Consider the following 57671-nt stretch of genomic DNA (forward strand, 5'->3'; position numbering starts at 1 on the left):
AAGCATAGATTTTTTGGCAATGAGGTCTCCCATACCGCTGTAAAATATTGATTGATGTTGGAATTCATGTATATGAATTCTTTCCAATACAATGCATGTCAGGTTCTATGCAAGGCTAGTGCCATAAGAGCACTTTTTTGCTGCGTTTTTATTGCTTTTAGGGTGCTGGCGGACATAAACGTCCATTAGATTTTACTAATGATGCATTTTGCTGCTCTGGCGGTCATCGATGACCGTTAATCAGTTTTTTTCTTTTTGCCCGAAAAGTTGGATACGGATTTGGCGTCCTCTACGTTGTCGTTTACGAAAGCCATGTCCTGATTTTTGGCCTCCATAGCGGTTGTTCCTTTATAATTGCCTCTGTGCTTTTTGTTTTCCATAACGAAGATCCACCTCCTTGACCTTAGTATGTCTTTCTCTGGCACGCTCTACCCTGACCACCGTATTCACTGTCTTGGTTGACGATGCCCACCCGCGTTCTCTGTCCAGTTTGACGATGCCATCCTGTGCTGCGTCTTTGCAATGAAAATTAGTCAGATTAATTGCATGTTAAGGAAGTACTTATGGGTGAAGTGGGTTTTCGTCGTCGATAGATGCTGTAATGAGTAATGAGTAATGAGTAATGAGTTGCCGTTGACGAAATGGTGAACGGCAAGACAGGATTTGAGCCGATGCTTTTCTTGCGGGGGCGGCTGGGGTATAATGTCTTGAGTTGCTTACTTTCGGAAAATGAGGAGTGTCTGATAAATGGCTTTGAAAGCGGGAATCGTAGGTCTTCCAAATGTAGGGAAATCTACTTTGTTTAATGCAATAACGCAAGCGGGCGCGGAGTCCGCCAACTATCCGTTTTGTACCATCGATCCTAACGTGGGCGTAGTTGAGGTGCCGGACGAGCGTTTGAACAAGCTGGTTGAGCTGGTTGTGCCTAAAAGCATCGTGCCAACCGCATTTGAATTTGTAGATATCGCCGGATTGGTAGCTGGCGCCAGCAAGGGCGAAGGTTTGGGCAACAAGTTTTTGGCCCATATTCGTGAGGTGGATGCTATCGTTCACGTTGTTCGCTGCTTTGTGGATGAGAACATTACCCACGTCGCAGGCAAGGTTGATCCTATCGGGGATATCACTACGATAAACCTGGAGTTGATTTTGGCGGATCTGGATACTGTGGAGAAGCGGATCGACCGTTCGCGCAAAAACCTGAAATCCGGAGACAAAAAGATCGCGCAGGAAGTCGAAGTGCTGGAGCGCCTGAAGGATGCCCTGTATAACGACAAGCCGGCTCGCAGCCTGGAATTGTCCGATGATGAAAAGGTATTGATTCGCGATTTGCATTTGCTGACGATGAAGCCCGTTCTATACGCCACTAACGTGAGCGAAGAAGAAGCCGGGGATACCGAAGGCAACCAATATGTGCAGCTTGTTCGCCAGTTTGCGTCAGAGGAAGGCGCGGAAGTGGTGCCGATCAGCGCTAAAGTTGAATCCGAAATCGCTGAGCTTGAGGGAGAGGACAAAGAGATGTTCCTGGCAGAGCTGGGCATGTCGGAATCCGGCTTGAACCGTCTGATTCGCGGTGCTTACAAGCTTCTTGGCCTGTACACCTATTTCACGGCGGGCGTGCAGGAAGTGCGCGCTTGGACCATTCGTCAAGGCACGAAGGCTCCGCAAGCTGCCGGCGTTATCCATACCGATTTCGAGCGCGGCTTTATCCGCGCGGAAGTGGTATCGTACGATGACTTGGCGGCCGCAGGCTCCATGGCGGTTGTGCGCGAGAGAGGCCAGCTTCGCCTGGAAGGCAAGGACTACGTTGTTCGCGATGGCGATGTCATGCATTTCCGGTTTAATGTTTAAACCCTTTTAACAGCTATAACAACCCGCGGCAAGACTGGAGAAACCAGTTATTGCTGCGGGTTGTTTTGGATTGCAGGAGACTTTGGAATGTAATGAGACGGGGGAGTTCATACGCCCTATTTTGCGATTGGTGAATGAGCTGTTGATTATTGCTATAAGTTTGTGGACAAGATGTGCACAGGTTGTGTACAATCTGTGGATAGAAATATGGTTTGGTAATCATGAACATCTATCGATAGAAGGCTTATGATGTGGTATACTGAGGAATAAGATTCAGGAATGAAAACAGAGGTGAATAACTGTGTTTGACCGATTACAGGCGCTTGCCGACCGGTATGAGAAGCTAAGCGAATTGCTTTGTGACCCGGATGTGTCCGCTGATCCCAAACGGCTTCGTGAGCTGTCCAAGGAACAGTCGGATTTGCAGGAGGCATTTGACGCGTACACGGAATATAAAAGCGTAGTTGTGCAGCTGGATGACGCCAAGCTGATGCAAGGCGAAAAGCTGGACGACGAAATGCGCGAAATGGTTAAAATGGAAATCGAGGAATTGTCCGGACGGAAGGAAGAGCTGGAAGAGCAGATGCGAATCCTTTTGCTGCCGAAGGACCCTAATGATGATAAAAACGTCATTGTGGAAATTCGCGGCGCGGCTGGCGGCGACGAAGCGGCTTTGTTCGCGTACGACCTTTACCGGATGTACACGAAATATGCCGACTCGCAAGGCTGGCGCGTCGAGCTTATGGATTTTAGTGAAAACGATCTGGGCGGCTTCAAGGAAGTTATTTTTATGGTTAACGGCAAAGGTGCGTACAGCAAGCTGAAATACGAAAGCGGAGCGCATCGCGTTCAGCGTATTCCGGTGACGGAATCCGGCGGCCGTATTCATACGTCAACTTCGACCGTGGCGGTAATGCCGGAGGTTGAGGACGTCGAGATTGAAATCCACGATAAGGATATTCGTATCGATACGTTCTGCTCCAGCGGCGCTGGCGGCCAATCCGTTAATACGACTAAATCGGCTGTCCGCGTTCTGCACGTGCCAACAGGCATAATGGCGACTTGTCAGGACGGCAAATCCCAAAATGATAACAAAGCAAAGGCGCTTCAGGTTCTGCGCGCGCGGATTTACGATATCCGCCGTCAAGAAGAAGAAGCCAAATATGCAGGCGAGCGTAAAAGCAAAGTGGGTACGGGCGACCGCAGCGAGCGGATCCGGACGTACAATTTCCCGCAAAGCCGCGTGACCGACCATCGCATTAACTTGACGCTTCACAGGCTGGATTCCGTGATGAACGGCGATATGAGCGATATTATTTCGTCGCTTACGATTGCGGAGCAAGCTGAAATCATGGAGCGGGAGAGCATGGGCGTGTAACAGCGCAAAGCAGCAATAGATTAAGCACTGACCAGGCCTCTGCCGTCATGGCCGCGTTTCGGACGCGGATGCGGCAGAGGTTTTCTCATGCAGAGTGACGTTGTACAGGGAAAGAAGGCGAGCGATTTATGAAAAGCGAAGAAAACGCGGGGCAAAACGGAGAATGGTTCAAGCCGGGCTGCACGATTCGACAAGCTTGCGCAGGAGCTGCCGAACGGCTTTCCGGTCAAGGTGTAGATGAGGCGCGTAACGATGCCGAGCAGCTTCTGATGCATGTGCTGGAGCTGGACAGAGCAGCGCTGTTATTCCGCTGGAACGAACCGTTTCCCGCAGACCGGTCGGAGCAATGGCGACGTGTCATCGCCCGGCGGGGCACAGGCGAACCGCTCCAATATATTATGGGCGAGGGCTGGTTTTATGGCCGCTCGTTTCAAGTCTCGCCATCGGTTTTGATTCCCCGTCCGGAGACTGAACTGCTGGTGGAAGCCGTTCTGGATGCCGCAGACCGCTTGTGGGGGAGCTTTGAGGCAACGCTAATTGCGGGAGAAGCGAGCCATGCGGCAGGGGCTGCTGGCTGCGAAAATATCGGGCCGACAGTCGTTGATGTCGGCACGGGCAGCGGCGCCATAGCCGTGACGCTTGCAGCGCTGCGTCCCGGCTGGCGGATCACCGCGTCCGACTTGTCTCCGGACGCGTTGGAGGTCGCCCGCGCAAACGCCATCCGCCACGGTGTGGCGGATCGGCTGGCGTTTGCGCAGGGCGACCTGCTCGCGCCCTTCATTGCGGCGGGGCGCGGCGGAACTGCCATCGACGGGGGCAGAGCCGTCGATGTGCTTGTGTCAAATCCGCCGTATATTCCGGCGGCGGATTTGAGCGGCTTGCAGCGCGAGGTGCGGGACTACGAGCCGCACCTCGCGCTGGACGGCGGGGCGGACGGGCTGGCCCCGTACCGCGCAATGCTGGAGCAGCTGGCGCTGCTCCCTGCCATGCCGCGCATTGTGGCGTTTGAGCTGGGCATGGGCCAGCCGGAGATTGTAGCGGCATGGATGCGGGATATGGAGATGTGGGATGATATCTCCATCGTGACGGATTTGAACGGAATCAAGCGGCATATCATAGCCGTGAGCACAGAAGCTCATGGGGATCGGAACTGATAGGCAGGCTGGCGGCATTCTCTCTTCTCTTTTTTAGAAGAATAGGTTTATAGAATAATAGGATTGGACATACTTGGGATAGAGGCGTTCCGGAACGCAAGCAGACGCACCGGCGGGTGCGCGAGAGGAGCTTGTGTTATGTCCCGTACTTATTCTTCTTATTCTTCCGTATCTACTCATTCCATTTCAACTCATCTCATTTCTGGTGCTTCACCTGCTAATTCCTATCGATTTTCCTACCGTAAATCGTACGGTTTTATTATAATGGCGCTGCTTGTGCTTATTATGAGCTGGGAGTCCGGCCGCATGGACGCGGCTGTAGCGCAAGGCAATATTCCGCAAGAAGCCATTCGCCTGCGTATTTTGGCCAATTCCGACAGTCCTACCGATCAAGCGGTCAAACGCGTAGTGCGCGATGAAGTCGTTAAAGCAATGAACAGTTGGGCCGTTGGCCTTAAAGATATCTCTGAAGCCCGAGCGGCGATAGAGTCCCGGCTTCCGGAAGTAGAGGGCATTGTCGCAAACGTGCTGGAGAGCAGAGGGTTTGCCCATGATGCATCGGCGATTCTCGGCAACGTTCAATTTCCGACCAAAATGTATGGAAGCAAGGTGTACCCAGCCGGAGAATACGAGGCATTGTTGATTACGATCGGCGAAGGCGAAGGGCAAAATTGGTGGTGCGTGCTGTTTCCGCCATTGTGCTTCATCGATGCGGCCACGGGAGAAGCGTCGGCGGCGTCGGCAACCCAAGCGGCAGCTGATTCAGAGGTGAATGAAGTCGGTGAGAGCTCCTCGGAAGTTGAAGTGGGCCAAAGCGGTAAAAGTCTTGCAGACGGAAGCGTGGAAGCGGCAGGCCAGAAGGGCAATTCCTCCGAATTGGCGGATTCCAAAGGGCAAAATGCTGAAGAGGAAACGCCCGAAGTTCGATTTTTCTTATGGGAACTGATTGAGCGAATCATAGATTGGTTCAAATCTTTGTTTTAGAGGCGGTTCAAAAGTCAGCTTTCTATTGCAAATCAAGCCCAGGGGTGTCCTTAACATCGTTTCTAGCTTTATTCCATTTTCCCTGTACTAAAAACCTGAATTTTTGAACACTTACTTTTAGACATGCTATAATAGCCGTGAACTGGGAAAAGGTTCGATAGCTGCACATACATGGATAGAACAGGGAATGACACGCAGAGATGATGGAAACCAAAATATGGGCTAATGATAAGGAAAATACGTGTGTCGGCTATGATAAGGCCGCATGGCTGGAGGAGGCCGCTGAGACGCTTCGGAGAGGCGGGCTTGTGGCCTTTCCTACAGAGACGGTTTACGGTCTGGGAGCGGACGCGCGCAATAGCGAAGCGGTTGCAGGCATCTTCACGGCGAAGGGGCGCCCTTCGGACAATCCGCTGATCGTGCACATCGCGGATGCCAGCCAACTGGAAGGGCTGGTAGAGCCTTATCCGCCGCTGGCGGGACAATTGATGCAGTTATTTTGGCCAGGTCCGCTGACGATTGTGTTGCCGGTAAGCGAGGGCGTTTTGTCGCCGCTGGTAACGGCCAACTTGCCTACGGTTGGCGTTCGGATGCCGGACCATCCCTTGGCGCTGGAATTGCTGCAGCGCGCGGGCTGTCCCGTTGCGGCGCCAAGCGCGAATCGATCCGGAAGGCCAAGCCCTACGGAGGCGTCTCACGTGCTTGAGGACTTGAACGGGCTGATCGATGGCATCGTGGATGGCGGCGCGACCGGAGTGGGGCTGGAATCCACCGTCGTGGAACTGCTGGACGAGCAAACGATTGCCATCTTGAGGCCGGGAGGGATCACGCTGGAAAAACTTCGGCGCGCTCTGCCGGAACTCGTCGTCCTGGGAGGCGGCGATGGGGAGGTAGATGAGGAGGAAGCTCCTCGCTCTCCCGGGATGAAATATACTCATTATGCGCCTCGGGGAGTGCTGACGCTTGTTGAGGGGAATCCCGAGGAGACGGAGGCGTTTATTGCGGCCCGGCTTTCGGAGGCTTCCGCACGTGGAGAACGGACGGGCGTACTGGCATTTTCGGAAAGCGCCCATCGTTATGAAGGCGACGTCGTGATGGATATGGGAAGCCGCTTGAAGCTTGACGAAGCTGCTGTCCGTTTATACGCCGCTCTTCGCCGTTTCGACGAGGAAAAGGCCGTTTCCTTGTGGGCAGAGTCTTGCCCCGAGGAGGGCATTGGCCGGGCTTTGATGAATCGCATGAGCAAAGCTGCAAGCAAGGTGATCAAGCTATAAAGGAGTGCACTCGGAGGTTGCAACGATGGTTCCTACGAGCTCCGAAGCATCAGTGGAAGTGTGAGGCAGATTAAAGCCAGTCTCCAGTCGCCGAAGGAGTCCCTGCACGCTTAAGGCAGATTGATCTCAGCTTGTCTTTGAATGCATGCTGCTGTCGCCCCTCCGTGGTAAAGGACATGTTTAACCGTTTGTCCGCATATGTTGATTTAAAGAACGCTGCGGACATGGGGGAGAGATGGCGTGTGGGATGCTCATGCATTTATCGGACAAGCGCTTACGTTGTTGTTTATTGCGTTGGCGCTCGGTTTTGACGCCTTTTCGCTGGGGCTTGGCATCGGGCTGAAAGGCATTCGGCTTCGGGATATCGCCAAGCTGGGCTTCGTAATCGGCCTGTTCCATGTGCTGATGCCGCTTGGAGGGGTATGGACGGGCCAACTGGTAAGCGGGCTGCTCGGCAAGCTGGCCACATCTGCGGCTGGCGTGCTTTTGGTGCTGCTGGGCCTTCATATGATGTACAGCTCCTTTCGGGGAGAGGAAGTCCGGTCGCTGGACCATCGGTCGTTATGGGGACTTCTCGTTCTGGCATTCAGCGTCAGCGTCGATGCTTTTTCTGTCGGCATTACTTTAGGCGTATTCTCCGCTAATTTATGGCTGACTATTGCCATGTTTGGTCTTCTGGGCGGGCTGATGTCGATGCTGGGTCTGCTGCTGGGGAGAAAGGTAAGCGGAAATATGGGCGAATACGGAGAAGCCTGTGGCGGAGCCATTTTATTCATATTTGGCATATTGTTTATTTTTTAGGCCTTGGCAGACTGAAAGACATAGGTTGAGTAGGACCTGGCCAAACTCAGTTAGTGCCTCTTCAACGAAGGAAGGAGTGGGCGTTTTGAAATCGATTTTATTTGTTTGCACTGGCAATACATGCCGTTCGCCGATGGCGGAGGCTATGCTCAGGAATATGGCGCAGGAAAGAGGCATCGCTGTGACGGTGCGATCGGCAGGCGTCTCTACGGTGGACGGGCTGCCCGTTTCCGGCCATGCGCTGGAATCCCTGCGCAGGAAAAATATATCCCATGCCGGTTCCTCGAGCCGGCTTACGGCGGAAGCGGTTGAATGGGCGGATTTGATTTTGACCATGACAAGCGGGCATAAGCGGGACCTGCTTCATTTTCATCCTGCGGCCGTGGACAAGACCTATACGCTCAAAGAATTTGTTTATAGAGATGATGCCGTGACCGCGGATATTTCGGAGCTGGAGGGCCTGTACACCGACATGCAGATGAGGGGTGCGATCGGCGGGCAGCTAACCAGGGAAGAAAGGCAGAGGCTGCTGGAGCTGGAGAAACGGATTCCAAGCTTTGATATTGCCGACCCGTTTGGCGGCTCGCTATCGACGTACGATAGCTGCTCAAAGGAAATTCAGGAAGCGTTGGGCAGGCTGCTGGATAAGCTAGGCCCCAACCGCTAAAATGGCGGTCAGAAGCGGATTGATTATTTTGCAAGTTTGCGATATGATGGACTCACATATACGGATTCCGATGTAACTGGCGACGGAAGTGGGCTAACCACGGTGGAGCATCGGATTATACGGCCGGTCGCCTGGGCAAAGAGCAAACATGCTGTTAGGAGCATGTCATGCTCTTTTTTTGTTTTGATCCGGTATGCTTGTTTTTTGGTTTTGTTGTCGTTTCTTGTCTGAGGAAAAGGTATACTATCGACATAGGGCTTATGCTGGTGAAGATGGCCCCAATTCGGAGAAGAACGATAAGGAGAGAGATGACGATGAAAATAGCCATTGGCGCAGACCATGCCGGCTACCGCTTGAAGGATGAACTTGTTCCGCTGCTGAAATCGCTGGGTCACGAAATACAGGATGTGGGCTGTGACTGCGATCAGTCCGTTGACTACCCGGACTACGCGCTGCCTGTATGTGATTTGGTGGCTCGGGGCGATGCGGACCGCGGCATTCTGATATGCGGCACGGGCATCGGGATGTCCATCGCGGCGAATAAGCATGCCGGCATTCGCTGCGCGCTGGTGCACGACCTGTTTTCGGCCAAGGCAACGCGCGAGCATAACGACACTAACGTGCTTGCCATGGGAGAACGGGTAATTGGACCAGGCTTGGCTCAGGAAATTCTTCGCACTTGGCTTGAAACGCCGTTTTCGGGCGGGGAGCGTCATGCAGGACGCATTCGTAAGGTGATGCAGCTGGAGGAGAAACAGTCGGTTTAAGCCGGCGTTTCCCATCCCTTCTTGCAAGAAATTGCTGTAACAAAGGAGCGGAAATCAGCATGAGTCAAAACAATCACGTTACGCCGGAGCTTCAGCTCTGGTCATCCCAAGTGGAAACGGCGGTTCGCGAGTTGGCGGAAGCGGGAGGATTAAAGCCCGGTCATCTGCTTGTTGTCGGAACCAGTACCAGCGAGGTGTTGGGACGCGCCATCGGTACGGCTGGCGCGCTAGAGACCGCTTCAGCTCTGTATGCGGGCATTGAAGCGGTCCGGAGAGATATCGGATTTGTTACGGTATTCCAGTGCTGCGAGCATCTGAACCGGGCGTTGGTGCTGGAGCGGAGCGCTGCTGAAAAATACGGCTTGGACCCTGTACACGCCATTCCGGTGCGTACGGCGGGAGGTTCCATGGCGGCTTATGCCTACAGCCAACTGGAGGACCCCTGTCTGGTGGAGTCCGTAAAAGCGCACGCGGGCATCGATATCGGAGATACGTTCATCGGCATGCATTTGCGTCCCGTGGCAGTGCCCGTGAGGCCGTCTGTCATAACAATCGGCGAAGCTCATGTCACAATGGCTTATACAAGACCGAAGTTGATCGGCGGCGTTCGCGCCGTCTATGAAATTCAGCCTGCTGCCGGGCAGGAAGACGCCTCCGGGCACTGCAACTAACATCAAACTTAATTAAAGATAAACGAGGAGGAACTTGAACATGGAAAACATCTCAAAGCAAGACCCAGAGGTATTGAAAGCGCTAGGACTTGAATTGAAACGTCAGCGTGACAACATCGAACTGATCGCATCCGAAAACATCGTCAGCGAAGCGGTGCTTGAAGCGATGGGCACTGTGCTTACGAACAAATATGCGGAAGGATATCCCGGCAAACGTTATTACGGTGGCTGCGAGCATGTTGACATCGTCGAGGACCTGGCCCGCGACCGCGCAAAGGAATTGTTTGGCGCAGAGCATGCCAACGTACAGCCCCATTCCGGCGCTCAAGCCAACATGGCGGTATACCTTGCTGCATTGAAACCTGGCGATACCGTTCTTGGCATGAATCTGGCGCATGGCGGACATTTGACGCACGGCAGCCCGGTTAACGCTTCCGGCCTGCTGTATAACTTTGTTGCGTACGGCGTGCAGGAAGACAGCTTCACCATTGATTACGAAGAAGTTCGCAAACTGGCGTTCAAGCATCGCCCGCGTATGCTGGTTGCCGGCGCAAGCGCATATCCGCGTACAATCGATTTTGAAAAGCTTGCCGCTATCGCCAACGATGTAGGCGCGCTGTTCATGGTCGACATGGCCCACATCGCAGGCCTTGTAGCTGCCGGACTTCACCCGAATCCGGTGCCGCACGCACATTTTGTCACCACTACAACGCACAAAACGCTTCGCGGTCCTCGCGGCGGCCTGATCCTTTGCCGCAAATCCTGGGCAGCAGCGATCGACAAAGCGGTTTTCCCTGGCACGCAAGGCGGACCGTTGATGCACATCATCGCAGCCAAGGCAGTTGCTCTCGGCGAAGCGCTGCAGCCTTCCTTCAAGGAATACGCGCAAAATGTACTAAACAACGCAAAAGTATTGTCCGAAGAGCTAGTGGCTAAAGGCCTGAACATTGTTTCCGGCGGCACGGACAACCATTTGATGCTGATCGATACGCGTAATCTGAACATTACGGGCAAAACAGCGGAGCATGTACTGGATTCCGTTGGCATTACCGCCAACAAAAATGCCATTCCGTTTGACCCAACCAGCCCGTTCATTACGAGCGGCGTTCGTATCGGCACGCCTGCAGCAACGACTCGCGGCATGGACGAGGCAGCTATGAAGGTTATTGCAGAGGTTATTGCTATGGTGCTGAAAAATCCGGAGGACGAAGCAGTGCTGACTAAAGCTCGCGGTCTGGTATCCGATCTGACAGCCAAGTTCCCGCTTTACCCGTCGATTCAATACTAATCAGTATCCTCTTTACGTTTGACTGGATATCTAACAAGCGCCGCATGGGCTTTTATTAGCCCGGCGGCGTTTTTTTGTTTTTTAAGTCTTTTGATTGTAGAAGCGGATTCCTTCGTTCCTGATAACATTTACCATATATTAACACCGATTTAATGCGCTGTTTACGAATCGCTTTCATACTGATAGAGATCGGAACGTTTATATTAAAGAATCAAAGTAACTGACCGGGACGGGAGGTGGCAGTACATGAACGCTTGGACAATTAGTTGGAGTCATATGAAAATAACAAAGCTGCTGCCATACCGCGATTCCTTTTTGGCCGCTGCTTTAGCGATAACGATGGTATATGTTCTTTTTAACTCCGGTGGCGAGTTTCAAATAGATGGCCCTGCAAATAGGTATTCTGCTGTTCAGGCTGAATCGAGCGGCGATTCCAGTGATCCCGCCGAATTTGCTTTGGAGGAACAAAATCATCATGGAGGTCCAGGCGGGGAAAAAGATGACAGCTTTATTCACACGGTTGCCGGCTCATTGCCTAGACTGGACGCAGAGGATGACAAACCCGTTTCGGGGACTATGGATTACGCCAGGGCTGTGTATACGCCGGATTCTGCTCCTCAGGGCGCAAAGCCAGCATTTCTATACTACACGCTCTCAATCTTCGCGCTGGCGGCTTCTGTTGCAAAGGGGATTGGCAAGACAAGGTTTGACAACTGAAACGCGCTGTCATAAAATGATGTTCGTGTAAATAATCATGTTCCACTTGTACGATACAACGATTGGTAAAATAAAAGGTGAAACGGCAGAGGCTCCCGAATCCATATAAGGGAGCTTTTTTTCCTGTTTGTGCCTCCAAAGAGTATTGTTTGCGTTTAATGGACAGACAGACGGATTTTTTAGCAAGCAGACGTGGCATAATAAGCTTTATTCAGATTATTCTTTTTCAATGAAATTGCACGGAGGATATTTTTATTCATTATTATATTTGATACAAAATCGATGAAATTAAACTTTATAAATGTATGAATATGACTTTTATGTAAAATGAGAACTTCGCCGTGAAAATCGGCGGGCTTACCATTTTCAAGAGTAAAAAGCTTTTTTGCAATACATTATAATTCCCTCAAAAGCCGCTCACCATGATGGATGTCACATGAAAATGGCGACATTTTGGGGTCAATACTTAATCGCATCAGTGCAAATGAGTAGTAATACAGAGCCGCATTATCGCGGATTTGCATTAATGCAATCGTGTATTAATGCAAATCCGCTTTAATGTGTTAAAGAAATAACTCTGAAACGCGACTCATAAAAGAAAAACGTCAGGAAATAGTAAAAAATAGGGCTGGTTAGACAAAAAAAGTGAACTTTCGAGTTGACAATTGATTAATTTAAGATGTATATTGATAAACATCGAATAAACGAGTTTTTCATGTTAATTATCATAACATGATTCAAGTTTCACCATCTTTACCCCAACATTTGGTTTTAACAAAATTTATAATAGAAAATGGGAGTTGATTGGTGTGAGAGGAAGTTTCAAAAAGCCGGCACAATTTATGCTGGTTCTTGTTGTTGCGTTCAGCATGCTGCTCACAGCTTGCACAAGCAACAACAACAAGCCTACGCCGACTAACAGCGGCACAGAAAACAGCGGAAGCGGCAACACTGAGACAGGCGGAGAAACAGCCGCTCCTCAAGAATTCCGTTTCACACTGGCAAGCGATCCGCCAAGCTTGGATCCAGCCCTCATGACTGATGCTCAATCCGGCATCGTTGCATCTGGTTTGTATGAAGGTTTGACTCGTCTGAACACTGCCGGCGAGCCAGAAAATGCAATTGCAAAAGACATTCAAGTATCTGAAGACGGCAAAACGTTCACAATTACATTGCGCGACGATGCTAAATGGAGCAACGGCGACCCTGTAACAGCTGCTGATTTTGAATATTCCTGGAAACGTACATTGAACCCTGCAACAGCTTCCGAGTATGCATACATGCTGTATTACTTGGAAAATGGTGAAAAGTATAACCAAGGCGAAATCACAGACGCTGACCAAGTTGGCGTTAAAGCAACTGGCGACTACACGCTTGAAGTGAAGCTGTACACTCCAGCTCCATACTTCACTAGCTTGCTGGCTCACTACACTTACCTGCCGGTTCACCCTGCAACAGTTGATGCTGCAGAAGACTGGGCTACTGAAGCTAAAACAATCGTATCCAACGGTCCTTTCCTTCTGAAGGATTGGGTTCACAACGACAAGCTGGTTATGGAGAAAAACCCTGACTACTACAACAAAGACGCTATCAACTTCACCAACGTAACTATTTCTTTGGTTGAAGATGCAGGCACAGTATATAGCTTGTACGAAACAGACAAAATCGACTGGATCGGCGCTCAAGCGGGCACTATTCCAACTGACTTTGTTGCTGGTCTGATTGCAGACGGCAGCGCGGAAGTTACTTCCGTAGCATCGACTTACTACTATTTGTTCAATAATAACAAAGCGCCTTTCGACAACGTAAAAGTACGTAAAGCATTGTCCATGGCTATCGACAGACAAGCTCTGATCGACAACGTTCTGCAAGCTAACCAAACGGCTGCTTACGGTCTTGTACCGCCAAGCATCGCAGGTCTTGACGGTAAATCGTTCCGCGAAATGTATCCAGACACTGGCTACTTCAGCGAAAACGTTGAAGAAGCAAAAACATTGTTGGCAGAAGGTTTGGCTGAAAGCGGCCTGAGCGCGTTCCCTGAAACAACATTGCTGTACAACACAAGCGAAGGCCACAAAAAGCTGGCTGAAGCTCTTACAGACATGTGGCGTAAATCGCTTGGCATCGAAGTAAAACTGGCTAACCAAGAATGGGGTACATTCCTGGAATCCAGAAAAGCTGGCCAATTTGATATCGCACGTTCCGGCTGGGGCGCTGACATCAACCACCCAATCAACTTCACGTATGACCTGATTCACCCGCTGTCCGGCAACAACGACGGTAAATACAACAACGCTAAAGTACAACAACTGCTTGACGGCGCTCTTGTTGCTGCAACGCAAGAAGAAAGCATGAGCATGTTGGCTGAAGCTGAAAAAATTGCAATCGAAGAAATGGGCGTTATGCCAGTTTACTACTACACTACGCCTACACTGAAAAAAGCAAATATTGAAGGTGTATTCTCCGATTACTCCGGACATATTGATTGGGTATACGGTAAGAAAACGAACTAACACCCACTCTGCATGATCTAAATGCAACCATAGAGCGAAGGCGGTTCTAAGAGCCGATGTCGTCTTTGGCGGCATCGGTTTCCGGTTTTGCTCTAACAACAGCAAGGTTCAAAAGGGTATATATAGAATAACTATATATGCCCTTTTGAAATGCACATAAAGATTTGGAAGAGAGTGGGTGACGAAATGTTCCGCTATATTGCAAGCAAATTTATATTTATGCTGCTATCTCTGTTTGTACTGGTATCGGCCACATTTCTGTTAATGAACGCAATCCCCGGCAGCCCCCTGCAATCGGAGAAAGCGACCAGCGAACAGGTCCAGAAAAACCTGGAGGCTTATTATGGCTTGGACAAGCCGTTGATTGTCCAGTATGGAACGTATCTGAAGAATCTCGTGAAGGGCGACCTCGGGATTTCCATGAAAAAGAAGTTCCAATCGGTTGATAAAATGATCGCCAACTCTTTTGGCCCATCCTTAAGGCTGGGTATTTCGGCAATTGTTACATCGGTTGTTGCTGGCTGTGCATTCGGTATCATTGCAGCTATGCATCATCGCAAAATGCTTGATAATATTTCAATGACTTTAGCAGTAATCGGCTTAGCCATACCGAGTATGGTCATGGGACCTTTACTACAGTACTTTTTTGGAGTTAAGCTACAATGGTTTACAGTTGCGGGGTTAAATGAACCCATGGACTATGTATTGCCTACGATTGCGTTAGCATCCGGGCCAATCGCCGTTATCGCGAGATTGCTCCGATCCACAATGATTGAAGTACTGAACTCTGATTTTATTAAAACTGCCAAATCCAAAGGCCTTTCCGGATACGTAATCGTGGTGCGACATGCGCTCCGCAATTCCATGCTTCCAGTTGTAACCTACTTGGGTTACCTCACGGCAGGTGTTATTACGGGGTCCGTCGTTATTGAAAAAATCTTCGCGATTCCAGGTATCGGGAAGTTCTTTGTTGAGAGTGTTATAAATCGGGACTACCCGCTCATTATGGGCACAACCATTTTTTATGCGGTTCTGCTGATGGTTACTCGTTTCCTTGCGGATATTGCATACGTCCTTGTTGATCCGCGGATGCGATCCGGAAAGGGGGCCAAATAAATCATGTCTGAGCAAAAACAAAAAGCATCTGATTTGCTTAAACCGGAATTATTCAGAAAACTAAAACGCGATGATTATACCGCCGAAGTGGTATCGCGCAAAAGTTTAACCTCGTGGCAAGATATCCGCATGCGGATGATGGAAAACAAGCTGGCGATGACTGGATTTTGGATCATTATTGCGATTATCGCGGCAGCGTTTTTGGTTCCATGGCTGGCGCCATTTGACCATTTCACCAATGAATTGACCAATACCAATAAGGCTCCTGACGGTGTTCACTGGTTTGGTACCGATGATTTGGGACGCGACATGCTGGTTAGAACCTTTAAAGGCGCGCAAATCTCCATGTTTGTAGGCGTTGTTGCCGCTTTGATCGACTTGGTGATCGGTATTATTTACGGCGGCATTATGGGATATTACGGCGGTAAAGTAGACGAAGTGATGAACCGTTTTGCTGAAATCATCTACTCCATTCCTTACCTGCTGGTTGTTATCCTGCTGCTGGTTGTTATGGAGCCGAGTTTAACTACGATTATCGTTGCCATGTCCATTACTGGCTGGGTTAACATGGCGTGGATTGTTCGCGGCCAAATTATGCAGCTCAAAAACCAGGAATACGCATTGGCGTCCAAATCGCTTGGCGCAGGCGCTATGCGGATTATTTTCCGCCACCTGATTCCAAATGCGATGGGTCCGATTCTCGTTACCCTGACGTTGACGGTTCCAAGCGCGATCTTTACAGAAGCGTTCCTGAGCTTCCTGGGTCTGGGCGTTCAATCTCCTGCCGCTTCATGGGGCACGATGATTGACGACGGCGTTAAAGCCATGATGATTTATCCTTGGCGTCTGTTGTTCCCTGCTCTATTCCTCAGCTTGACGATTTTTGCCTTTAACGTGTTTGGCGATGGATTGCGCGATGCATTCGATCCTAAACTGAAAAAATAACTAGCTTCTTCTAGAGAGGAGGTCTTTAATCATGCAACCATTACTGGAAGTGAAAAATTTAAGCGTGTCCTTCCAAGTGTATAGCGGAGAGGTTCAGGCGATTCGCGACATCAGCTTTGAAGTTAGAAAAGGCGAAGCTGTAGCCATTGTAGGTGAGTCGGGTTCCGGTAAAAGTGTAACGGCTCAATCCATCATGAGACTGAACCCATCTCCGCCAAGCTGGATTAAACCAGGTTCGTCCATTAAGTTTGACGGCCAGGAATTGTTGGATTTGTCGGAAAAAGAAATGCAGAAGGTTCGCGGCAACAAGATCGGCATGATCTTCCAGGATCCCATGACTTCGCTTAACCCGACCTTGACTGTTGGGGCGCAAATTATGGAGGGTTTGATCAAGCATCAAAACGTCGGCAAAAAAGAAGCTCGTGAACGCGCGATCGAAATGCTTAACCTGGTCGGCATTCCTAACCCTGCTTCGCGTTTGAGACAATATGCGCATCAATTCTCTGGCGGTATGCGCCAGCGTGTAATGATCGCAATTGCACTTGCTTGCAATCCTGCGCTGCTCATTGCGGATGAGCCTACTACTGCGCTCGACGTGACTATACAGGCGCAAATTATGCGCGTGATGAAAGACTTGCAGAATAAGCTCGATACATCCATTATCTTGATTACGCATGACCTGGGCGTCGTAGCCGACGTTTGCGACCGCGTAATCGTTATGTATGCCGGGAAAATTGTAGAACAAGGAACCAAATGGGAGATTTTCAAAAATCCGCAGCATCCTTACACAAAAGGACTTCTGCGTTCCTTGCCTCGTCTGGATCAGAGGAAAGACGAGCCGCTGATTCCGATCTTCGGCACGCCGCCGGATTTGATTAAGCCGCCTGTTGGCTGCAGCTTCTGTCCGCGTTGCGACGAAGCAATGGAGGTTTGCGTGTCCAATAGCCCCGATTTGGTGGATATTGAAGGCAGCGAATCCCAGAGCTCGGCTTGCTGGCTCCATCACCCATATGCCAAACGGGAGGTGCCGGTATGAGTTCGCCATTATTGCAAGTACAAGACCTGCGTAAATTTTTCAATTTAGGCGGGGGCAACATTTTGAAGGCGGTCAACGAAGTCAGCTTTTCAATTGGCCGCGGCGAAACGGTTGGCGTGGTAGGCGAATCCGGCTGCGGCAAGTCCACAGCGGGACGTACCATCATGCGGCTGTACGAGCCGACTAGCGGCAGCGTTACTTTTGACGGGAAAGACATTTACAAGGCGAGAGGCGCGGAATTGAAAGCCCTGCGCCGCAATATGCAGATGATCTTCCAAGATCCTTATGCTTCCCTTAATCCCCGGATGACGGTTACGGATATTATCGGGGAAGCGCTCGATATTCATAAACTGGTGTCGAGCCGCGCCGAACGGAAGAAGAGAGTAGAAGAGCTTCTTGATTTGGTTAACTTGAACCCGGATCACGCTATCCGTTACCCGCATGAGTTTTCCGGCGGTCAACGCCAGCGGATCGGGATTGCCCGCGCGCTTGCGGTAGATCCGAAGTTTATTATCGCGGACGAGCCGATTTCGGCGCTTGACGTATCCATCCAGGCTCAGGTTGTCAATCTGATGCAGGATTTGCAGCGAAAAATGGGATTGACGTATCTGTTTATCGCGCATGACTTGTCCATGGTTAAACATATCAGTGACCGCGTAGCGGTAATGTACCTGGGCAAAATCGTGGAGCTGGCGGAAAGCAGCGAGCTTTACGACAATCCGCGCCATCCTTATACACGGGCGCTTTTGTCCGCTATTCCGATTCCGGACCCTGAGGTTGAAGCAACGCGGGAGCGCATCGTGCTGAAGGGCGACTTGCCTAGCCCGATCAATCCTCCATCGGGTTGTCAGTTCCATACCCGTTGTCCGGTTGCTACCGACAAGTGCAAAAAGGACGCGCCACAGCTGCTTGAAGTGAGCAAAGGCCATTTTGCCGCATGTCATTATGCATAATCGATTTTGAATATAAGAGGCATCTCCGTCGATGATAGGGATGCCTCTTTTTTGTCTCCGGCGGCCATTCATATGGCAACCAGAAACCATATGTATGCCAAATAGAAAAAGACTTCATGCAGCATGCAATCACTGCCTGAAGTCTTTTTGTGCTATATAAGTCGAGCAATATAACCAGACGGTTGTTACTTAACCGTTACCCGGATGGTTACGCTTTTGCCGTCAAAAGTAGCTTTAATTGATGTGCTGCCTTTGGCGATTGCTGTAATTTTGCCGTCTTTTATTGTCGCAACGCCAGGTTTGGAGCTTGTCCATACCGCGCTATCCGTTACCGTAACCGGGGTGCCGGTTGTATAAACAGCTTGCAGCGAAATAGTCTGGGATGATCCTGGGCTAAGCTGCACCGACTTGGCCGACAATTGCAGCGACTTCAGCTTTGGCTTAACGATAACAACGATTTGTACGGTTTGCTCCTGATAGGTGCCCGTCAGTATCGTTGCGCCTGGCGCGACGGCTTTAACGCCGGAGGAGCCGTTTAATACGGCAACCGCCGTTTGGGCGATGCTCCAGTTCACCTTGGAGCCTACAGAGACGGTTTTTCCGTTTTTGTAATAACCCGTTACTTTAATCGTTTTGGTACGTCCAGGATTAAGCTCGACCTGGGTGGGCTCGGCTACCAGCTTCACGATTTCATCCTCGATTTTGATGCGGATCGAAACGGACTTATTCAGGTAGGTTCCGGTAAGCGCCACGGTGGAAGCTTCCAAGCCTCTCATCGTGGTGTCCTTGATGACAATATTATCGGACTTGGTTGTCCAAACGACGGAGGTGGTAATATCCTCTTCTTCTCCATCCTCGTTCACTACAGTCACCTTAGGCAAATTAACGGTTTTGCCGATTACGATGCTGAGATCCTTGTTGTCGATCAACAGTTTGAGCGGTTTAACATGAACGATAAGTTTAACTTGTGTCTGATACCCTTGGATAGTTGCTGTAAGCGTAACTTCGCCGATGGTTTTTGCTTCCCACTTGCTGCCTTCGATCGTGGCGATATTGACATCCGATACGGTCCATGTGGCCAGCTTGGTGACATCGATGGTAGATCCGTCGAAGGTTGTAGCGGACAGCTTCGGCAAATCGCCATTTAGGCCTTTGAAGCCGTCAAGCGTCGCTTTTTCAGCTGTTATTTTCGTAATGCTGGGATAAACCACGACATCAATGCTGCGGCTTACGCCCTTGTAGGCGGCAGTAATTTTGACTGTGCCCGGCGATCTAGGCGTTACTTTTCCGTTGACTACAGTAGCGATCAGAACATCAGAAGAAGTCCAGTCTGCCAAAGTCGTAACGGGGTATGAAATATTGCTGTTGTTCAGAACCTCGGCCTGCACCTGGATAGGCGCTTCCTGCATTTGAATGTGCAGCTCTTTTTCCGGTGTCAGCTTGATGAATTGGTAAGGCGTTCTTACGACAACATCGATCGAGCTGGTTACGCCGAGATGAGAGACAGTGATTTTGGTTTTGCCTGGCGCAACAGGGGTTACGACACCTTTTACGACTGTCAGCACCTTGGCATTGCCGCTTGTCCAGGTTGCATCTTGCGTTACGTCCGTTGTTCCGCCTGTTTTGGGCGAAGCAACTGCTGTGAGGACTTTGTCATCCGTTCCAACCTCAAGCTCCAGCACCCCGTTTTCAAGAGGAGCAACAAGCTCGATGGATTTGTAAGGCGAAGTGACGGTGATTTTGACGCTGTCGGATTTGCCTTTATATTTTGCTGTAATGGTTGCGGTGCCCGTTCCGACAAGTGTAATTTTGCCCTCGTCTACAGTCGCGACAGAAGAACTTGTCGTGGTCCATACTGCTTCGGAAGCAATGGAGGTCGACTTATTGTCTTTACGGCCGATAAGCGTATAGTTAAGCGACTCGCCCAACTTGATATCGCTGATGGTTGCAGGTGCTTCGTCGTCCCCGTCCATCAGTACAATTTCGTCATAGATGAATTGGGATGTGGCTTTGATGGAAGCTGTATAGCCTTTGTAGGTTGCGCTGATGGTTGCAGTGCCCGAACCTACACCGGTCAAAACGCCCTTGTCGACTTTAACGACAGTACTGCTGGAGGTTTTCCAGGTCGCTTCCGATGTTACATCCTTTTTGGAAGAAGAACCGGAGATGGAGGCAAATAGATTGACGGTAACCTTGTCGTCCTCCACATACATGTTCAGCGCGGAACTGCTGTTGTCATAATCGGACGCATCATAATTGATTTCAACGCCTGTGACCGTTTCTTCAGCTGCGTTGGCAATGCCCGTCCATCCGTTTAAAATCAGGCTTGCAGCCAACAGGACGGCGAATGCGCCTTTGAAACTTGCACGCAACATTTTCCAATTGCTCTGTTTTTCCACTGTATCCTTCCTTTCTTTGGAACCTGTTACTCTTATTTAATAACGGCTTGCAGAGCCCAAAAGTGAATACAAAATCAGACATTTATAATAACTGAAAGATTTCGTTAAGCTTTTTTTATGGTTTGCTTATAAGCCTCTTAACGTTAGAGCGGTATCTTGTAGACAAGGATATTGCATAAACGCCGGGAGGTTTTTTTCGATGAAAATGAATGTATTTGTGTTGTACGGAGGTCGTTCCGCGGAGCATGAAGTTTCGCTGCGCACGGCATTTACGGTGCTTGGGGCAATGGATACGGGACGGTACGACGTTTATCCGGTCTACATAACGCCCCAGGGGTTATGGTGCTGCAGCGGAGTGATGAGAGAACCTTTTGCCAGCAAGGAGGATTTGGTGCAGAAAGCGGACGGCGACCAGCCTTCCGACAGTATCGGAGGGGTATTGAGCCGGTATTTCAGTCTTCCGGGCAAGAAGGCTGCATTGCCGCTGCTGCATGGCTCCTACGGTGAAGACGGGACGGTGCAAGGGCTGTTGGAGCTGCTGGATATTCCCTATGTCGGAAACGGAGTTTTGTCCGCCGCCCTGACGATGGATAAAGCCATGTGCAAAAAGGTGCTGGAGCAGGAGGGCATCGCGCAAACCAAACATGTAACCCTCGGCGAAGAGAAATGGCTCGGCGGCAAAGAAGGCACGATGGATTGGATAGAGAGCGAAATCGGTTACCCTTGTTACGTAAAACCGGCTTCTCTGGGCTCCAGTATCGGAATCAGCCGGTGTCTGACGCGAAACCAGCTGGAGGAAGGGATTGCCGCTGCACTCCGCTACGACCGCAAGCTGGTGGTGGAGGCGGAGATTGTTGGGCGGGAAATACAGGTCGCCGTAATGGGCAACGGACAACCTCTGGCTTCGCTTCCGGGCGAGTTTTTACATGGCGTCGACTTCTTTGATTTTGATGCCAAGTATATGGACAAAAGTTTAAAAATGTCGGTTCCGGCAGAGCTGCCGTCCGATTTGCTGGACAATATTCGCGCACTTGCGCTTAGGGCCTACACGGCGCTTGATTGCGCCGGGCTGGCCAGGGTTGATTTTTTCGTGGATGCGGATGGCGGAGTTTTCTTGAATGAAATTAACGCATTGCCCGGATTTACGGGAACCAGCATGTATCCCGTCATGTGGGAGCGCACCGCAGGCATTCCCTATGGCGAATTGCTGGAGCGGCTGCTGGACTACGGCATTGCCAGGCATGAGGGGAAACGGCGGCTCCAATACGACAGGTAGGGTGAGAACATGGGAAGAGGAACGGTTGCGGAAATCAGCCTGGGAACCATTCGGGATAATGTACAAGCCATCAGAAATGCGCTCCCGGATAGCGTGCGGCTAATGGCGGTGGTCAAAGCAAACGGGTACGGCCATGGCGCGGCGGAGTCTGCACGGATGGCCGCGGCTGGCGGCGCGGAACGACTGGCGGTTGCTTACATGGAAGAAGCGCTGGATCTGAGGGCCGAGGGGATTACGCTGCCCATTTTGATATTAACGCCGATCCATCCCTCCGATGTGCATCAGGCGCTGGAGCATGAGTTGATGGTCACTGTTGCGGGCGCCGAATGGTTTCAAGCCATGCGCAAGGTGCTGAAAGGGAAGCTGCCCCGCAAGCTGAAGGTCCACATCAAGGCGGATACGGGTCTTGGCAGGCTTGGGTTGCGCAGCCGCGAGGAATGGGAGGAGCTTGTCCCTTGGCTGAAGGCGGACGATATCGAGGTGGACGGATTTTATACTCATTTTGCGACAGCGGGCAAGGAGGATACTACTTTCCTTGAACGGCAATACGGCCGCTTTCAGGAAATGCTGGACTGGTGCGCAGCTTCGGGCATAAGGCCTCGACATTGCCATTGTGCTGGAAGCGCCGCCGCTTTGCGGTTCCCTGGTCTTTCCATGGATATGGTACGGATTGGCGCAGCTATGTACGGCTTCAGTCCAGGCAGACCTGGTCTCGAGGTCGCTCTAAAACCGGCGCTGGCTCTCAAAAGCAGTCTGATTGCGGTCAGGAAGCTTGCGTCTGGAGAAAGCTTGGGTTACGACAATTCCTATACGGCAAGCGGAGAAGAATGGATCGGAACGGTGCCGATCGGTTATGCCGACGGCTGGCATCAAGGGTTGCGGCATGCGGAAGTGTTGGTTGAAGGGCAGAGAGCGCCCATTGTCGGCAAAATATGCATGGATCAGCTGATGGTCAAGCTGCCATGGGCATGCCCTGCGGGAACCCCTGTTGTGCTGATCGGGAGCCAAGGCGGCAATTCCATTGCGGCTGCCGAGCTCGCCATGCACTTGAGCAGCGTGCCGCAGGAAGTGTCCTCATCGCTGTCCATGCGAGTGGAACGGGTTTATGTTTCATAAAGGAGAGGTGAAGGTTGTGAAGGTAGGGCTGATGCAAGGACTGAAGAAAAATTGGAGCGCCCAGGATGACCGGCCAAAAGCAAGGCAGGGAACGAGACGGCAAAAGCTTGAGCTGAGCCGTGACGACGTGTGCAAGGGGACGCTGCTGCTTGTTAACCGCGCCAATCCAGTGACGGCACAGCCTTTGGAAAAAGAGCTGGAATTTGCGTTGAAGGCCGGGAGTTTTGCTGTTCTGGAGGAAAACATTCTTTTGGAGCGGGAATGTTTGGGAATGCTTGCGCGGTTGATTAAAGCGGCAGGCGGAGAAGAGGCTATTATGGTGACCAGCGGTTACCGCACCAGGCGGGAGCAGGAGGAGATTTATGAATCGTCGCTTGCCGAGAACGGTCCGCTTTATACATCCCAATACGTGGCGTTGCCGGGCTGCAGCGAACACCAGACCGGGCTTGCCGTCGATGTTGGACTGGCGGGAGCGCCTCTTGATTTTATAGCTCCCGCTTTTCCGGATGAAGGAGCATGCCTGTCGTTCAAAAAGCTGGCGGCCCGTTACGGTTTTATTCAGCGGTATAAGGAGGGGAAGGAGAGTATTACCTCCATTGCCTGCGAGCCTTGGCATTTTCGGTATGTCGGCGTACCCCATAGTGAATTAATCCAGGAGATGGATGTATGCCTTGAGGAATACCTTTCCTTTATAAAGGCGTTTACGCCGCAGAGCGGTTGCTTGACCTGGAGGGGGAACGGAGAAATCTGTGACATTATGTACGTGGAGGCGGGGGAACGCGGCGCTGCTTTGGAATTGCCGGACTGTGATGCCTTTACCGTATCCGGCAACAATATGGATGGCTACGTGATCACCATGACCAGAAGGCTCCCTGCGTGACGGGGCAAAACCAGTCGTCCTTTTCCCTCAGGAAACAATACGGCGGAGTCGAATATATGAGAGTGATTGCGGCGATACTGGTGGTTGCCGTGCACACAGGCCCTCTGCTGTCCTGGGGCGAAGACGCTGACTTCTGGCTGACTGGAGCGTTGGCTCGCCTTGCGGTTCCATTTTTCTTCATGGCATCCGGCTTTTTTTTCTTTCGCAAATTAAGCGGAAATACCCAAGCCGATATCGCCTTGCTTCTGAACGTTATGCGAAAAGTCGCATTACTCTATGCCGTTGCGATCATCATCTATCTTCCCTTCAATGTGTACAAGGGGGACTTTGGAAGTACAATTTCGGCAGGCGGCATGTTCAAGAGTGTGCTGATGGACGGAACCTTTTATCATCTATGGTATCTTCCGGCGCTAATCATCGGCATGCCGATTGTGTATGCTCTGCATCGACTTTTGCCCGGTTGGGGAGTTGCAGCCGCTGCGGCGCTGCTGTACGGAATCGGGCTTTTGGGCGACAGCTATTATGGATTGGCGATCGGAGCTCCGGCGCTTAAACAGATGTACGATGTATTGTTTCAATGGTTCGACTATACACGCAACGGTTTCTTTTTTGCCCCGCCGTTTCTGGTGATGGGTTTGCTTGCGGCAAAACGGGAGCAAGCCTTACGGTCCCGTGAAAAGCGTCATGCTCCGGGGTATGTTCCCCGTCGTGTCCGGCATTCTGCTTCCTGTGTACGGAGCGCCTTGCTTGCTAAGGGCGCCTTGTTTGCCGCAATTCTCGCTCTGTCGCTCCTTGAGGCATATTGGCTAAAGGAGGCCGGGTGGCCAAGACACGACAGCATGTATGTGCTGCTTCTTCCCGCGGTCTGGATCCTGTTCCAGCTTGCTCTGGAGATGCCGGTCCGTTATTATGCGTGGTTAGGCTCTTTCAGCTTGTGGCTGTACGTGCTGCATCCCGCCGGCATCGTGGGTGTACGCGCCATCGCCCGCTTGGCAGGAGCGGAGAAGCTGCTTATCGGACAATCGCTGATCCACTTTGGAGCGGTTGCGCTTATCTCCTCTTCCGCAGCTTTGGCGATGCCGCTTATTGTTGAGACTTGCACACGATTATTTAAAAACCGCTTTCGTATCGGAAGATAAGTTTTCCGGTGCGGGAATGCGGTTTTTTTGCTGTTGAAGCGGAGACGCTTCTTGCCGGACAAATTTTTAATTTGGCAGGATGCAACGGATATAGTACAGTGCTATAATAAATGGGATTGTGACCATGCTATAGACATGGCCGCCCCACAAAGGAAACCTGGGAGGAATTGCGCTCCATGAGCAAAAGCAAATTAGTTATTTGCGACCATCCCCTGATCCAGCATAAACTGACGTTTATCCGGAACCAGGAAACCAACACGAAGGATTTTCGTGAGTTGGTGGATGAAGTCGCAACCTTAATGGCGTATGAAATTACAAGAGATCTTCCGCTAGATACAATAACCGTGCGTACTCCGGTAGCGGAAACCGAGGCCAAAGTCGTCTCCGGCAGAATGCTCGGCCTAGTGCCGATCCTGCGAGCGGGCTTGGGCATGGTCGAAGGCATTTTGAAGCTGATTCCTTCCGCAAAAGTAGGCCACATCGGCCTGGCGCGGGATCATGAAACGCTGCTGCCGCGCGAATACTATATCAATCTGCCAACCGATGCCCATGAGCGTCTGCTGATCGTTATCGATCCTATGCTGGCTACAGGCGGTTCGGCTATCGCAGCCATTTCCTCTCTCAAGCAGCGTTCTTGCGAGCAAATCAAGCTGATGTGCCTCATTGCCGCGCCAGAAGGCGTGCGCGCAGTTCAGGAAGCGCATCCCGACGTGGATATTTACATCGCCGCGCTTGATGAGCGCCTTAACGAAAAAGGCTATATTGTTCCTGGTCTGGGCGATGCCGGAGACCGGATGTTCGGCACAAACTAGATCGCTATGTCTTGATTAAGAGGTAGGAGTGGAAGCTTTTGACCAAACTAAAGGTAATGACTATATTCGGAACGCGTCCGGAAGCCATCAAAATGGCGCCGTTGGTTTTGGAGCTTCAACGACGCGAGGAAGAGATTGAATCCCTGGTGTGCGTGACCGCCCAGCATCGCCAAATGCTGGACCAGGTGCTGGATTTTTTTGAAATCAAACCAAACTACGATCTGAATGTCATGAAGGATCGCCAGACGCTCACGGAAACGACCGTGCGCGTATTGGAGGGGCTTGAGCCGGTTCTTGAAGAAGCAAAGCCGGATATCGTGCTGGTGCATGGCGATACTCAAACGACATTTCTCGCGAGCTACGCATCCTTTCTGAAAAAGGTCAAAGTCGGCCACGTTGAAGCGGGCCTTCGCACCTGGAACAAAATGTCCCCGTATCCCGAGGAAATGAACCGCCAGCTAGCGGGCGTTCTGAGCGATATTCATTTTGCTCCGACGGACTGGTCGGCGAACAATCTTCGCAGGGAAAACAAGTCCGAGGAAAGCATCTATGTAACGGGCAATACCGCAACGGATGTGTTTCAGTATACCGTGGATGATTCCTTCACCCATCCCGTCCTGGAATGGAGCAAAGGAAAGCGGATGATCCTGATGACCGCGCACCGGCGTGAGGCTCTGGGCGAGCCGCATCGGAATATTTTCCGCGCAGTCAAACGGATTGCCGACGAGCATGAGGACATCGCCGTTGTTTACGCCGTCCATCTTAATCCTGCGGTAAGGGAGCCGGCCAATGAAATCCTGGGCGACCATCCACGCATTCGCTTGATTGAACCGCTGGACGTTTTTGAATTCCACAACTTTTATCCGCATGCTTATTTCATTATGACGGATTCCGGCGGCATGCAAGAGGAAGCGCCTTCTTTCGGCGTACCGACGCTGGTGCTTCGCGATACGACGGAACGGCCCGAGGGCATCAAAGCGGGAACGCTTGAGCTGGTAGGCACGGATGAAGAGACGGTTTACGCAAGAGCGAAAGCGCTCCTGAATGATACCGCGCTTTATTGCCGGATGAGCCAAGCGGCCAACCCGTATGGAGACGGCACGGCATCGGAGAGAATTGTGGACGGGATTTTGCATCATTTTGGGAAAAGAAAGCAGAGACCTGAGCCGTTCACAAAAAGTTCACAAATCACGGAATAGTGACGGATATGTGGCAAAATATACAGCGTACAGTAGCACTGTACGGTTTGCAAAACCTGAGAGACCTTGTTCTATAAGGGTTTTGTCCCCCTAAATGCGAGAATGCTTATGGGAATTACAATTGACAAACCTTGATCCGCTTGGATAAAATAAATGAGGATTGACAGGGGTTGGAGACCTATGAACGGAAAGGGCAAACAAGACAATCCATGGAAGGCTGCGGCTCTGGTCGGAGCTTTGGGCATCGATGTCGGACTATGTGTTTTTCTGGGTTATTGGCTCGGCTCTATAGCAGGCAACCTCTATGGCGATCCCAAGCAATGGATGGTCGGAGGGCTGCTGGTCGGTCTTGCCGTCGGCATACTTTCAGCTATTCTGATTGTCAGGAAGGTGTTGAAGGACTCCGATGGATAACATTATGAAAACGGCGACGATCTGGTTGTTTTACCTGTTGTCGGCATGCCTTATTATGTGGGCGTTTCTGCCGGACATCAGGACCGTGTCGCTTGGAATTGCTTCCGGTCTTGCGGTCAGTGCCATGAATGCGTTTTTATTGCAGCGCAGAGTAGGCATGATTGCGGAGGCCGCGATGCAGGAAAAAGCAAGAAGAAAGGGAATTGGCTTTGGCAGCCGGATTGCGTCCGTGCTGCTGCTTGCGATGATCGCGTACCGATACCCGGACATTATTAATATGCCGGCAGCCTTGTCGGGAACCATGATCATGCCTTTTCTGATTCTGGCGGCAGCCATTATGCACACGATGAAAGAAAACAGCAGCGGAAAGGGGTGATACTGTACTATGCATTTATTCCCCATTGTAGAATGGAATGGTCTCAAATTTGATTTGTCTGCAATACTTGCCATTCTGGTTTCTTGTGTCATTACGTTTGTAGTGGCGCGGCTGGCGGTGCGCAATCTCTCGGTGGAAAATCCATCCAAGATGCAAAACTTTATGGAGTGGGTTGCGGAATTTATGCATTCCACCATCGCGAGTTCCATGCCGGTTCACAAAGTAAGGCCTTATCTGGCTCTGGGTATGACATTGATTATGTTTATTTTTATATCCAATCTGCTGGGACTGCCGTTGCTGGTCGTAACCGACGCGCATCATCCAATTGAATGGCTAGGCATCACCGAGAAATACTTGCAGGAGCATGGAGGCGCTGCGCATATCGCGTGGTGGAAATCCCCTACAGCCGACTTGTCGGTGACAGCGGGATTGGCGCTTGTTGTATTCGTTCTGGTCCACTACCTGGGCCTCAAGCTGAATCGCAAGCATTATCTTCACCATTACCTGCATCCATATCCGGTATTTCTCCCAGTCAACCTGATCGAGACGTTTGCAAAACCACTCACGCTGGCGCTGCGGCTATACGCCAATATTTATGCCGGCGAGGTTTTGATCTCGACGATTCTCAAGATAGGATTGTACGGCATTCCGTTTATGGTCGCTTGGCAAGGCTTTAGTATTTTTGTCGGCGCGATTCAGGCGTTCCTGTTTACGGTGCTTACGATGGTTTATATCTCGCAAGCTACCGTGCATGATGATCATGAGCAGGTAGAACACAAGCATTAGCGTCTATTACTTGCAAGGCATCAAGCTTTGGTTATCGAAATGATTTTGTTTTCGGTCATCCAGGGTTCCATATACCCAAGAAGTAAGACAAGCTCCATGGAAAAGTGAATTCCACTAAAAAACAACATATTTCGAGGAGGATTTTTAAAATGGAAGTATTGGCAGCAGCAATCGCAGTAGGTCTGGGCGCTATCGGCGCAGGTATCGGTAACGGTATGATCGTCAGCAAAACGGTTGAAGGTATCGCTCGTCAGCCTGAACAAAAATCCGCACTTCAAACTACGATGTTTATCGGCGCCGGTATCGTCGAAGTAGTACCAATCATTGGCGTTGTTATCGGTTTCTTGGCTTTCTTCAGATAAGAAGCAAGACTGAGCGATTGGCGGGGAAGGCCTAGCCCTCTTCGCCTTTGTTTTGATTACTGGTTACCCAGGAACGGGAAGGGAGTGCGAACATGGAGTTTTTGCCAATGAGTACTATCATCACGATCATTTCTTTTATACTGCTGTACCTGGCGCTGAATAAATGGGCGTTTGGTCCATTGTTCGGTGTAATGGAAAAGCGCAGACAGCTGATTCTGGAGCAGATGAACACGGCTGAATCCAGCCGCAAGCAAGCCGAGGAATCGCTGCAAGAGCAGAAGGCTGCCCTTGATCAGGCTCGCAAGGAAGCTTACGGCATTCTGGAGCAAGCAAGATCAACAAGCTCCAAGCAGGCAGAAGAGATCGTACAGACGGCCAAAAACGAGGCGGACCGCCTTAAGGATGCCGCGCTTAAAGATATTGAAAGCGAGAAAAACAAAGCGATTGCCGCACTTCGTACAGAGGTTGGCGGTATCTCCGTAAAAATTGCTTCCAAAATTATCGAGAAGCAAGTGGATGAAAAGTCGCAGGAGCAGCTTGTTGACCAATACTTGAAAGAGGTTGGAAGCAAATGAGCCGCGACACGGTAGTAGCGAAGCGCTACGGCAAGGCGCTGTTCGAGCTGGCTTCTTCCGGGGGCGTTGTCCCTGAAGTAGAATCGCAGCTTAAACTGATCGCCGAATCGCTGAAGCAGGATGCCGAAATTGGCAAGTTTCTGTCTCTTCCAAACGTAGACACCGCCAAAAAAGTCGAGGTGCTGAAAGCCGCTTTTGGCGGACAGCTTTCCCAGCTTGTCCTGAACGCGCTTGATCTTATTCTTTCGCGGGGACGGGAGTCCATTCTGGAAGAGGTATACGAAGCCTATACGATTATTGCAGGCCAGGCTCTTGGCCAGGCGCATGCTACTGTCTATACAGCTAAAGGGCTGACGGAGCAGGAGCTGAGCGGAATCGAGGCTCAATTCGGTGGCATTACCGGCAAAAAAATCATTGCAGAGCAAATCGTCGAGCCGTCGTTGCTGGGAGGCATTCAAGTCCGCATCGGGGATCGCCTGTATGACGGAAGCTTGTCCGGCAAGCTGGATCGTTTACAAAAAACGCTAAATTCTAAAGCACTGTAGATAGGGGTGAGCGAATTGAGTATTAGACCTGATGAAATCAGCACGCTGATTAAGCAACAGATCGAACAATATAAATCCGAAATTCAAGTCGTGGATGTTGGCACAGTCATCAACGTCGGTGATGGTATCGCGCGCGTACACGGCCTCGAAAATGCGATGCAGGGCGAATTGCTCGAATTCGCAAATGGCGTAGTGGGCATGGCCCTTAACCTTGAGGAAAGCAATGTCGGCGTCGTTATCCTCGGCCCGTACACGGATATCCGCGAAGGCGACCAAGTGAAACGGACTGGCCGCATTATGGAGGTTCCGGTTGGCGAAGCGCTGCTGGGCCGCGTTGTCAATCCTCTGGGACAGCCGCTTGACGGCAAAGGTCCTATCAATACAACTGAAACTCGCGCAATCGAATCCCCGGCTCCGGGCGTTATCGACCGGAAATCCGTTCATGAGCCGATGCAAACAGGCATCAAGGCTATCGACGCGATGGTGCCAATCGGCCGCGGTCAGCGCGAGCTGATTATCGGCGACCGCCAAACAGGTAAAACGGCGATCGCGATTGACGCAATCATCAACCAAAAAGGCAACGGCGTAAAATGTATTTACGTTGCGGTTGGCCAAAAGCAGTCCACTGTTGCGAACGTTGTGGAAACACTTCGCCGCCATGGCGCGATGGATTATACCATCGTTGTAACAGCTGGCGCTTCCGAGCCTGCTCCGTTGTTGTTCCTGGCTCCTTATGCAGGCTGCACAATGGGCGAATATTTCATGTACAAGGGCGAGCACGTCCTGATCATTTATGATGACTTGTCGAAGCAAGCCGCCGCATACCGCGAGCTTTCCTTGCTGCTTCGCCGTCCGCCGGGCCGTGAGGCTTATCCGGGCGACGTATTCTATCTGCATTCCCGCTTGCTGGAACGTGCGGCCAAGCTGAGCGACAAGCTCGGTGGCGGTTCTCTGACCGCCCTGCCGTTTATCGAGACTCAAGCATCCGACGTATCGGCCTATATCCCGACAAACGTTATCTCCATTACGGACGGCCAGATCTTCCTGGAAGCGGATCTGTTCTACTCTGGCCAACGTCCGGCGGTTAACGTCGGTATCTCCGTATCCCGCGTTGGCGGCTCTGCGCAGATCAAGGCGATGAAGAAGGTTGCCGGTACGCTCCGTTTGGACCTTGCGGCATACCGCGAGCTGCAAGCATTTGCCCAGTTCGGCTCCGACCTGGACAAATCGACGCTTTCCCGTCTGAACCGCGGCGCTCGCACAATGGAAATTCTGAAGCAAAACGTCAACCAGCCAATGCCGGTTGAAAAGCAGGTTATTTCCATCTATTCGGCTGTTAAAGGCCATTTGGATGATATTGCCGTTGATAAAATTCTCCGCTTCGAAAGAGAATTCCATTCATTCCTGGATTCAAACCATCCGGAAATCGGCGCTTCGATCCGCGACACCAAAGATATGGTGCCGGATAATGAAAAAGCGCTTGTTGACGCGATCAATAAATTCAAGAAAAGCTTTGCCTAATAGCAATCCAACCTCTAAACGTATGTTCAGCCTCTAAAGAGGTTTTAATTCAGCAGTCTGCGCGTGCAGCCGTCAGGATATGCGGCGCAGACCCCTTTACCACGCCCGGCAGTTAACGCTTCGGGCAACGAAGGCGGGTGAAATGAAATGGCAAAAGGCATGCGCGATATTAAACGCGAAATTAAAAGCAAGCAAAATATGAAGCAAATCACCAAAGCGATGGAGATGGTAGCGGCCTCCAAGCTCAGAAGAGCGCAGGAAGCGGCTGTATCGGCGCGTCCTTACGCCGATAAGCTGAAAGAGGTTGTTGCCAGCATCGCCGCATCTTCTACGGATGTGAAGCATCCTATGCTGGAATCGCGGCCGATCAAAAAGACGGGATACCTCGTCATTACTTCCGACCGTGGACTTGCTGGCGGCTACAACGCCAATATTTTGCGGAAATTGACGCAAACCATTGCGCAAAAGCATTCCTCCAGCGATGAATATGCATTGTTCGTCATTGGACGCAAGGGCCGTGATTTCTTCCGCCGGCGCAATATGCCGATGGTTGACGAAGTCATCGGTTTGTCGGATGCTCCTGTATTTGCTGATATCAAAACAATTGCAGCTGCGGCAGTAAGCATGTTTGCAGACGGCAGTTACGATGAGTTGTACATTTATTACAACAAGTTCGTCAACGCTCTCACGCAAATTCCGACAGAAACCCGTCTGCTGCCTCTGGACGCGATTAGCGAAGGCGCAACGGTTTCGACTTACGAGTATGAGCCTTCGCCTGAAGGCGTATTGGAAGCACTGCTGCCTAAATATGCGGAAACGCTGATTTACAGCGCTCTGCTTGACGGCAAAGCAAGTGAGTTCGGCGCCCGTATGACTGCGATGGGCAGCGCAACGAAAAATGCTACAACGATGATCAACCAACTGACGCTTACGTACAACCGGGCGCGTCAGGCTGCGATTACCCAGGAAATAACGGAAATCGTTGCGGGAGCTAGTGCACAGTCGTAAGTTCATATAAGAAGGAAGCAGGAGGGAAAGCAATGAAAAAAGGACGCGTTGTATCCGTCATGGGCCCGGTCGTCGACCTTGAGTTCGAACGCGGCAACTTGCCGGAAATTCTGAACGCCGTCAAGATTCAACAAGCGGCTACAGCTGGCGGTGTCGCCATCAATTTAACGCTCGAAGTTGCCGTTCATCTCGGCGATAATTTGGTGCGTGCCGTTGCGATGAGCACAACGGATGGTCTGGTTCGCGGCATGGAGGCCGTTGATACCGGAGCTCCGATTACGATTCCAGTAGGTACGGCTACTCTTGGCCGCGTATTTAACGTTCTCGGCGAACCGATTGACGAAGCTGGCGATGTAACTTCCGACGTGAATTTGCCTATTCACCGTCAAGCGCCTGCATTCGACGAATTGTCGACACAATCCGAAATTCTGGAAACGGGCATCAAGGTTATCGACTTGCTCGCTCCTTACGCCAAAGGCGGTAAAATCGGCCTCTTCGGCGGCGCGGGCGTAGGTAAAACCGTTACGATCCAGGAGCTTATCAACAACATCGCTCAGGAGCATGGCGGTATTTCCGTATTTGCCGGCGTAGGCGAACGTACTCGCGAAGGCAATGACTTGTACCATGAGATGAAAGACTCCGGCGTATTGTCCAAAACCGCAATGGTATTCGGACAAATGAACGAACCGCCGGGCGCGCGTCAACGCGTAGCGTTGACAGGTCTGACCATGGCGGAGTTTTTCCGCGATGAAGAAGGCCGCGACGTACTGCTGTTCGTCGACAATATCTTCCGTTTCACGCAAGCCGGTTCCGAAGTATCCGCTCTCCTCGGCCGTATGCCTTCGGCGGTAGGTTACCAGCCAACCCTGGCAACGGAAATGGGCCAGCTTCAAGAGCGTATCACTTCCACCAAAAAAGGTTCCGTTACATCCATCCAGGCGATCTACGTTCCTGCGGATGACTATACGGATCCGGCTCCTGCTACAACGTTTGCCCACTTGGACGCAACGACAAACCTGGAGCGTAAAATTTCCGAAATGGGTATCTTCCCTGCGGTTGACCCGCTTGCTTCGTCTTCCCGTATCCTGAACCCGGATGTACTGGGTGAAGAGCATTACAATGTTGCTCAAGGCGTTAAGAAGATTCTTCAGCGCTACAAAGAGCTTCAAGATATCATCGCCATCCTCGGTATGGACGAGCTTAGCGAAGAAGACAAGATTACGGTTGCGCGTGCGCGCAGAATCCAGTTGTTCTTGTCTCAGCCGTTCCACGTTGCCGAGCCGTTTACAGGCATTAAAGGCAAATACGTGCCGGTTAAAGAATCGGTTCGCAGCTTTAAAGAAATTCTCGAGGGCAAATATGACCATCTTCCGGAAGAAGCTTTCCGTTATGTAGGTGTCATTGAAGAAGCCGTGGAGAAAGCCAGCACGCTTTAGAGGTCGTTCAAAAAGGCCACTTAATCGTACTTTTTGAACATGAACTAATAGCGAAAGGCGGGAGGAATCCACATGAGTACCTTTTTGGTAGAAATCGTAACGCCTGAGCGCAAAGTCTACGAAGAGACGGCGAACATGGTCGTGGTTACAGGCGTGGAAGGCGAGCTTGGCATTTTGCCAAACCATATTCCGCTTGTTACTCCGCTTCGCATCGCTCCCGTAACGATCAAGCGTAATGGCACTGTAGATATCGTCGCTGTAAACGGCGGTTTTGTGGAAGTTCGCAAGGATAAAATTATTATTCTTGCGGAAAGCGCAGAACTTGCAAGAGATATTAATATCGAACGTGCTGAAGCTGCCAAGCAGCGCGCGGAGCAGCGTCTGGCTGCTAGGCGCGACGAGGTAGACTTCCGGCGTGCGGAGATGGCTCTGCAGCGCGCAATGAACCGCCTTCATGTGCGGGGCAAATGATAAAGGCGTAAAACCTGAAAAAACCTGTGATGTCCAAACGGATATTGCAGGTTTTTTTTGTATGTAACAAGCAACTCAACCTTATCATCAGCGCTTGATTATACTGAGCAAGAGTGTTAAACGCGGAAGACGATACCCTTTTTTTCAAAATGGACAAGGACTGCTGCCTTTTGCCGACCTAACGGTCACCGATGGCTGCTAGAACCCCAAATGGATGCATTGGCTTCAGCTAACGGTCACCGATGGCCGCTAGAACCCCAAATGGATGCATTAGCTTCAGCTAACGGTCACCGATGGCCGCTAGAACCCCAAATGGATGCATTGGCTTCAGCTAACGGTCACCGATGGCTGCTAGAACCCCAAATGGATGCATTGGCTTCAGCTAACGGTCACTCGTGTCCTTTAAACGTTCAAAAGCCGCGTTTTGGGGATGAATGCAAGCTTTTACGGTCATGGATGACCTTTAAACATGGAGATTGCACCAAAACAAGGCTTTAACGGTCACGGATGTCCGTAACGTTCAGGATGACCGTAAAGTACAGGATATCTATAACGTACAACTAGCTTCCGGCCCTGGTACCCCACAACCCCACAACCCCACAACCCCACAACCCGACAACCCGACAACCCGACAACCCGACAACCCGACAACCCGACAACCCGACAACCCGACAACCCGACAACCCCACAAAGACGCCGCACACCGTTAACAAGCCGAATTCGGTAATCGAAAACCCCTTGTCCTACAGCGTTTGACCTCAATTGAAGAAAAGCACACTAATTTCTATTCTGGGCAAAAAAAAAGCATCAGGACAGCGCTAATTTCTATTCTGTGCAAAAAAAAGCATCAGGACTTTAGGCTTATATATATTGTTCATATAAAATTCGACAAATAAATTTTAAAATCGTCACAAAAGGACAAGGGTTTATGTTAAGATAGTTGACATAGAAAATATATAAGCTCTGTCGAGCTTGTATAGATTGCAGAGATGGAGGGGAGCGTCATGTTTGATTGGCTGGGCTTTAAAACGGGGTTTCCATTATGGATGTCTTGGCAATTAAACAAAGATTTGAAGGTCGATGTCGAGCAAACCTTTGAAGGGTTCGCGGATACACGCAAAGAACTTCTGATGAGTTGGGCATCCAATCAATGGTTATTGATTGAACGCCTGGGTAAAAGGATTCAGGAAGATATGCCTTTATCAGTCGAAGGCAAACAAGATGCCGAGTGCTTGGACAGGATCACAGACCTGATGAATATGACCTACTCTCGGGCTGCTGATGTTACAGAATTATTTTTTATCGACACCTCGGGTACCGTGCTGGCCTCCACCTTCGTTTCGCATATTGGCACCACTTACAGCAAAGGCAGTCCCTTGGCCCCAGGCTTGCAATACATATCGTCGGAGTCGGCACAACACTGCTTGTACGGCCCTTATTCAGACCCCATGACCCTCACTATAGGACCCAGAAGCTCCTCCTTCCACGATGCGATGACACTAACCTTTATGTATTCCATTACTGTGCAAAACAAATCTGCCGGCATTCTCTGCGGGCGTATCCCCAATGATGTCATTGGAGACTTGATTCAGCGGGAGTCAGGCCATATTTATCCTGATTCGGGAGACAATTATGTTTTTATGGCGAAGCCGGGACTCGACCGGGGCATAAAGCCGGGTACGGCTTTGTCGCGGAGCCGGTTTGAGGATCGGACTTTTACGCACGGCGAAAATTTGAAGGATGGAGTAACGACAGAATGGGGTATTGTATCTGTCAACGAACATACTGAGCTTGAACTGCTCTTTACTGATCCGGCAACCGGAGAGCTGCATCCCGGCGTTGCCAAAACGATCGCAAACGGCAGCAATCTGGATGTGGAGTTCCCCGGCTACTCCGATTACAGGCATATTCCCGTAATTGGGAAAGGCGTGACCTTCCAGCTGCCGCATTGTCCTGACAAATGGGGCATGATGTGCGAAGGGGATCTGGAGGAGGTTTACCGTCTCAGGAGCATCGGCTGGCGCCAGCGCAAGCTCAACCTTCTGCAAATTTGGCTGCCTGCCGTTGCCGTTATCCTTTTTGTCGGCTTCGCAGGAGATCGCTTATCGCCATGGCAATTAGGCGGAGCCGGAGGTTTGCTGGTATTGCTGATCGGCCTGGCCGGGGCCGGCCCGTTCAAACGCAAGGAGGATACGCGTCTTGTTCGGCACATCCGTTCCTTGACCCGCTTTATACGGATGAATGCGGAAGGGAAAGGCGATTTGACGCAACGTCTGCCGCTCCAGCACTTCGACAACGACGAGCTAAAAGATATTGCCAAGTGGATGAACAATATGATGGACTCGCTGGAAGGGATCATGCTGCAAGTGAAGCTGGCAACCTCCGATGTCTCCGCAAGCCAGGTAGCGCTGGCAGAATCCGCAGCCAATACGGTAGGCTCCACGGGTGAAGTCAATCGCCGCATTACGGATATGATTGGCAGCATACGGCTTCAGCTGCAGGATATAGAGACGGCCAAGGAAGCGGCGGATGCCATGCGCCACACCTTGCTTGGGCTTGAGGAGCAAGCCGCAGCCCAAATTGGCGTCGCGCAATCCGAAGTGGACCGAATCGGGGATAAAATGCATCAAATCTCCCAAAAGGTCGGAGAAACCAACGCTACCGTACATACCTTTATGGAAACCGTGCAGCAGATCCAAAGCGTGCTGGGAGTCATCCAGCAGATTTCCGCACAAACCAATTTGCTTGCGTTAAATGCGTCGATCGAGGCGGCAAGGGTTGGGGAACAAGGGAAAGGTTTTGCCGTTGTCGCCAATGAAATTCGCAAATTGGCCAACTCAACCAAAGAATCCACGGAAGAAGTGCATGCCATCACGGAAAACATTTATACGGAGGCGCAAAAAGCATTTGCATCCATGGAAGAAGGAACGAGGGTGGTAGAGGAAGGCAGCCAGCTTGTAGCAGCCGCGATGAATACACTGGCCGAAGCCGGCAGCGCCGATCAGCGAAAATCGGAGGCGGTAAACGAAGTTGTAGGCCTTCTTGAAAATATTGCTCTTGTAAGCCGGGAGAACCGGGAAGTATCAGCCGGCGTTGAGGGTAAAGTAACGGAATTGACGGCGGAAATGAGCAATGTCCAGCAAACTTCCCAAAGTGTAGAATCCGTAACCAGACAGCTTCAACGGTTGGTGGGGCAATTCCAACTTACCAAAAACCGCTTCCGGTAAACGATTACTAGATCGTTATTTGTGGCCCCAGCATGCAATCTAAATGGATGCGGAAGGCAACGAACAGGCAAAAGGCCGAGATCTTCCTTATGGGGAAGATCTCGGCCTAAACCATTTGTCGAGTTGATCCGATTGTATTTCTACGAGCTGCTATACTTCCATTTTTTCTTGTAATACCCGTGTCCGAAATGATGGTTGTAACGCGGCGAATGATAAGGCGCATGTTGACCCGGATAAGGCGGTTGCCCCGGGTACGGCTGATGCGGGTGTTGCCCGTGATAAGGCGGATGCTGGCCGTGATGCGGCGGTTGTCCGGGATAAGTCGGTTGTTGACTGTGCTGTGGATGGTGCCCGGTATAATGTGGGTGTTGCCCATGCTGCGGATGCTGTCCGTGATAAGGCGAATGTTGTCCCTGCGGGTGCTGCCCCGGATAAGGCGCGTGTCCCCCGTGCATTGGCGGTTGTCCGTGATGAGGGTGATGCCCCCCGTGCGGATATGGCCCTGGCGCCGGATAATGCGGCGGGGGATAATATCCTTTTTTGAAATCGCTGCTGCTATAATGATGATAGCCATGTCTCCTGTGACCGGTGAGTGAATAAAAAATCCGTTTAAGCATTTCAGTTCCTCCTTTAAGGGATGTTCAGTAAGAGACGGGTTAGCTAAACAGGTTGCAGTCATAGCGTTTATTTAACCAGATAAGAATTTATAAGTTTCCAGGCTTGTCGAACCAAACAAATTGGATTCGTGTGTTGTATGTGTATACGGTAACCCGTTTATCAAGTTTCAAAACAGTTGCGGGGGATTTAATGGCGATGTGGAGAAGATGGATTTTAAAATGGAACCAGATCAGAAATGACTGGAAGGATTATCCTTGGCAGCCGGGACGGATATGGAATAAACGCTACAAGGTGGAACGTTTCCTTGGCATGGGTAGTTATGGGCAAGCCTATCTGTGCTCCGATCTCGTCGATGGCGGCATGGTTTTGCTTAAGCGCAATAAGCCAAGCAAAGGCGATTTGGGACGGCAGCTGCTGAGGCGAGAAAGCGAAATGATGCAGGTTTTGTCCCATCGCCAAATTCCGGCATGGCTTGGTTACAGCAAGCGGGGGAACGACGAGGCCTTGATTATGGAAATGGTGCACGGTCATAATCTGGAGTTTGCGCTGCATGAGCAGGGGCGCCGTTTTACCTGGCTGGAGGGCTTGAAGCTGCTTGAGGAGCTTCTATCGCCTATTATCTATTTGCATGCAAAAGGGCTGGTACACCGCGATGTGCGGATTCCCAATGTATTGCTGGAGGATGGAGTGCCCAAGCTTGTTGATTTTGGACTGGCTTGCAGACTCGGAGAGAGGCTTCCGAAGCAGCTTCGCCTCTCGCTTGGCGAAATGGACGAGGGACTTCCGGATGGAATGGGCGCTATAAAACAGCGGATGAGAAAACCGGAGCCATCTAGCGATTGGTTTGGGCTTGGCCATTTGTATCTGTTTATGATGTACGCGGATTACGAACATCCTGAAGGTCAAGCGGAAGGCTCCTGGGAAGACGAATTGAAGCTTCCTGAGCCCGTTCGCGCTTTTGTGGGCAAATTACTGAATGATGATACAGCTTGGCAAACCACGGAGCAATGCCGCCAAGAATTGAACAGTCTAATAGCGCTTCTTGCCCAAAATGATCTTCCGGCCCAAAAGGATGTCTGAGGGCGGCAATCTATGACAACATAGACGGCTGTTGGAGCTTTTGCTATAATTGTAGAGGGGAAAAAGGACCCTGTTATTGTCATAATTCTGGGCCGCTGCGACTGAAAAATTGCTCGGCCCTTTTATATTTGTGCACCTTTGGAAGAGAGGAGAGGCGGACATGGAAATGTATGCAAAAGCAGCCTGGATCGTTCCGCTGCTTCCGTTTGCCGCTTTTCTGCTGCAGACCGCGACGGGCAGAAGTTATAGGCAAATGGCTTCGCTGATCGCAATTGCAGCCTATATATCGGCCTTTATTTTGTCCGTGCTGGTGCTGCTGGAACGAACCTCGAGCGGAGCCATGGACTATACGTACAGCTTTGAGTGGATGACGATGAATACATATCGCTTGCGGATGGGTTTTGAGGTGACGGGCTTTAATGCGGTTGCGCTTTGCGTCTTCACGCTTTTCATTGCGCTGGCCGGGGTTTGGACGGCAAGCAAGTCGAAACAGGATGGTGAACAGGGCGCCTGGCATAGCTATTTGTCCTTGTTTGGTTTTGCATTATCAGGACTTGCGATAAGCGACAATCTGCTGACATTTTTTGTCCTGTGGCAAATCGCCGGGACAAGCGCGCTTCTAATGGCGGGTCTTCGCTATTGGCAAAACGGAATGAAGGAAGCTCTGTTCAAGTCATTTCTATCCATCATTATCGGGAACGCCGGCTTTATTGCTGCGCTGCTGCTGCTGTTTTGGTATATGCCCGATCATGGTCTGGATTTCGCCACGCTGGAAAGCGTGTTTGAGGGGCGCAGCGGCTTGGCGGCAACAGGTATTGCAACGGCTAGCGCAATGCTGTTGTTCTTGGGAGCTGCCGGTCAAGCCGCGCAGTTTCCGCTTCATGGCTGGCTGCCGAATATACTTCGTAGCCAGGCTCCGACAGTGTCTGTTCTGGGGCTTGGTCTGATGGGTACGGCAAGCGTTTTTATGGTAGCCCGGACCTATGATCTGTTTCAGGCTTCCCCCGCTGCTATGGATTTGCTGACGTGGGCGGGGGCGGCAACTGCTGCGGTTGCAGCCTTGTTTGCCCTTGCCCAAAGCGATAGCCGCGCCATGTTGGGTTATTTATTTATTAGCCAGGGCGGCTTTTTGTTTAGCATGTTTGGCATGGGACTGCGGGCAGAGGGCAACTTGGCTTTGTTATTTTTTATGATCTATAGCGGCTTGCTTGTTTTTGCGTTAAGCGGCGGGCCTCGATCCGGCGTAATGGCATGGTTGGGGACAGCCATCGGCGGAGCGGGGATATCAGGCTTGCTGCCCGTTGCTGGTTATCAAACAAGGGGTGCCGTTTTTTCGACTGCACTGGAGTTAAGCCCGCTGCTCGCGGCGGGTCTGCTAGTTTCCGGCTTTGGGCTGGCCTTTGCCGTAACCTCCACGCTGCTGGGCGGTTTTGCTGTCTCCAAAGAAGAAACGCCAAACGATTTGAAATCAAAGATGTCCATCTCTTCACTTCTGAATAAGCTGCCTGTGGCCATTCTTCTGGGGTTGATAGTTGTGTTAGGCCTAACCGCCGTAAGCTGGCGGGAAGGCGCGTCTGCCTGGTTAACGCCGGGGACTTCCCTGCAGCCTGCAAACTGGGCTTTGTCTGCCTTCACCCCTATTGTTGCTTTGGCGGGTTGTTATGCTGCATGGCGCCGTCAGGTCGCCAAGCGCACAGCAAGTGATAACAAACAGACATTGCAAGGAAATGAAGGATCGCGGAGTCATAGCTTTACGGGGATCCTGCTTGTGATTGAAGCTTGGCTGGATAAAATGATTACTGCGCTGCCATATGGCCTATTAACGGTCTTTAGATCGGTATTCCTTGGGGTTGAGAACGTAATTATTGGCGGGACGGCAAGTTTGTTTGCATCCGGCGCAAAGTTGTCGGGGCGGCTTGTGAAAGCTGCGAATAAGCCTGGAAAAAGAAAATATAGCTGGATTGCGCTGGCGCTGTTGATTCTAGTGCTAATTGCCGCCGCAGGAAGGGAGCTGCTGGTATGAGCCTTCTTCATAGCCTGCCTATATTATCGCTGGTGTTGTGGTCGCCGACAGCGGGTATTTTGGCCTTGCTCCTGCTTCCGTCGCACAAAATCCAATGGTTTTATCGTGTGGCCATTATTGCGTCGCTGCTGCCTATGGCTATGTCGTTATGGCTATATGCGGACTTTGGAAAAGGGCACGCGTCGGCCTCGTATGATGAAGTTCTGCAATGGAGCGATATGGCGCTGCATACGCCAGAAGGGCTGCCGGGGAAGCTGCAGGTCTCCCTATCTTATGCGCTGGGAATTGACGGCTTATCGCTGCCGCTGCTGTTGCTGACAACCATTCTAGGGGTCATAGCATTGATGGCATCCGTATATGTCAAGAAGCGGCAACGGTCGTTTATGGCTTGGCTTTTGCTGCTGGAGACAGGTTTGCTCGGACTATTTTTGGCGCGTGATGTCCTATTGTTCTTTATTTTTCTGGAAGTGTCGGTTATTGCGATATTTCTGTTGATCGGAATTTGGGGCGGCAGTTACAGAGAAAAAACGGCCAAGCTTTTTTTGGCCGTCAACGGCGTGGGCTCCGCTCTGCTGCTGCTTGGAATAACCGCGCTTGTTGCCGGGGCAGGTTTCCGTCTGGAAGAAGGGGATATGCTCATTGGACATTACAGCTCCTTGTATCGGGATATTGCGGCCAATCTGGCGGAACCGGGCATGTGGAACAAGCTGTGGCCTAACGGGGGCGGAGAATGGCGCCCTGCATCTATGGGAGAGGCAACGCAATGGGGTATTTTTTTGCTGCTGCTGGCGGGTTTTGCTATTAAATCGGCCGTGCTCCCGATTCATGCCTGGTGCATCAAGCTTTATCAGGAGGCGCCAACAGCTGTTGCTTTGCTCCATTGTGGGGTTATGCTGAAAGTTGGCGTATATGGTTTGCTGAGATATGGATTGTTTCTGTTTCCCGTGCAGGCTGCCCAAGCGGCTGGAGCAATTGCTCTGCTGGGGTTGTGCCAATTATTGTACGGAGCTGTATTAGCTTGGAGGCAAACCGATTTGAAGAGTATGCTGGGTTATGCGGCTTTCAGTCAGATGGGCATGGTATTGATAGGTATTGCGGCTTTTAATGAACTCGGCCTGCAAGGGGCTGTCATGCAGATGCTTTCTCACGGATTAATTTTTGCCTTGTTGTTCCTGGTTGCAGGAAGCCTGCAGGAACGAACCGGGACGACGGAGATCAGCAGTTTTGGCGGCCTGTTGAAGCCCATGCCGTTTGCTGGCGGAATGTTGCAGGCGGGAAGTTTGGCCTTGCTTGGATTACCGGGAATGTCCGGTTTTCTAGGAAGCTTTCTTTCCCTGCTGGGTGCGTTCCAAAGCTACCGGTGGATGGCGTTTGGCGCGGTTATCGGCTTGGCGCTGACGGCGGCTTATGTGCTGCGCGGGGTATTGCCCGTTTTATTCGGCGGGGTAAAGGAAGAGTTAGCGGTCAAGCGCGATGCGAGATTCACCGAAGCTCTGCCGATGATCGTGCTGCTTGCCTTTATTATTGTATTGGGCTGTTTTCCAACTGTTTTGACGGGAACGGCAGAATTCAGCATTGAAGGATTTGTGCATCACATCATGACAACGAGGGCGGGGGGATGAACATGCTGGAGCTGGCTGCAGCTTTTGTACTGCTTGCCGCGGCGGCGCTGGGCATTTGGTCCGCAGCAGCGGGGTTGCGGCAGGAGCATGCCGGAGCATTGATTCTCTTGGCCGGAGGGGTTAACGCCGCTTTTTTGCTGGTGCCGCTAGGGTTGTCGCTCCGTGCCGGGAGACTTGTCGCGCAAGGCGCGTTATTGCTGCATTTAGCGGCTTTTGTGCTCATGCTTGCAGGGGCGCTGCTCATAACGGAAGCAATCAGGGGAGGGGCCGGCCATAGCAAGTTGAATGGATTTGGCGGTATGTATTACCGCTCGCCCTGGCTGGCTGCAGCCATGACTACTCTGTTGCTTTCTTTGGCAGGTCTTCCTGTATCGGGCGGTTTTTTCGGGCGGCTGTTTATTTTGCTGGAGATCGCGTCAGACGGGCTGTATTGGGTTGGCGCTGCGCTTCTCCTGGCTGCTGCCGTATCCTGCTATACCCTGTTTGGCTTTATTGTCCAAATGTACATGCGCAGCTATGACGGGGCGGACAACGGAGGCATAAAGCTGTCCTGGCCAAAGCGTGCAATGGTTGGGGTCTGCGTCGCGGGCAGCCTTGTTCTGGGACTGTTCCCGGGTTTGCTGTTTTTTTAACGATAGATAGAAGGTCAGGCATGGGCAAGACGGAAGGAGACGGGAAGACGGATGGCTAAAGTATTTACGATTGGAGAAGCGCTAATTGATTTTATTCCGGATACAAAAGGCGTACAACTCAAGGATGTTGGCAGTTTTGCCAGAGCGGCTGGCGGAGCTCCTGCCAATGTTGCTTGCGCGGTAGCCAAGCTTGGCGGAGATTCGGCGTTTATCGGTATGGTGGGAGAAGATGCGTTCGGCGATCATCTGGTGGAAACGCTGGAAGGCGCGCATGTAGATGTGGCGCATGTGTTCAGAACCGGGGAAGCGGGCACAGCCTTGGCTTTTGTAAGCCTCAAGGAAGACGGCAACCGGGATTTTTCATTTTATCGCAATCCTAGCGCGGATATGCTGCTGTCGGAGGCCCATATCGGGGATAACTGGTTTGCCGCAGGCGATGTGCTCCATTTTTGCTCCGTGGATTTAATAGAGGCCCCCGTGAAATATGCTCACAAAAGGGCGATTTCCCTCATGAAGCAGCAAGGAGGCATCATAAGTTTTGATCCCAATGTACGCTTGCCGCTGTGGCCAAGCAAAGAAGCATGTCGTGCTGCTATTCTGGAATTTCTGCCGTTTTCGGACATTCTGAAAATCAGCGATGAAGAGTTGGCCTTTATAACCGGTATCAACGATGAAGCCGAGGCTATACAGTCCTTGTTTGAAGGCGATGTGAAGCACATCATCTATACTCGAGGGGCGGAAGGCGCTACCTGGTTTTCGCGTTCGGGAGACAGTGTGACCGTTCCCGGCTTTAAGGTGGAGGTTGCCGATACGACGGGAGCGGGGGATTCCTTTATCGGAGGTTTGCTATACAGGCTCCAGCAGGAGGGTGCCGGGTTGTCCGTTTTGGATCGGAATACGGCGGCGGAATGGCTTGCTTTTGCAAATGCGACGGGGGCGGCAACCGCAACAAAGGCCGGCGCTATTGATGCATTGCCCGCGCTAGGGGAAGTGCTGGCATTAATGGGGGAGCAAAAAAAGTAACGGCAATGGATAATAGTTGACGCAAAAGAGGATCAAAACAGCAATTAGCGCTTGATTTTGGTTGAGGTCAAACACTGTGGGACAAGGGAAGGGGGTTCCGGACGCCGAATTCGGCTTTTTAAACGGTACGCTGCGCCTTTTTGAATGCCAGTGCCGAAAGCTGGCTGCTAGCTGCGCGCAATGGTCATTCATGACCGTTAAAGCTCTGTTTTGATGCAATGTTCACTTTTAAAGGTCATCCATGACCGTAAAAGCTTACATTCATCCCAAAAACGCGGCTTTTGAGACTCTAAAGGTCACGGGTGACCGTTAGCTGAAGCCATTGCATCCATTTGTGGTTCTAGCGGTCATCGGTGACCGCTAGGCGGGCAAAAGGCAGCTATCGATGTCCATTCTTTTAAAAAGTAACCGTTATTACTCATGGTTTAAACCTCGCTTCTTTGACAAATCGCTCTGACTCCCGCCGGAATCCATCTACCACCACCAAATCCTCCCGCTGAGGAAAATTGGTTCCGACGGTCCCAAATCCTTAACTACAATCGAAGTTTATAACGAAGAGTTCCTTCCACAAGACTAAAAAGTGGAGTGAAATGTCGTTTTTTGCCGGATGAGCGTTTTTTCATGAAAAAAAGAAGGGTTTGCTTTCGTGTCAATCGAATTACTTACCATATGAGAAATGATTTCTCGTTGAACAAACGAAAATCAAATTCTTAATGGTGCAAAAGCCCACCTTTAGACGCGGTCGTCTATCATCGAGAGACCCCCTATAGAGGTTTTCTCATGAAATACGTTTCGAAAAGGCAGAATAATGATGAAGATAAATTTTGGCATGCTGTTTAAAAGAAAAATGCAACCGGACGTTTCGTCCGGCATTGATGCCGCCGCCATACGCAGGCGGCGATCGTTTGCGCCCCCGGCACCGGCTCGGGGCGCTTCCCGCCTGCCGCAGGCGGCGCGCAACCGCCTTCGGCGCGCGCTGCCTGCGCTGCTGCTGTGGAGCATAGCGCTGGGCAGCCTGTCGCCCGCCGGTCCTGCGCCGGCGGTCCAGGCTGCCGGAGCTCCTGCTCCGGCAATTTTGCAGCCCGCGCAGAGCGCCGCGGGCGAAGCGCAACTGCCCGCGCAGAGCGCCGCGGGCGAAATGCAGCAGCCGCAAAGCTGGCTGCTGAAATGGGCCGACCCCGAGCAGGCGCGGCCGCTGCGCGGGGTCGAGGTGCTGCACCGCCAGAGCGAGGCGGCGGTGGAACTGGTGCGTCCCGCCGATGACGGCGTGGACATCGAGGACTGGCTGAGCGGGCTGCGCGGCGAAGCCGGGGTTGCTTATGTGCACCCGAATAATGCGGTGCACATCCTTTCTGCTCCGCCATCGGCAGCGGCGGAGACACGCGAGAGTTCGCAGCCTGCGCCTTCATCGGGCGGCTTGGCTGATGATCAAGGAACGGCTTCCGCTTTGGAGAGAGAGTCATTTCCCGAAGATGAGTCTGCTTCAATAGTTCCTGCGGATACAGCTAAAGCGCCGGCTGCTTCAACCGAAGCAGCCGACCAAGCCGCCAAGCCGATGTCGTCCAATGGAGAGGTTGATTCGTCAAACGCGCCGACTGCTCCAACCAAAGTTGCTTCCCCAGCTGGCGCACCGACCGCTTCAACTGAAGACGCGGACTCAGCCAACGACAACGAGTCAACGGCTTCAGCCGAAGCTGCTGATCTGGAGGAGGGAGCTGCGCCGGAAGCGTCCGAATCACTCTCAGCTGCAACTGGGGCTGCGCGCCCGGGAGAACGCGGCGTGTCCGTGCAGACAGCCGGCGAATCGCCATCTCCTTCGGGGGCTTTGGCTGCACCGCCGGAGCAAAATACGGGCAAGGCCAATGATCCCGAGCTGTCCAAACAGACCTATTTGCGAGAAATTGGCGCTTTGAGGGCTTGGGAAAGCTTAAGCGGCAATACCGACCTGACAATAGCTTTAATCGATACCGGAGTGGATTTGAATCATCCCGACCTGGCCGACAATCTGGTTCCCGGCATTAATCTCATCGATCCCAAAAAATCGGCGCAGGACGATAACGGCCATGGAACCAGCGTGGCTGGCGTGGTCGGGGCTGTGGGCAATAATGGAACCGGAGTTTCCGGCGTGCTGTGGAAGGCCAAAATCATGCCGGTCAAAGCGCTGGACAAATGGGGCGACGGCACCGAAAAGGACCTCGGCGAGGGAATACTTCAAGCCATCCGCAAAGACGCCAAAATCATTATCATGTCGGTTGGTCTCTACCGGTATTCGCCCTATATGATGGATATCGTTCAATATGCCGAAAATAAAGGGGTATTGCTTGTAGCATCTTCTGGCAATGACGGTGTTTCGCTTGGCACAAAAGCATCCGTCAAATATCCCGCGGCTTACCCTACAGTGCTTGCGGTGGGAGGAGCAAAGCCGGGAGGCGCCCCGGACGGACGGTCCAATACAGGTCCGGAGCTGGATTTGATCGCACCATGGAATGTGTATACAACGGCGCTTGGCGGGGGCTACAAGAAGGAGGAAGGCACCTCCATGGCGGCGCCTCAAGTGGCAGCGGCAGCTGCCCTCGCTTGGGGAAAAAATCCCGATTTTACGCCGGCGCAAATTAGGGCCTTGCTGCGTCAGACCGCAAAAAGCCCCAGCTCTGCGGGTGTCGATCAAAAATCGGGTTATGGCTTGATCCAGGTGGATAAGGCGATACAGGAACAGCTGGAGCCCGATGCTTACGAACCGAACAATACGATATCTACCGCGTCTGTATTTCCGCTTGGCACGCAGCTTTTGGCGGAGTTGTCCTCTTCCAAGGATGAGGATTGGTTTGTTGTCGATGTGCCCTTTGACGGCAAATTGACGATTGCGTTTGAAGGCTTGCCAGACGGCAAGCAAGCGATGCCCGTTGTGCGTCTATCGCATTATGCCGGCGGTCAGCTGCAGCGGTCGGAGGATGCCAGATTAAGCAGCAAGTCGATCACCCTGGATGTCAAAAAAGGCAAACAGCAGATCAAAGTGAATTTTGGCAATCCCAATCAAAGTTTGCCGCTTGCATACAGCTTGACCTCAACCTTCGGCATTGCTCCCGATGCTTTCGAGCCTAATGACCGGATGGCCGATGCCGCCGTGCTGCAGCCCAAAAGCGCAACGATAACGGGGAATTTTCATCAGACCGCAGACCGGGACTGGTATGTGATGGATTTTAAGCAATCCGGCAAGCTTCAGCTCTCTGTGAGCGTCAGCACTGCTAGAATCGATGCAGGATTGTCCTTGCAGCGCGAAGGGCAGTCGCTCGTGCTATACGACGATCAGGGAGAGGGCGGCACCGAAATAACGCCAGTCATATCCGTCACACCTGGCAAATATTATATTCGTGTCCATAATGCCATTTCGCTGGATGCCAGTCCCGTAGCGGGCGTCTACACGCTAAAGGTTGATTTCAAGCCTCAGTTGACCGACCCGAACGAACCCAATGACAAAAGCTATGAAGCCATTATGATGCGGCCGGGCAGCGAATATTTGGGTGTCATCGACAAAACGAGCGACATTGACTGGTTCCAGTTCCGGCTATCCAAGGAAAGCGTGGTAAGCCTTAGCGTAACCGATGTGCCAACAAGCGTATCGCTTCGGCTGGATGGCTATGACAAACGGATGAGCTTGATCGTTTCTTCAACCACCGGCTCGTCCGGCAGGCTTCAGAGCAGGGAGTTAGTTCTCCAGGCGGGTGTCTATTATGTCAAGCTTACGGCTGACAAGGTGTTTCATGATCAGTATTACCGTTTAAAGGTTATGGTGGAGGAACTGGAGTCAGGATTCAGAGATATTACCGGCCATTGGGCCAAAGACGAGATAACGGCCCTTTCCAAAGACGGTATTATTAACGGAGTCGGCAACTATCGCTTCGCCCCTGACCGCACCATTACAAGAGCCGAGGCCGTTGCCATGATTTCGAAGGCGTTTAAGCCGTTGTCGACGGGGATGACGTCACGAGCAGCGTTCAAGGACGTCAAAAGCTCCCATTGGGCGGCTGACGCGATAAGCAAGGGTGTGCAGCAAGGCTGGGTAACAGGGTTCCCGGACGGCACCTTCCGGCCGGATCAGCCCGTGACACGCGCCGAAATGGCCGTGATGATCGGCAAAGCCAAAGGGATAAAGCCGCAAATTTCCAGCACTCGTCCTTTTGCCGACGTATCGGCGACGGACTGGTATGCGCCGATGCTTCGGGCAATGAAAAACGACGGCAAGCTCAGCGGCGTCCAGCCAAATTTGTTTAAGCCTGCGGACCGGGCAAGCAGAGCTTCATTTTCCGTATTGCTGTACCGCTATTATAAAAATGGTTAATGACTGGAGGACCTGAGCGTTAATGGGAGTTGTTTTGTTCGCGGCAGAAGGCGGCTGGTTTGCTCTCGAGGGTGTAAGCGGCCTGTTCGCGATCACTGTTGAATTGCTGGCTATCGTGCTGTCATGGGTGTTGATTAAAGAAGTGAAATGGGAGGCGATATTTCGCCACCCCCGCAATGCCAGGGCCAGAATGTGCCAAGTGCTGATTGCGATTGTGTTCGGCCATGCCATAGCGCAGTTTTTTCTGCAATATATGGACTACACGGCCATGCTGAGGAACTTTGTCGAATAACAACAGCGAAACATGTCAACAATGGGAGTAATACAGCCAAGCTTAGGGTAAATAATTGGAATATAATTTACTCTTGTCGATTATTGCCATTAGATGTTAAGATGAAGGTTAGTGGTTGTTCCATAGTGATTTAAATCTTGTTCACTTTTATGAAATGTTAGATCCAGCTTGAAATAGAAATTGCAATCGCGGAGGGAACGCAAAGATGACAAAAATTATCGTCCGCGGAGGCCAGCGTTTAACGGGCACAGTTCGCGTCAGCGGCGCTAAAAATGCAGTGCTCCCTATATTGGCTGCCTCATTATTGGCGACGGAAGGAGACAGCGTCATCTGTGACGTTCCCCTCCTAGACGACGTTATGACGATCCAGAGCGTGCTTCAGACATTGGGCGCGCAAACAACATACAACAACGAAACGATGACCGTATCGGTGCCGATTATTACGTCTTATGAGGCGCCATATGAGCTGATTCGCAAAATGAGAGCGTCTTTCCTCGTTATGGGTCCTCTGTTGGCCCGTATCGGCAGGGTGCGCATCTCGCTTCCTGGCGGCTGCGCCATCGGAACTCGTCCTATCGACCAGCATCTCAAGGGATTTGAAGCGATGGGCGCGGAAATTACATTGGGGCAAGGTTTTATTGAAGCGTCCGTTCGCGGTCGCTTGAAGGGAACAAAGATTTACCTGGATGTGGCAAGCGTTGGCGCAACGGAAAACATTATGATGGCGGCGGCCCTTGCAAACGGGACTACTACCATTGAAAATGCGGCACGCGAGCCGGAAATCGTGGACCTGGCCAACTATATTAACGCGATGGGCGGAAAAGTCCGCGGCGCGGGAACCGGGATGATTCGCATCGAAGGCGTGGAGCGTCTGAAAGGCGCCCGCCATAATGTCATTCCCGATCGCGTGGAAGCAGGCACTTATATGATCGCTTCCGCTATTACGGGCGGCGATGTATTTGTTGAAGGGGCGATCGCAGACCACCTGACCCCGGTTATTTCCAAGCTTCAGGAAATGGGCGTGGAAATAGTGGAAAGCGACAACGGTATTCGCGTAACAGCGAACAGAGGCCTTAAAGCCGTCGATGTCAAAACGCTTCCGCATCCCGGCTTTCCGACGGATATGCAGTCTCAAATGATGGCGCTGCTGCTTGCATCGGAAGGAACAAGTGTCGTAACGGAAACGGTATTTGAGAATAGGTTTATGCATGTGGACGAATTCCAGAAAATGAATGCCAGCATCAAGGTGGATGGACGCTCCGCGATCGTAACGGGCGGCGTGCCTCTTACCGGTGCAAAGGTATGTGCCACCGACCTTAGGGCAGGAGCCGCGTTGATCTGCGCCGCTTTGCGCGCGGATGGCGAAACCGAGGTTACGGGGCTTCACCACGTAGACCGCGGATATGTCGATATCACAGGCAAGCTTGCTTCCTTGGGAGCCGATATTTGGCGTGTCGAAGGTGACGGCGATGCAGTTGTTGAAGAGGTTCAGGAGGTTCAAGCTCCGGTCGCAGTTGTTCAACAAACGGCAGCGGCCTCCAAAGCCGCCGAATCCGGAACATCATACAAGAGGGAAAAGGAAGTTGCGGTTCTGAAGGTACAGCCTACCTGGGCCTAATCGGCCAATCCCTTACATAAACAGGAGACTTTGTGGAAACCTACAAAGGCTCCTGTTTTTTTGTTAGTGTTTTTTGGTATCCTGCTGGCTGGATGAATCTATTGACAAGGGATGAATTGCAGGCTAAAATGAGTTACATAAATGTGTAAACGATTACACACAATACAGAATTCATGTAAGGAGTGACGGGATGTCCAACGTGAATATTACCGTGATAGGCAGCTTGAACATAGATATGGTGACAGAGACAACCGTGGTTCCGGAGCAAGGCGAGACTGTTATTGGAAGCGATTTCTCTAGCTTTACAGGCGGAAAGGGAGCTAATCAGGCTGTAGCCTGTGCCCGTCTGGGCGCAAAGGTGACGATGATTGGATGCGTAGGCGAAGATGCTATGGCTGCGCAGTTAAGGGAAGCTCTGGAGCGCGAGGGTATCCGTATGGAACATGTGAAAACGGTTCCTCATAAGCCGACAGGCATTGCAGCGATTACGGTTTGCGATAGCGATAACCGCATTATCGTCATTCCCGGCGCCAATCACTGCTTGCTGCCGGAAGATATTTTGGAAAAACGGGATGTTATCGCAGGTTCGGACATGATTCTGATTCAGCAGGAAATTCCGCTGGCTACGGTGGAGGCAGCGATCCACCTGGCTCATGAGCTGAACGTTCGCGTTATTTTGAACCCGGCTCCTGCAACTCGGTTATCCAAAGAGCTTTTGGAAAAAATCCATCTGCTTACGCCCAATGAATACGAGCTTTCAATCGTAACGGGGGAAGTGAGCGGCGGTCGAGGCTATAACCAACGGGTAGCGGATTATCCCCATCTCCTCGTCATGACCGCAGGCAGCAATGGCGCCTATTATAAATCCGGCAATGAGGATCAGGGCCATGTCCCGGGCCGCAAGGTAGAGGCAGTGGATACGACGGGTGCAGGAGATACCTTTAATGGAGCGCTTGCCGTCAGGCTGAGCGAAGGAGCGGATCTGGGTGAGGCGGTAATGTTTGCCGTGGCAGCCAGCGCCTTGTCCGTAACAAAGCTGGGCGCGCAAAGCGGAATGCCTTTACGCTCGGAGGTCGAAGCCTTTATGGCGGAGTAACCGCCGAACAATAGCGCTCGGATGAACGTTTCACGAACCGGCCTGCATTGCTGGAAAGGTGATTTTTGGCAGGGCCTTCAGGCCGGAAGTCTTTAAATGTCGTGTTGTTGATTAGGGCGTGTCTGAAAACTCGCTCAAGGGCATCTATCACCGCCTTTTCGCCCCCTGCTACGTTACTTTTTCTTGACTTGCCCCCGGTAAGCCTTCAAAAAAGCGCCTTGCATGGAACAAAAATTCGGCAATGTCTGCTCCCTGCGGAGTTTTCAGACACGCCCTAGTTTGTGGCTGTTTATTTATTGGATAGAGCAGCGAGAATGTTAACTTTTGCTACGAGAGGTCATTGGGATGAAAAAAACAGGCATACTAAATAGCGAAATATCCACTATTCTTTCCCGGATGGGACATACGGATTGCATTGTTATATGCGACTGCGGATTGCCTATCCCGGATCATGTGAAACGAATCGATCTGGCGCTTAAGCAGGGCACGCCTTCTTTTGCGGAGACGCTGGAGGCCGTGCTTGCAGATATGGAAGTGGAGGAAGCCGTCGTTGCCAGCGAAATGGCGGAACGTAACGGCGAGCTCCGGGAGAAAGTGTCTTCTTTGCTGGACGATGCGGAGATACAGGAAGTGAGTCATGAGAGGTTCAAGCAATTGACGGGACAAGCCAAAGCGGTGATCCGAACAGGCGAAGCGACGCCGTATGCAAATATTATTCTGAAGGCAGGCGTCATATTCGGATAAGCCTCGGAGATAGAGGCAAAGGAGGAGTCGAAGATGGAATACGTTGTGGAAATGAGCGGCATCTTCAAGTCGTTCTCTACCGTCCAGGTATTAAAGGATGCCGCGTTCCGGCTTGAACCTGGCGAAATACACGCCTTGATGGGTGAAAATGGCGCCGGCAAATCGACGCTGATGAAAATTTTGACGGGTGTATACAAGGCGGATGCCGGAACAATCAAGCTCAAAGGCCGGGAAGTAGAGTTTGCCGATCCCACGGAGGCCGAGCGATACGGCGTAGCGATCATTCATCAGGAGCTTAATATTATTCCCAAGCTGACTGTGGCCGAAAATATGTTTCTGGGCCGACAGCTTACGTACGGAAGAACGGGCATTCTTCGGGAAAAAGAGATGAATCGGCTGACTCGCGAGTACCTTGGTCGCCTTAACGTCGATCTGGACCCAACAGCGCCGGCGGAGACGTTGTCTATCGGACAGCAGCAGATGATCGAAATCGGCAAGGCATTATCCAAAAAGGCCGAAGTCATCATTATGGATGAGCCTACGGCTGCTTTGACCGACCGCGAAATCGAAGCATTGTTCCGTATCATGGAGCAGCTTCGCAAAGAAGGCGTTGGCATCGTCTATATTTCGCACCGTATGGAAGAAATCTTCACCATTTGCGACCGGATATCCGTCCTTCGCGACGGCGCGTTTCTTGGAACCGAAAAAACGGCGGAAACGACAGTTGAACATATCGTTCGACTCATGGTGGGACGCGAGATCGGAGAACGGTATCCAACCCGCAACTCGGCCATCGGCAAAGAAAGACTGCGAGTGGAAGGGCTGGGCGACGGGCGGCAGTTGAAAGATATCCGCTTTTCGGTCAATGCAGGCGAAATCGTTGGCGTTGCGGGACTGATGGGCGCGGGACGTACGGAAATCATGCGGCTTTTGTTCGGGGCGGACCGAAAAAAAACAGGCGATGTTTACATCGACGGCCAGAAGGTCGACATTAAAAGTCCTGCAAGCGCAATCAAAGCGGGCATCGCGTTTGTAACGGAGGACCGCAAGCATCAGGGTTTGCTGCTGGATATGTCGGTACGCGAAAACCTGTCCATTACCAACTACGGGCAGATCGCCCCGCTCGGCATTGTTTCAAACGGCAAGGAGCAGGCTTTATCCGAGCAAATGATAAAACGCTTTCTTATTAAAGCGAGGGATGCGGAACAAACCGTTAAGTCGCTAAGCGGCGGCAATCAGCAAAAAATCGCAATCGGCAAGTGGCTCGGCAAGCTGCCCCGTATTTTCATTCTGGACGAACCTACGCGAGGCGTTGATGTAGGCGCCAAAAAAGAAATTTACAGCATGATGAACGAGCTTAGCGAGCAAGGGGTAGCCATCATCATGGTTTCCTCGGACTTGCCGGAGGTGCTAGGCGTCAGCGACCGCGTCATTGTCGTTCATGAAGGGCGCATCGCAGCCGAACTTTCCAAGGAACAAATGAATCAGGAAACCATTATGTATGCCGCGACAGGAGGAAACAGCCATGGCCATAAATAAAAAATCGTTGTCAGTCGCCTTGCAAAAGCTTGGTCCGCTGATCGGACTATGCATCATCATTATTTTTCTCATTATCGCAAGTCCCAACTTTTTGACGCTGACGAATATCCTTAATATTTTTCGCCAGGTATCCATCAATGCATTGATCGCTTTTGGCATGACCTTTGTTATTTTGACGGGCGGCATTGATTTGTCCGTAGGCGCTATATTGGCTCTGTCGGGGGCGCTTACCGCAGGCATGATGGGAGCCGGCGTTGATCCCATGACGGCTGTTTTGATCGGGGTTGTTGCAGGCGGAGTAATGGGGGCCATCAATGGACTTCTGATTACAAAAGCAAGAATTGCGCCGTTTATCGCTACGCTGGCAACAATGACGATATTCCGGGGCTTGGCGTTGGTATATACCGACGGACGGCCCATCACAGGCTTTAACAGCGAGGCGTTTACGATGATCGGCGGCGGTTATTTCTTCGGCGTGCCTGTACCTGTCATCCTTATGTTGATTTTGTTCGGTGGCTTGTTTTTCGTATTGCGCAAAACAACCTTTGGACGAAATGTCTACGCTATTGGAGGCAACGAGGAGGCTGCCCGGTTATCTGGCATCAAAACCGGACGTTTTAAAGTGTACGTGTATACGCTGACCGGCGTGCTGTCTGCTCTGGCAGGCATTATTCTGACCTCCCGCCTTAACTCCGCTCAAGCCAACGCCGGCGTCGGTTATGAGCTGGATGCTATCGCAGCCGTCGTATTGGGCGGCACAAGCCTTTCGGGAGGCCGTGGCTGGATCGTAGGCACGTTGATCGGGGCGCTCATTATCGGCGTATTGAACAACGGACTTAATTTGCTAGGCGTCTCTTCCTTCTATCAGCAAGTGGTCAAAGGGTTGGTTATTCTGCTTGCCGTCTTGCTGGACCGTAAGAAAACAAGCAGTTAGGGTTTGTCTTAAAACTCGCTTGAGGGCATCTGAAACCGCCTTTTGGCCCCCTGCTGCGTTACTTTTCCTTGACTTACCCCCGGTAAGCCTTCGAAAAAGCGCCTTGCAGGGAACGAAAATTCGGTCGGCACCATCTGCTCCCTGCGGAGTTCTAAGACATACCTTGATCATAAATGCGCAACAAAAAAATAACAAATAAGGTGGTCATCCTATGAAAAAAATGTTGAAATTCGCAAGTGTAGGCCTCATTACTGCTCTGATGCTCGCCGGCTGCTCCACTACCGCTCCGGGAAGCACGCCAAAGCCGGAGGAGAGCAGCGCTCCTGCCAAAACGGAAGGAATTACAATTGGACTGGCTGTATCGACGCAAAGCAATCCGTTTTTTGTCACCCTTAAAGAGGGTGCGGAACGCGCGGCGCTGGCTGGAGAAGCCAAGCTGACCGTAGTTGACGCGCAGGATGATGCCGCCAAGCAAGCTTCCTCCATCGAAGATCTGATTCAGCAGAAGGTCGATGTGATTATTATCAACCCAACCGATTCTGCGGCCATTGTGCCGGCAGTGCAATCCGCCAATGCTGCGGGTATCCCGGTTATTACGGTTGACCGCGTCTCCGACGGCGGAACGGTTGTAAGCCATATCGCTTCAGACAACAAGGCGGGAGGCGCCCTTGCGGCAAAATATATCGCCGAGAAGCTGGGCGGAAACGGCAATGTCGTGGAATTGGAAGGCATCCCGGGTTCATCCGCCGCTCGCGAACGCGGAGCCGGCTTTAATGAAGAAATCGCCAAATCATCCGGTATTGGAGTATCCGCCAAGCAGCCGGCCGATTTTGACCGTGCAAAAGGCCTGACGGTCATGGAGAACATTGTTCAAGGCAACAAGGATATTAAAGCGGTATTTGCGCATAACGATGAAATGGCGCTGGGCGCGCTGAAGGCGTTGGAGGCGGCAGGTTTGTCCGATGTGATCGTTGTTGGATTTGACGCTACGGACGATGCATTGAAGGAAGTATCCTCGGGAGCGCTTAGCGCAACTGTGGCCCAAAAGCCTGAAGAAATGGGTATTTTGGCTGTACAAACCGCAATCAAAGTAGCGAAGGGCGAGCAGGTGGACGCCTCCATTCCTGTAGATCTAGAGCTTATCAGCAAGGATTCCGGGAACTGACCAGAGCTAGTCTCATCGTATTCTTGACTGCTCCAAACAAGTGTGCTAACGTTTTCCCAAAACGTGAACACACTTGTTTTTTGTCGGGGCGGCGAGTTATTATTTTCTCCCAGGTAAATTGCAGATTGTTGAAAGGAAAATGGCCGATATGACGACAATTAGAGATGTCAGCAAGCTGGCCGGCGTTTCAGTCGCAACCGTATCGCGTCTGCTCAATCAGAGCGGATATGTGAGCAAGGAGGCGGAGGTAGCCATTATGGCTGCCGTCAAGAAGCTGAACTATAAACCCAACACCATCGCCAGAAGCCTCGCCGGGAAAAAAACATCCGCGGTGGCCTTAATGGTGCCCGATATTCTTAATCCATTTTTTCCCGAGCTTGCGCGCGCGGCTGAAGATGAAGCGGCAGCCAGAGGGTATACGCTGGTGTTATGCAATACGGATAATAATCCTGAAAAGGAAAAGATGTATATTGAAGCTCTGATCAATAAGCAGATCGACGGGATTATGATTTCATCCTATACCATTTCGCCACAGCAAATCGTTGCGCTGCAGGAGCGATCTATTCCGATAGTAGCCATTGATAAACCATACAACGGTTATCCAATCTTGTCGGTTACCGCAGCCAACCGAGAGGGCGGGAAAATGGCGATTCGCCACTTGCTGGATGGCGGCTGCCGCAAAATTGCCCATATATGCGGACCTTCCCATGTTCACTCTGCTTATGAGCGGGCGTTGGCCTATGAAGATATTTGCGCTGGCATGCCTTGGTATACGCCAAGTCTGACTGCTTTCGGGCGGTTCAGCGTGGCAGGCGGATACGAAGCCATGAATGAAATTTTCCGCAAACATCCCGATGTCGACGGCGTGTTTGCGGGCAATGATTTGATGGCGGCGGGCGCGTTAAAAGCCATTCACGAGTTAGGGCTTTCTGTACCGGATGAGATCAAAATTATCGGTTTTGACGGTATCCGCATGGACATGGTTTTCCCGGAGCTATCGACAGTCTCCCAGCAAATCTATTCCTTGGGCAAAACGGCCATGGATTATCTGATCCGCCAGATCCAGGATGAACCGATCGAGCGTAAAAACTATGAGCTTGAAGTTCAATTGCTTCCCAAGTCAACCACCTAACCTGCCTATTCCGAGCAGCCGAAGGACATGAAGGGCCTAGTCCCTTTTGTCCTTCGGCTGCTTTTTTCTTCATTAGTCTGCAAGTCGGTGCTTTCTGTGTCTCTAGCACGAATCCTCTCCAAACATGCCAGAGTGAATTCTATACTATTAACGGCAATCA

The 57671-nt window shown here is 51.5% G+C and carries 50 protein-coding genes and 1 riboswitch; of the genes, 47 read left to right on the forward strand and 3 right to left on the reverse strand.

All coding sequences use genetic code 11. The features are described 5' to 3' along the window. Positions 1–236: 236 nt before the first annotated feature. Positions 237–380 carry a hypothetical protein gene (locus ACX93W_RS23435; protein ID WP_459394808.1) on the reverse strand — a complete coding sequence of 48 codons (144 nt, stop codon included), beginning with the start codon at positions 378–380 and terminating at the stop codon, positions 237–239. 367 nt (positions 381–747) lie between these two features. On the opposite strand from ACX93W_RS23435, the gene ychF reads away from it, so the two are divergent. The 16 genes from ychF to ACX93W_RS23515 all read left to right on the forward strand — a co-directional run bounded on the left by ychF (position 748) and on the right by ACX93W_RS23515 (position 18112). Beyond that, the gene (gene ychF, locus ACX93W_RS23440) at positions 748–1848 is read left to right on the forward strand and encodes a redox-regulated ATPase YchF (RefSeq protein ID WP_459394809.1); all 1101 of its coding nucleotides are present in this window, start codon (positions 748–750) and stop codon (positions 1846–1848) included. Positions 1849–2149: 301 nt separating this feature from the next. Continuing rightward, positions 2150–3226, forward strand: coding sequence for a peptide chain release factor 1 (gene prfA / locus ACX93W_RS23445; RefSeq protein ID WP_459394810.1), 1077 nt, complete (start codon positions 2150–2152; stop codon positions 3224–3226). 128 nt (positions 3227–3354) lie between these two features. Then, positions 3355–4380 (forward strand): peptide chain release factor N(5)-glutamine methyltransferase, encoded by a 1026-nt coding sequence (gene prmC, locus ACX93W_RS23450; RefSeq protein WP_459394811.1) that lies wholly within the window; start codon positions 3355–3357, stop codon positions 4378–4380. A 138-nt stretch (positions 4381–4518) separates the two neighbouring features. Further along, on the forward strand, positions 4519–5364 hold the full coding sequence (gene spoIIR, locus ACX93W_RS23455; protein ID WP_459394812.1) for a stage II sporulation protein R: 846 nt from the start codon (positions 4519–4521) through the stop codon (positions 5362–5364). A 200-nt stretch (positions 5365–5564) separates the two neighbouring features. Beyond that, positions 5565–6638 (forward strand): L-threonylcarbamoyladenylate synthase, encoded by a 1074-nt coding sequence (locus ACX93W_RS23460; RefSeq protein WP_459394813.1) that lies wholly within the window; start codon positions 5565–5567, stop codon positions 6636–6638. Positions 6639–6878: 240 nt separating this feature from the next. Further along, positions 6879–7439, forward strand: a complete 561-nt coding sequence (locus ACX93W_RS23465; RefSeq protein WP_459394814.1) for a manganese efflux pump MntP — start codon at positions 6879–6881, stop codon at positions 7437–7439. A 76-nt stretch (positions 7440–7515) separates the two neighbouring features. Next, a complete protein-coding gene (locus tag ACX93W_RS23470) occupies positions 7516–8106 on the forward strand; it encodes a low molecular weight protein arginine phosphatase (protein WP_459394815.1) in 591 nt (196 codons plus the stop codon). A gap of 62 nt (positions 8107–8168) precedes the next feature. After that, a riboswitch (ZMP/ZTP riboswitch) is annotated at positions 8169–8250 on the forward strand. A 170-nt stretch (positions 8251–8420) separates the two neighbouring features. Continuing rightward, complete coding sequence (gene rpiB, locus ACX93W_RS23475; RefSeq protein WP_459394816.1) at positions 8421–8873, forward strand: ribose 5-phosphate isomerase B; 453 nt, start codon at positions 8421–8423, stop codon at positions 8871–8873. Positions 8874–8932: 59 nt separating this feature from the next. Then, the gene (locus tag ACX93W_RS23480) at positions 8933–9544 is read left to right on the forward strand and encodes a TIGR01440 family protein (RefSeq protein ID WP_459394817.1); all 612 of its coding nucleotides are present in this window, start codon (positions 8933–8935) and stop codon (positions 9542–9544) included. 40 nt (positions 9545–9584) lie between these two features. Next, positions 9585–10832: a serine hydroxymethyltransferase gene (locus tag ACX93W_RS23485; protein ID WP_459394818.1), complete on the forward strand. Its 1248-nt coding sequence runs from the start codon at positions 9585–9587 to the stop codon at positions 10830–10832. A 246-nt stretch (positions 10833–11078) separates the two neighbouring features. Beyond that, positions 11079–11549 (forward strand): hypothetical protein, encoded by a 471-nt coding sequence (locus ACX93W_RS23490; RefSeq protein WP_459394819.1) that lies wholly within the window; start codon positions 11079–11081, stop codon positions 11547–11549. Between the two features lie 809 nt (positions 11550–12358). Continuing rightward, positions 12359–14062, forward strand: coding sequence for a peptide ABC transporter substrate-binding protein (locus ACX93W_RS23495; protein WP_459394820.1), 1704 nt, complete (start codon positions 12359–12361; stop codon positions 14060–14062). Between the two features lie 186 nt (positions 14063–14248). After that, on the forward strand, positions 14249–15178 hold the full coding sequence (locus ACX93W_RS23500) for an ABC transporter permease (protein WP_459394821.1): 930 nt from the start codon (positions 14249–14251) through the stop codon (positions 15176–15178). 3 nt (positions 15179–15181) lie between these two features. Then, on the forward strand, positions 15182–16123 hold the full coding sequence (locus ACX93W_RS23505) for an ABC transporter permease (RefSeq protein ID WP_459394822.1): 942 nt from the start codon (positions 15182–15184) through the stop codon (positions 16121–16123). 31 nt (positions 16124–16154) lie between these two features. Beyond that, positions 16155–17159, forward strand: a complete 1005-nt coding sequence (locus ACX93W_RS23510) for an ABC transporter ATP-binding protein (RefSeq protein ID WP_459394823.1) — start codon at positions 16155–16157, stop codon at positions 17157–17159. Next, positions 17156–18112, forward strand: coding sequence for an ABC transporter ATP-binding protein (locus tag ACX93W_RS23515; RefSeq protein ID WP_459394824.1), 957 nt, complete (start codon positions 17156–17158; stop codon positions 18110–18112). The genes ACX93W_RS23510 and ACX93W_RS23515 overlap by 4 nt, the downstream gene beginning before the upstream one ends. A gap of 185 nt (positions 18113–18297) precedes the next feature. Here the strand turns inward: ACX93W_RS23515 and ACX93W_RS23520 are convergent, their stop codons facing one another. Next, entirely contained in the window at positions 18298–20487 is a 2190-nt protein-coding gene (locus ACX93W_RS23520; protein WP_459394825.1) for an Ig-like domain-containing protein, read from the reverse strand. Between the two features lie 223 nt (positions 20488–20710). Between ACX93W_RS23520 and ACX93W_RS23525 the strand changes: the two genes are divergently transcribed. From ACX93W_RS23525 to ACX93W_RS23605, 17 genes are all read left to right on the forward strand, one after another. Continuing rightward, complete coding sequence (locus ACX93W_RS23525) at positions 20711–21787, forward strand: D-alanine--D-alanine ligase family protein (protein WP_459394826.1); 1077 nt, start codon at positions 20711–20713, stop codon at positions 21785–21787. A 9-nt stretch (positions 21788–21796) separates the two neighbouring features. Then, positions 21797–22903, forward strand: a complete 1107-nt coding sequence (gene alr / locus ACX93W_RS23530; RefSeq protein ID WP_459394827.1) for an alanine racemase — start codon at positions 21797–21799, stop codon at positions 22901–22903. Continuing rightward, entirely contained in the window at positions 22893–23783 is an 891-nt protein-coding gene (locus tag ACX93W_RS23535; protein WP_459394828.1) for a D-alanyl-D-alanine carboxypeptidase family protein, read from the forward strand. The genes alr and ACX93W_RS23535 overlap by 11 nt, the downstream gene beginning before the upstream one ends. Next, on the forward strand, positions 23780–24922 hold the full coding sequence (locus ACX93W_RS23540; RefSeq protein WP_459394829.1) for an acyltransferase family protein: 1143 nt from the start codon (positions 23780–23782) through the stop codon (positions 24920–24922). The genes ACX93W_RS23535 and ACX93W_RS23540 overlap by 4 nt, the downstream gene beginning before the upstream one ends. Positions 24923–25098: 176 nt before the next feature. Further along, positions 25099–25734, forward strand: a complete 636-nt coding sequence (gene upp, locus ACX93W_RS23545; RefSeq protein WP_459394830.1) for a uracil phosphoribosyltransferase — start codon at positions 25099–25101, stop codon at positions 25732–25734. A gap of 38 nt (positions 25735–25772) precedes the next feature. Beyond that, positions 25773–26933, forward strand: a complete 1161-nt coding sequence (wecB, locus tag ACX93W_RS23550; protein WP_459394831.1) for a non-hydrolyzing UDP-N-acetylglucosamine 2-epimerase — start codon at positions 25773–25775, stop codon at positions 26931–26933. 180 nt (positions 26934–27113) lie between these two features. Then, positions 27114–27347 carry a hypothetical protein gene (locus ACX93W_RS23555; protein WP_459394832.1) on the forward strand — a complete coding sequence of 78 codons (234 nt, stop codon included), beginning with the start codon at positions 27114–27116 and terminating at the stop codon, positions 27345–27347. Continuing rightward, positions 27340–27723 carry an ATP synthase subunit I gene (locus ACX93W_RS23560; protein WP_459394833.1) on the forward strand — a complete coding sequence of 128 codons (384 nt, stop codon included), beginning with the start codon at positions 27340–27342 and terminating at the stop codon, positions 27721–27723. The genes ACX93W_RS23555 and ACX93W_RS23560 overlap by 8 nt, the downstream gene beginning before the upstream one ends. 9 nt (positions 27724–27732) lie before the next feature. Continuing rightward, a complete protein-coding gene (atpB, locus tag ACX93W_RS23565) occupies positions 27733–28509 on the forward strand; it encodes a F0F1 ATP synthase subunit A (protein ID WP_459394834.1) in 777 nt (258 codons plus the stop codon). A 149-nt stretch (positions 28510–28658) separates the two neighbouring features. Beyond that, on the forward strand, positions 28659–28871 hold the full coding sequence (gene atpE / locus ACX93W_RS23570; protein ID WP_068686092.1) for a F0F1 ATP synthase subunit C: 213 nt from the start codon (positions 28659–28661) through the stop codon (positions 28869–28871). Between the two features lie 92 nt (positions 28872–28963). Continuing rightward, positions 28964–29446, forward strand: a complete 483-nt coding sequence (gene atpF, locus ACX93W_RS23575; protein WP_459394835.1) for a F0F1 ATP synthase subunit B — start codon at positions 28964–28966, stop codon at positions 29444–29446. Beyond that, entirely contained in the window at positions 29443–29991 is a 549-nt protein-coding gene (locus ACX93W_RS23580) for a F0F1 ATP synthase subunit delta (protein WP_459394836.1), read from the forward strand. Before atpF ends, ACX93W_RS23580 begins: the two co-directional genes overlap by 4 nt. A 15-nt stretch (positions 29992–30006) precedes the next feature. Next, positions 30007–31512: a F0F1 ATP synthase subunit alpha gene (gene atpA / locus ACX93W_RS23585; RefSeq protein WP_459394837.1), complete on the forward strand. Its 1506-nt coding sequence runs from the start codon at positions 30007–30009 to the stop codon at positions 31510–31512. A 147-nt stretch (positions 31513–31659) separates the two neighbouring features. Further along, positions 31660–32520, forward strand: a complete 861-nt coding sequence (gene atpG / locus ACX93W_RS23590) for an ATP synthase F1 subunit gamma (RefSeq protein WP_459394838.1) — start codon at positions 31660–31662, stop codon at positions 32518–32520. A 32-nt stretch (positions 32521–32552) separates the two neighbouring features. Beyond that, a complete protein-coding gene (gene atpD, locus ACX93W_RS23595) occupies positions 32553–33956 on the forward strand; it encodes a F0F1 ATP synthase subunit beta (RefSeq protein WP_459394839.1) in 1404 nt (467 codons plus the stop codon). Between the two features lie 72 nt (positions 33957–34028). Next, positions 34029–34427 carry a F0F1 ATP synthase subunit epsilon gene (locus tag ACX93W_RS23600; protein ID WP_068686081.1) on the forward strand — a complete coding sequence of 133 codons (399 nt, stop codon included), beginning with the start codon at positions 34029–34031 and terminating at the stop codon, positions 34425–34427. A gap of 1004 nt (positions 34428–35431) precedes the next feature. Further along, positions 35432–37654, forward strand: a complete 2223-nt coding sequence (locus tag ACX93W_RS23605) for a methyl-accepting chemotaxis protein (RefSeq protein WP_459394840.1) — start codon at positions 35432–35434, stop codon at positions 37652–37654. Between the two features lie 106 nt (positions 37655–37760). Here ACX93W_RS23605 and ACX93W_RS23610 read toward each other — a convergent pair whose 3' ends face one another. Next, positions 37761–38228 (reverse strand): hypothetical protein, encoded by a 468-nt coding sequence (locus tag ACX93W_RS23610; RefSeq protein ID WP_459394841.1) that lies wholly within the window; start codon positions 38226–38228, stop codon positions 37761–37763. A 233-nt stretch (positions 38229–38461) separates the two neighbouring features. Here ACX93W_RS23610 and ACX93W_RS23615 point away from each other — a divergent pair, with 233 nt between their 5' ends. From ACX93W_RS23615 to ACX93W_RS23680, 14 genes are all read left to right on the forward strand, one after another. Then, complete coding sequence (locus ACX93W_RS23615; RefSeq protein WP_459394842.1) at positions 38462–39352, forward strand: serine/threonine protein kinase; 891 nt, start codon at positions 38462–38464, stop codon at positions 39350–39352. Between the two features lie 160 nt (positions 39353–39512). Further along, positions 39513–41375, forward strand: coding sequence for a proton-conducting transporter transmembrane domain-containing protein (locus tag ACX93W_RS23620; protein WP_459394843.1), 1863 nt, complete (start codon positions 39513–39515; stop codon positions 41373–41375). Beyond that, on the forward strand, positions 41372–42997 hold the full coding sequence (locus ACX93W_RS23625) for a complex I subunit 4 family protein (protein ID WP_459394844.1): 1626 nt from the start codon (positions 41372–41374) through the stop codon (positions 42995–42997). Before ACX93W_RS23620 ends, ACX93W_RS23625 begins: the two co-directional genes overlap by 4 nt. Beyond that, a complete protein-coding gene (locus ACX93W_RS23630; protein ID WP_459394845.1) occupies positions 42994–43629 on the forward strand; it encodes a proton-conducting transporter transmembrane domain-containing protein in 636 nt (211 codons plus the stop codon). The genes ACX93W_RS23625 and ACX93W_RS23630 overlap by 4 nt, the downstream gene beginning before the upstream one ends. Before the next feature lie 51 nt (positions 43630–43680). After that, the gene (locus ACX93W_RS23635) at positions 43681–44652 is read left to right on the forward strand and encodes a carbohydrate kinase family protein (protein ID WP_459394846.1); all 972 of its coding nucleotides are present in this window, start codon (positions 43681–43683) and stop codon (positions 44650–44652) included. An 808-nt stretch (positions 44653–45460) separates the two neighbouring features. Then, positions 45461–48991 carry a S8 family peptidase gene (locus ACX93W_RS23640; protein ID WP_459394847.1) on the forward strand — a complete coding sequence of 1177 codons (3531 nt, stop codon included), beginning with the start codon at positions 45461–45463 and terminating at the stop codon, positions 48989–48991. A gap of 22 nt (positions 48992–49013) precedes the next feature. Then, on the forward strand, positions 49014–49283 hold the full coding sequence (locus ACX93W_RS23645) for a DUF1146 family protein (RefSeq protein WP_459394848.1): 270 nt from the start codon (positions 49014–49016) through the stop codon (positions 49281–49283). Positions 49284–49488: 205 nt separating this feature from the next. Next, complete coding sequence (gene murA / locus ACX93W_RS23650) at positions 49489–50901, forward strand: UDP-N-acetylglucosamine 1-carboxyvinyltransferase (RefSeq protein WP_459394849.1); 1413 nt, start codon at positions 49489–49491, stop codon at positions 50899–50901. Between the two features lie 190 nt (positions 50902–51091). Then, positions 51092–51997 carry a ribokinase gene (gene rbsK, locus ACX93W_RS23655; protein WP_459394850.1) on the forward strand — a complete coding sequence of 302 codons (906 nt, stop codon included), beginning with the start codon at positions 51092–51094 and terminating at the stop codon, positions 51995–51997. Between the two features lie 345 nt (positions 51998–52342). Next, positions 52343–52741 carry a D-ribose pyranase gene (gene rbsD, locus ACX93W_RS23660; protein ID WP_459394851.1) on the forward strand — a complete coding sequence of 133 codons (399 nt, stop codon included), beginning with the start codon at positions 52343–52345 and terminating at the stop codon, positions 52739–52741. A 33-nt stretch (positions 52742–52774) separates the two neighbouring features. Beyond that, complete coding sequence (locus ACX93W_RS23665; protein ID WP_459394852.1) at positions 52775–54280, forward strand: sugar ABC transporter ATP-binding protein; 1506 nt, start codon at positions 52775–52777, stop codon at positions 54278–54280. Continuing rightward, entirely contained in the window at positions 54267–55214 is a 948-nt protein-coding gene (locus ACX93W_RS23670) for an ABC transporter permease subunit (RefSeq protein ID WP_459394853.1), read from the forward strand. Before ACX93W_RS23665 ends, ACX93W_RS23670 begins: the two co-directional genes overlap by 14 nt. Before the next feature lie 211 nt (positions 55215–55425). Next, complete coding sequence (rbsB, locus tag ACX93W_RS23675) at positions 55426–56379, forward strand: ribose ABC transporter substrate-binding protein RbsB (RefSeq protein ID WP_459394854.1); 954 nt, start codon at positions 55426–55428, stop codon at positions 56377–56379. Positions 56380–56527: 148 nt separating this feature from the next. Beyond that, entirely contained in the window at positions 56528–57511 is a 984-nt protein-coding gene (locus ACX93W_RS23680) for a LacI family DNA-binding transcriptional regulator (RefSeq protein WP_459394855.1), read from the forward strand. Positions 57512–57671 lie beyond the last annotated feature (160 nt).

The organism is Paenibacillus sp. CAU 1782, assembly GCF_054551715.1.

What these genes read in the sequence shown, in the direction of transcription:
- ACX93W_RS23535 (WP_459394828.1), top strand. Translation starts at nt 22,893, where the DNA reads ATGTTTCATAAAGGAGAGGTGAAGGTTGTGAAGGTAGGGCTGATGCAA.
- ACX93W_RS23640 (WP_459394847.1), top strand. Translation starts at nt 45,461, where the DNA reads ATGATGAAGATAAATTTTGGCATGCTGTTTAAAAGAAAAATGCAACCG.
- ACX93W_RS23525 (WP_459394826.1), top strand. Translation starts at nt 20,711, where the DNA reads ATGAAAATGAATGTATTTGTGTTGTACGGAGGTCGTTCCGCGGAGCAT.
- atpD (WP_459394839.1), top strand. Translation starts at nt 32,553, where the DNA reads ATGAAAAAAGGACGCGTTGTATCCGTCATGGGCCCGGTCGTCGACCTT.
- atpE (WP_068686092.1), top strand. Translation starts at nt 28,659, where the DNA reads ATGGAAGTATTGGCAGCAGCAATCGCAGTAGGTCTGGGCGCTATCGGC.
- ACX93W_RS23645 (WP_459394848.1), top strand. Translation starts at nt 49,014, where the DNA reads ATGGGAGTTGTTTTGTTCGCGGCAGAAGGCGGCTGGTTTGCTCTCGAG.
- ACX93W_RS23680 (WP_459394855.1), top strand. Translation starts at nt 56,528, where the DNA reads ATGACGACAATTAGAGATGTCAGCAAGCTGGCCGGCGTTTCAGTCGCA.
- ACX93W_RS23605 (WP_459394840.1), top strand. Translation starts at nt 35,432, where the DNA reads ATGTTTGATTGGCTGGGCTTTAAAACGGGGTTTCCATTATGGATGTCT.
- atpF (WP_459394835.1), top strand. Translation starts at nt 28,964, where the DNA reads ATGGAGTTTTTGCCAATGAGTACTATCATCACGATCATTTCTTTTATA.
- ACX93W_RS23500 (WP_459394821.1), top strand. Translation starts at nt 14,249, where the DNA reads ATGTTCCGCTATATTGCAAGCAAATTTATATTTATGCTGCTATCTCTG.
- ACX93W_RS23665 (WP_459394852.1), top strand. Translation starts at nt 52,775, where the DNA reads ATGGAATACGTTGTGGAAATGAGCGGCATCTTCAAGTCGTTCTCTACC.
- rbsB (WP_459394854.1), top strand. Translation starts at nt 55,426, where the DNA reads ATGAAAAAAATGTTGAAATTCGCAAGTGTAGGCCTCATTACTGCTCTG.
- ACX93W_RS23520 (WP_459394825.1), bottom strand. Translation starts at nt 20,487, where the DNA reads ATGTTGCGTGCAAGTTTCAAAGGCGCATTCGCCGTCCTGTTGGCTGCA.
- rbsD (WP_459394851.1), top strand. Translation starts at nt 52,343, where the DNA reads ATGAAAAAAACAGGCATACTAAATAGCGAAATATCCACTATTCTTTCC.
- alr (WP_459394827.1), top strand. Translation starts at nt 21,797, where the DNA reads ATGGGAAGAGGAACGGTTGCGGAAATCAGCCTGGGAACCATTCGGGAT.
- ACX93W_RS23505 (WP_459394822.1), top strand. Translation starts at nt 15,182, where the DNA reads ATGTCTGAGCAAAAACAAAAAGCATCTGATTTGCTTAAACCGGAATTA.
- upp (WP_459394830.1), top strand. Translation starts at nt 25,099, where the DNA reads ATGAGCAAAAGCAAATTAGTTATTTGCGACCATCCCCTGATCCAGCAT.
- ACX93W_RS23555 (WP_459394832.1), top strand. Translation starts at nt 27,114, where the DNA reads ATGAACGGAAAGGGCAAACAAGACAATCCATGGAAGGCTGCGGCTCTG.
- ACX93W_RS23510 (WP_459394823.1), top strand. Translation starts at nt 16,155, where the DNA reads ATGCAACCATTACTGGAAGTGAAAAATTTAAGCGTGTCCTTCCAAGTG.
- ACX93W_RS23600 (WP_068686081.1), top strand. Translation starts at nt 34,029, where the DNA reads ATGAGTACCTTTTTGGTAGAAATCGTAACGCCTGAGCGCAAAGTCTAC.
- ACX93W_RS23625 (WP_459394844.1), top strand. Translation starts at nt 41,372, where the DNA reads ATGAGCCTTCTTCATAGCCTGCCTATATTATCGCTGGTGTTGTGGTCG.
- rbsK (WP_459394850.1), top strand. Translation starts at nt 51,092, where the DNA reads ATGTCCAACGTGAATATTACCGTGATAGGCAGCTTGAACATAGATATG.
- ACX93W_RS23460 (WP_459394813.1), top strand. Translation starts at nt 5,565, where the DNA reads ATGATGGAAACCAAAATATGGGCTAATGATAAGGAAAATACGTGTGTC.
- atpG (WP_459394838.1), top strand. Translation starts at nt 31,660, where the DNA reads ATGGCAAAAGGCATGCGCGATATTAAACGCGAAATTAAAAGCAAGCAA.
- ACX93W_RS23670 (WP_459394853.1), top strand. Translation starts at nt 54,267, where the DNA reads ATGGCCATAAATAAAAAATCGTTGTCAGTCGCCTTGCAAAAGCTTGGT.
- ACX93W_RS23560 (WP_459394833.1), top strand. Translation starts at nt 27,340, where the DNA reads ATGGATAACATTATGAAAACGGCGACGATCTGGTTGTTTTACCTGTTG.
- ACX93W_RS23580 (WP_459394836.1), top strand. Translation starts at nt 29,443, where the DNA reads ATGAGCCGCGACACGGTAGTAGCGAAGCGCTACGGCAAGGCGCTGTTC.
- ACX93W_RS23515 (WP_459394824.1), top strand. Translation starts at nt 17,156, where the DNA reads ATGAGTTCGCCATTATTGCAAGTACAAGACCTGCGTAAATTTTTCAAT.
- ACX93W_RS23485 (WP_459394818.1), top strand. Translation starts at nt 9,585, where the DNA reads ATGGAAAACATCTCAAAGCAAGACCCAGAGGTATTGAAAGCGCTAGGA.
- prmC (WP_459394811.1), top strand. Translation starts at nt 3,355, where the DNA reads ATGAAAAGCGAAGAAAACGCGGGGCAAAACGGAGAATGGTTCAAGCCG.
- ACX93W_RS23610 (WP_459394841.1), bottom strand. Translation starts at nt 38,228, where the DNA reads ATGGCTATCATCATTATAGCAGCAGCGATTTCAAAAAAGGATATTATC.
- ACX93W_RS23635 (WP_459394846.1), top strand. Translation starts at nt 43,681, where the DNA reads ATGGCTAAAGTATTTACGATTGGAGAAGCGCTAATTGATTTTATTCCG.
- ACX93W_RS23435 (WP_459394808.1), bottom strand. Translation starts at nt 380, where the DNA reads ATGGAAAACAAAAAGCACAGAGGCAATTATAAAGGAACAACCGCTATG.
- ACX93W_RS23490 (WP_459394819.1), top strand. Translation starts at nt 11,079, where the DNA reads ATGAACGCTTGGACAATTAGTTGGAGTCATATGAAAATAACAAAGCTG.
- ACX93W_RS23620 (WP_459394843.1), top strand. Translation starts at nt 39,513, where the DNA reads ATGGAAATGTATGCAAAAGCAGCCTGGATCGTTCCGCTGCTTCCGTTT.
- ychF (WP_459394809.1), top strand. Translation starts at nt 748, where the DNA reads ATGGCTTTGAAAGCGGGAATCGTAGGTCTTCCAAATGTAGGGAAATCT.
- ACX93W_RS23615 (WP_459394842.1), top strand. Translation starts at nt 38,462, where the DNA reads ATGGCGATGTGGAGAAGATGGATTTTAAAATGGAACCAGATCAGAAAT.
- spoIIR (WP_459394812.1), top strand. Translation starts at nt 4,519, where the DNA reads ATGTCCCGTACTTATTCTTCTTATTCTTCCGTATCTACTCATTCCATT.
- rpiB (WP_459394816.1), top strand. Translation starts at nt 8,421, where the DNA reads ATGAAAATAGCCATTGGCGCAGACCATGCCGGCTACCGCTTGAAGGAT.
- ACX93W_RS23630 (WP_459394845.1), top strand. Translation starts at nt 42,994, where the DNA reads ATGAACATGCTGGAGCTGGCTGCAGCTTTTGTACTGCTTGCCGCGGCG.
- ACX93W_RS23480 (WP_459394817.1), top strand. Translation starts at nt 8,933, where the DNA reads ATGAGTCAAAACAATCACGTTACGCCGGAGCTTCAGCTCTGGTCATCC.
- murA (WP_459394849.1), top strand. Translation starts at nt 49,489, where the DNA reads ATGACAAAAATTATCGTCCGCGGAGGCCAGCGTTTAACGGGCACAGTT.
- atpB (WP_459394834.1), top strand. Translation starts at nt 27,733, where the DNA reads ATGCATTTATTCCCCATTGTAGAATGGAATGGTCTCAAATTTGATTTG.